We start from the raw sequence: 55,797 nt of genomic DNA, 5'->3' as shown, positions 1-55,797 counted from the left end.
GGCACGGTCGAGGACGTCGGCGAGCTCGGCGAGCGTCTCGCGGCTCACGTTGGCGATCCCCAGCGCATCGGCCGCGAGCAGGGCCGGCGTCGCCTGCGCCCACATCGACGTGCGCGACGACGACCCGGCGACGGCGATCGGCACGTGGACACCATGGGCCCGGGCGCACACCTCGGCGAGGGGCGAGTCGGCGGCGCCGACCGTGACGAGGAAGGCGCCGCGTCGCGCGGCCTCGGCGGCGAGGGCGAGCGTGCCAGCGGCGCGGCCCGACTGCGAGACGGCGATGACGACGTCCAGCGTGCCGACCCAACCCGGCAGCGAGCCTGACGAGCAGCTCTGGACGGGCAGCGCCGAGGCGCCGCGGGAGATCGCCTCGAAGAGGTCGGCGACGGCGACGGATCCACCCGCGGCCGCGACGACGACGCCGCGGGGCTCGACCTCACGGAGGCGGTCGAGTCCGGCCTCTCCGGCTGCGGCCACGGTGCGCCGCACCTGGGCACCGGCCCCCGCGAGGGCACGCAGCGACTCGCTGCGGTCGAGCGACGCGATGGCGCCCTCGTCGTCCAGGCGGGCCTCGTCGAACACGGCGCCCACGGGCCTCAGCCGTCGGTGCGGCGGGCGAGGTCGACGAGCAGGACCGGCACCCCGCCCTCGACGGGGTAGGCCAGGTGACAGGTGTCGCACCGCAGCTCGGCGACCTCGGAGTCTCCCGCGGTGTGGACCGCGTCGGTGACCTCACCCTTGCACTGCGGGCAGCGGATGATCTCCCGCAGCCACGGCTCGATCGTCTGCTGGCTCTGGCTCACGAAGCGTCTCCTGCGTCCTGGTCGGCGGTTGACCCGATCTCGTCGCGCGCGGTGCCGCTGGACCGGATGAGGGCGAGCAGCTCGTCGCGCACGCCCTGCATCGTCTCACGGTCGCCGGCCTCGACGTTGAGGCGCAGGAGCGGCTCGGTGTTGGAGGCGCGCACGTTGAACCACCACATCGGCGTGGTGCCGTCGGGGCAGGTGACGGTCAGGCCGTCGAGCTCGTCGGTGCCGGCCCCTCGCACCTGCGCCCACGCGCGCACCTGCTCGACGACAGCGGCCGAGTCGCTCACCGTCGAGTTGATCTCACCGGACGCGACATAGCGTTCGTAGTCATCGGTGAGGGCCGACAGCGGGCCGTCCTGCTCGCCGAGAGCGGCCAGGACGTGCATCGCGGCCAGCATGCCGGTGTCGGCGAACCAGAAGTCACGGAAGTAGTAGTGGGCGGAGTGCTCTCCGCCGAAAACCGCTCCGGCACGGGCCATCTCGGCCTTGATGAAGGAGTGGCCGACGCGGGTGCGCACGGGCGTCGCGTCCGACTCGCGGATGACCTCACGCACCGCGGCGCTCGAGATGACGTTGTGGACGATCGCGACGTCGGTGTCGCCGGCCGCGCGGGCCCGGTCGATCTCGCGCACGGCCACGAGTCCGGTGATGGCGCTCGGGGAGACGGGCTCACCGTCGGCGTCGACGACGAAGCAGCGGTCGGCGTCACCGTCGAAGGCCAGCCCCAGGTCGGCGCCGTGCTCGCGCACGGCGGCCTGGAGGTCCACGAGGTTGGCCGGGTCGAGCGGGTTGGCCTCGTGGTTCGGAAAGGTGCCGTCGAGCTCGAAGTAGAGCGGCACGATCTCGAGCGGAAGCTCGGGCAGGCCGGCGCCCGTGCCGAGGACGGCCGGCACCGTGTGCCCGCCCATGCCGTTGCCGGCGTCGACGACGACCTTGAGCGGTCGCGAGCCGGAGAGGTCGACGAGCCCGCGCAGGAAGCCGGCGTAGTCGGCCAGCAGGTCGCGCGTCGTCACCGATCCCGGTTCCCCTGCCGGGTGCGCCAGGCCCGTGCCACCGTCGAGCAGCCATTGCGCGAGGTCGCGGATCTCTGCGAGGCCGGAGTCCTGGCCGACGGGGCGCGCCGCCGAGCGGCACAGCTTGATGCCGTTGTACTGGGCCGGGTTGTGGCTCGCCGTGAACATGGCGCCGGGCTGGTCGAGCGCACCGCTCGCGTAGTAGAGGCCGTCGGTCGAGCAGAGTCCGATGAGCGTGACGTCGACACCGCGCGACGTGACACCTGCCGCGAAGGCCGATGAGAGCTCGGGCGAGCTGGGGCGCATGTCGTGGCCGACGACGACGCCGCTCGCACCGTCGGGGACGGCGACCACCTCGGCGAAGGCGACCCCGAGGGCGCGAGCCACCTCGGGCGAGAGCTGGTCGGGGACGATCCCACGAACGTCATAGGCCTTGACGAAGTCTGCGAGGTGCGGCACGCCGAACACCCTAGTGGTCAGGAGTCCTTGAGGATGCGCAGGTGTCCGCGGCGGCCTGACTCGACGGCCCCCGACTCGGCCTCGGCGTTGGCCTGCCCGCGCGAGACGGTGCGGGGGTCTGCCGGGCGGCTCGTGCGTGGGCGTCCGGCCTCCCGGACGGCGTCGGCGAGGGCGAGCAGGTCGTCTGCCGCGAGTGCGGGCTCGGGGAACTCGCCACCCACCCGCACGACCTCCCAGCCACGGGGCGCCGTCATCCGCTCCGCGTGCTCGAGGCAGAGGTCGTAGGTGTGCGGCTCGGCGTACGTCGCCAGCGGGCCGACGACGACGGCGCGGTCGGCGTACGCGTAGGTCAGGGTCGCGACGGCCGGGCGAGCGCATCCCGTCTTCGAGCAACCACGTGTCAGACCCACGATCCGGGACTCTAGTCCGCGCCTCCGACGAGGACGAATCACCACGCCGTCCGAGGCCGGATCCGCCGGCGTATGGCGTCTCTCCTCCCTCCGCCCGGCGCCTGGTCGTCGTGCCCGCGGGGCTCGCGAGGTGCAGGTGCTCGGGCACTGCGCCGATCTAGAGTGGGGGCGTGGACACCCTCGAGCCCCGCACTCCCGGGCGTCGCCGTCGGCGTGACCGGCACGGCCGCGGACGCCGTGGCCCGCTGGCCTGGCCGCCGGTCCCGGCGATGACGTCGCGACGCGACGAGTTCGACGACTTCGTGCTGGACGCCGCCGCGCGGCTCGAGGCAACGTGCGGGCGCGCTTTTCCAGCAGTCGAGTTCGCGGTCGAGGACGTGCCGCGAGGCCCCGCCCCGTGGGATCACCGCGAGGTGCCGCTCGGCCGCCTGTACCCCGCGACGAGCGCGCGCCCGGCCCGCATCGTCGTCTACCGCCGTCCCGTCGAGACCCGCGTGACCGACCGCCGTGACGTGGCGGCACTCGTCGCCGACATCGTCACGGAGCAGGTCGCGGGCCTTCTCGGCGTCTCCCCCGAGGAGCTCGACCCCGGGTTCGGCGAGTGACCTCGGGCCCTCGCCTGTCCCACCCTCGTCAGTTGCGGACCTGACGCACCGGTACTGCGAGGGCCCGCACCGGCGCATCGGTGATCGGTGCGACGGAGAAGAACGGCACGCTCCCGTCGACGCCCGCCACGGAGACCGCTGCCCTGACGGCCCCGCTGCCCGGAACGACCCACACGCTGTCGGCGTCACCGGCAGCCACGACGGTCGTGGAGTCTGCCGGCACCGTGACGGTCGAGACCTTCGCGGCGCTGCCCGTACCGAGCCGGACCTGGACACTCGCCTCGGCCGGACCCGCAGTCAGGAGAAGGCGTTTCGTCGTGCCCGGCAGCCCCGGGAGCATGACGCCGCCGACACCGCGCAGCACCGGGGTCGCCGGGGTCCAGGCGAAGTCACCCATCTTGTCGGCGACGGTGGCGCGCCGCTCGGTCCAGGCAGCTGCGACGAGAGGCTGGTCGGACCGTACGCCGAGGCCCATCGCCGCCGCGTTGGGGGGCATCGCCACGTCGAGGGTCGTGCCTGCGGGCACACGAACGGCGCGGAGGTCGTCGGGCTGGACCGCCCCCTTGTCGGTGAGCAGCCGCACCTGCGCGAGCGACTCGGTGTCGCCGGGGTTGACGAGGCGAAGCCACACCGAGCCGCCCGTCTCGACGCCCGGCACCACGAGGTCGGTGCTCGGCGCGGCGGCGCGCGTCGAGTCGTCGATGCCGCGGCCGGTGGCGCCGAGGATCCACTGCTCGTCGAGCACGGCTGACATGACGCCACCGGTGGCGGTCACATGCACGACCGGGCCGCCCTCGTCGGGTGCGACGGCATCGAGCGAGACGACCTCTCGCGAGAGTGGCGGCACGGAGATGCTGCGGTCGTCGGCGGCGTCGATGGGGCCCGAACGGCCGAAGACCTCGAAGGACACCGACACGGCATTCGCCCCGGGGTTGCTGACGACGACCCGCTCGGTCCGGGACGGACCCGCGCCGCCCCCGACGAGCCAGACGTCGGAGGACGGCTGCTGACACTGGGTGACGGCGAGACCACGGTCGTCGTCGCCCTTGTGCTGCCACACCTGGGTGGCCACGAGTCCCGGGGCGAGGGCACCGGACGCCCGGGCCATGACGACCTCTGGCGTGGACACCTCGGCGGTGGCGACCTCACCGCGCGAGGACGTCTGCGCCAGGCCGGTGGACGTGGGCCCACTGAGCAGCTGCACCGTGCCGCCGCCACCGGAGGGGCCGCCCGCCACGACGCCCCCGTCAGGGGCCGAGGCCGCGACCGTGACCGTGCCCTCGACGTCGCGCAGGCCGACGGCCCCGAGGCGCTGCTGACCGGGGCAGACCAGCGACGCCTCGTCGACGAGCACGTTCGACGACTCGGGCAGGCCCGCCCGCTCGCCCGGAGTCGCGAGGGTCACCGAGCCACTGACGCGGGTGGCCCCGACCGCGAGACCGGTCGCGACGAGCGCCACGGCCCCGACCCGGACGATGCCGGACACGTTCCTCATGTGCGCCTCCTCGAGCGTCGGTTTCCGAAGGGCACGGCCAGGAAGACGACAAGACCGAGGAGCACTCCCTGCCCGAGACGCCACCAGGGCTGCGCCGCGGCGAGGTCGATGCGCAGGGCGCCGGCGGTCGGGGGCACGGCATACGTCGGCTGGGCGGCACCGGCCACGGGATCGAGGCGCCGTCCGTCGAAGGTGACGAGCGCCTGCTCGGACCACTCGGAGGGTTCGGCGAGCACGAGCGAGCGGGCTCCGGTGCCGGCCGGCAGGGTCGTGTCGACCGCGGCGTGCGGCCCACTGGTGGGGACGACCTGGAGCAGCGCGCCGTCGGCGTCGACCAGCCGGGCTCGCGACGGTGCGGTCGCGGGCGTCCCACCGTCGGCCGTCGGTAGCGGCTGCACCTTCCAGAGGATGCCCCGGTCGCTCGTGCCGAGACGGCTCAGACCTTCGGACGAGTCGAGCCGCCGGGCGAGCGCGGAGTCCGCGGTGGCGCGTACCTGCACGAAGCCGATGCCCAGGCGGGCGAGAGCCGTCGAGTCGAGGGAGTCGGCCCCCCGCCCCCCGACGATGTTGGCGACGGCGTCGACGAGCGGGGCGTCGTCGGCGTCCGGCGTGCGGTCGAGGTCGCGCAGCAGCTCTCCCGGCTCCTGCCCGGCGAGCACGAAGTCCACGACGTCGTCGGACGGGCGCAGCAGGAGCAGCCGGTTGGCGAGGGCTCCACTGCCCTGCTCGGTCGCGACGGCGGGCAGGGTCGCCTGCCCCACGGACAGGGTGCGCCCGATCCCGTCGATGCCCCACAGCGCGGCCCCCGCGACGGTCGGGACGACGGCGAGCACGGCGGCGACGACGGCCCCCGCGAAGCCCCACCTCCGTCCGGGACGTACGAGCGACGCGAGCACGACACGGCTGCCGGCGAGCAGCCCGACGAGGAGCCCCGCGAGCCAGAGCTGCAGACCGAGGCCGGCCCACAGATGGGCGGCGGCCGACTGGCCCACGCCCGTCTCGGCGGAGCCCAGCAGCACGCGCTGAGAGACCACAGCCCCGGCGAGGCCCACCACGGCGACCAGCGCGCCGACGGCGAGTCCGACGGACTCGGCGCGGCCGCGGCTCCGGGAGGCGAGGCCGAGCACCCCGAGCAGGACGAGCGGCGCACCGAGCCACACAGCCCAGGTGGTGCCGCCCGGCTCACCGAGGACGAGGGCGAGGACGCCCCACGGCCCCCCGTCCTCGGAGGTCGAGAGCAGCCCCGGACCGGACAGGAGCAACCGCCAGTCCTCCACGAAGCGCGCGGCCCACGGCCCCAGGAGGGCGGCCGGCACGACGAGCAGCACGAACGCTCGGGCGCGGCGCAGACCGGGGCCCAGGACGAGCAGGAGCAGGGCCGCGACCGCGGCCAGAGCGAGCAGCGGCGGCGCGAAGGCGCCGACCACGGCGGTGGCGAGCGCGGTCGCGAACGTCGCGGTGAAGGTGCCGTCACGGCGAGCCGCGAGGCAGTAGCCGGCGAGGACGAACGGAAGCAGGACGTGGACGGCGGCGACGGCGACGCGGCCCTCGGACACGCCCGCGGCGGCCACACCGACCGTGCCCCAGGCCAGGGCGGCAAGCGCCCGCGCAATGCGCGACGACGTGACGACGCGCCCGGCGAGATAGGTGGACCAGGCTCCGAGCGCCGGGGCCAGGAACAGCAGCCACGCGATGGTGACGCCGGCGCTCGAACGGCTCTCGGCCACACCGGGAAGGCGCTCGGCGAGCCAGGTCAAGGCGGACAGGACCGCGAGGTGCGGTCCGGACTCCGCGCCGGAGCCGAGGCCGGCGCCGTGCCAGGCGTCGCGGAACGCGTGCCAGAGTCCCGACGACCCGGTCGTGACGGGGCGGAGCTCGCCGCCCGCGACACCGGTGTTGGTCGGCGACAGCGCGCCGGATCGGATCGGGCCGCGCCAAGCGGCCACCGACGCGGCGAGAACAGCTGTCACAGCGAGGAATCCGGGGTGGGTGACGATGCGGCGCGGCAGCGATGCCGGGAGGTGGTCGAGCGACTCGGACTCGTCGGCGACGGGCCCGGTCTCTGTCGTCAGCGCCGCCTCACGGCGCGCGCGGGGGCGATCAGGGGTGATGGCGTCCTGGATGTGGTCGATGGTCGTGCGCGCAGCCACCGTGGGCGCGACGAACAGGGTGGCGAGGTGGTCGCGGCGCAGCCGTTTCGTGGCCCGGCCCCGCCAGCGTGCACCGAAGGTGGCGAAGGGGTGCAGCAGGGCGGTGATGTCGGTCAGCTCGCGCCAGGCCTGCCGGGGACGCTTGGCCACGAGCAGGGTCAGCGATGCGACGACGGCGGAGAGCGCCATCCAGACCGCGAGGAACGGCGCCGCGAGCGGAGAGCACCGGGCGAGCGTGACCTGCCGGGCCGCGCGGCGTCCGCGGCGTTCGAGCTCGCGGGGCCGTGCACCGCCGGGGCGCTCTCCGTCGAGGCCCGCGGCCGCGTCGCGCACGACCGCTCCCGGCACGACGATGACGCGGTGGCCGGCGAGCTGGGCCCGCCAGCCGAAGTCGAGGTCGGCGCCGTGCTCGACGAACACGGGGTCGAAACCGCCGATGTCGTCGTACGCGGAGCGCCGCACGAGCATGCCGCTCGTGCTCACGGCGAGCACGTCGGCACGGTTGTCGTACTGGCCCTGGTCGGCCTCGCCGCGGGCCGGTGACGCGAGGCGTCGCCCGGTGCGGGTGATCTGGATGCCCATCTCGACGAGTCGGCGGGGATCGTGCCAGTCGACGATCTTCGGCCCGGCGACGCCCACGGACTTCGAGCGCATGCCGGCGTGCAGCAGCTGCGCCAGGGCGTTGGCGCGCGGCACCGAGTCGTCGTGCAGCACCCAGAGCCAGCTCGACGACGGGTCGGCGGGGACCGACAGGGCTTCGACGCCACGCTCGATGGCAGCACCGATGGGCACGCGCGCGTCGAGGCGCACGACGTCGACCGACGGGATCGCCCGGCGCACGCCCGAGTGGGCGCGCGCGATGGCGTTCGACGTGTCGCTGCTCGCGACGTCGACGACGACGAGCCGCGCTGGCGGCAGTGTCTGGGCGGCGAGACCGTCGAGACACTGCGCCAGCCACGCAGCTCCGTTGTGTACGACGACGATCGCGTCGACCTCGGCGTTCGGTCGCGGCCCGGTGGAGGGAGGGGCGGACAACGACACGGACGACGCACTCCCCGCGTCAGCGGAGGTGCTCAGGTCTTCTGCGAGCTCGTCGGGCACAGCGGCTACCTTCACCCGGACGCCTGCGAGGCGCCGGGTTCGAACCTCACGATCAGACCGCGCGCTTCTTCAGCTTGCGGCGCTCTCGCTCGGACAGCCCGCCCCAGATGCCGAATCTCTCGTCATTGGAAAGGGCGTACTCGAGGCACTCTGCCCGTACCTCGCAACCGACGCAGACCTTCTTGGCCTCGCGTGTGGAGCCGCCCTTCTCCGGGAAGAACGCCTCCGGGTCGGTCTGGGCGCAGAGTGAGCGCTCCTGCCAGGAGAGCTCGCCCTCCTGTTCTCCCGTATCCGACCAAACCACCTTCAGCTCGTGCATGACCCCTCCTCGACCCTGACTTGCACTGTTGCTGCACCCGGCGACACCGTTCCCCGGAGGGGATGGACATAACGCCCATTCCTCCCAGTGACGCGACCCCGACGAATACAACAATGAAATTACATGCGTGTCATACGCCCTACGTCAAGCCGGTTGGTGATATTCGCTGGACGAATTCGCGGTGGTCACCCCGAGCTCCACGACGCAGCGGCACGGCTGAGAGGATCGGCACATGCGCATCACCGCCCTGGCCGGAGGTGTCGGCGGCGCCCGGTTCCTCCGGGGCCTGCTCCACCACGCCCGACAGTCCTACCCGCTCGGCTCGGATCGCGACCACCTCGAGCTGACAGTCATCGGCAACACCGGCGACGACATCACGCTGTTCGGCCTGCGCGTCTGCCCCGACATCGACACGCTCCTCTACACGCTCGGCGGAGGAATCCACGAGGGACAGGGCTGGGGGCGAGCCGACGAGTCGCACCATCTCGCGGCCGAGCTGGCCGCGCTCGGCGCCGAGCCGCAGTGGTTCACCCTCGGTGACAAGGACTTCGCCACCCACGTCTACCGCTCCCAGCTGCTCGGCCAGGGTATGCCGCTCAGCGCGGTCGTCGAGCGGCTCTCCGCCCGGTGGGGGCTGGGTGAGCTGGGCGTCAGGCTGCTGCCGATGACCGACACCCCCGTCGAGACGCACGTCGTGGTCGAGGAGCAGGGCGAGCAGCGCGCGATCCACTTCCAGGAGTGGTGGGTCCGCCACCGGGCCGAGCTGCCTGCCGACCGGTTCGTCGTCGCGGGTCTCGACCGTGCGACGGCCGCCCCCGGCGTCCTCGACGCGATCCGCGGCGCCGACGTCGTCATCCTGCCGCCGAGCAACCCCGTCGTCTCGATCGGGATCATCCTCGGAGTGCCCGGCATCCGCGACGCCCTGCGCGGCACCCGCGCCCCCGTCGTCGGGGTCTCCCCGCTCGTCGGCGGCCGTCCGGTGCGCGGCCATGCCGACGTGTGCCTGCGGACCATCGGTGTCGAGGAGACGAGCGCCGGCGTGGCGGGGCTCTACGCCGACTTCCTCGCCGGGTGGCTCGTCGACGAGGACGACCCGATGGCGGACCGACCCGACCTCGAGGTCGTGCGCCGACCGCTGCTCATGAGCTCGGTCGAAGCCGCCGCCGACATGGCAGGAGCCGCCCTGGACCTCGGCCTGCGACTGCGCGCGGAGCGGGCACCGGCGTGACCGCGCAGATCACGATCACCCCGCTCACCGGCATCCCGGAGGTCCACGAGGGCGACGATCTGGCCGACGTCCTCCAGCTCGGCCTCGACCACGCCGGGGTGCGCCTCGAGGACGGCGACGTCCTCGTCGTGTCGAGCAAGATCGCCAGCAAGGCACTCGGTCTCGTCACCCACGACCCCGACAAGGAGCGCGTCGTGCGCGGCGAGACCGAACACGTCGTGGCAGAGCGCGCAGTCGGTGACCGCGTCACGCGTATCGTGCGGGCCAAGGCGGGCCCGATCATGGCGGCCGCCGGTGTCGACGGGTCCAACACCGGAGGGCGCGGCGGGTGGCTGCTGCTCCCCCACGACCCCGACGCGGTGTGCGAGCAGGTCCACGCCGCAGCCCTGGCCCGTCACGGCGTGCGCATCGGCGTCGTCCTCAGCGACACCGCGGGCCGTCCGTGGCGGATCGGGCAGGTCGACTTCGCCCTGGGCGCCCACGGACTGCGGGTCCTCGACGACCTTCGCGGTGGCTCGGACGCCGACGGCAGGCCGCTCGAGGTCACGACCCGGGCGCTGGCCGACGAGATCGCCGCGGCCGCCGACCTCGCCAAGGGCAAGGTGTCGGGGGTGCCTGCCGCGCTGCTGCGTGGGCTGCGCGGAGTGCTCGTCGACGAGCCGCTCGAGACGCATCCGCGCGGGCGCGACCTCGTGCGCACCGGCCCCGGCGACTGGTTCGGCTACGGTCGCGTCGAGGCGGTCCGCGCGGCGCTCGGCATCGAGCCGGGCAGCCCGGAGGCCGCCGAGGTCGGGGTCGCACCCGCCGACGGTGACACGAGGCTCGAGGCCGTCGCCAGGGCGGTCCGCGTCGCCCTGCACGGCGTCGAGTCGGGCACGGCCGACGTCGGACGGCTCACGGTCACGGTCGGCGCCGACACGGCATACGAGCTGGGGGTCCTCGTCACACGACTGTGCACGGCACTGTGGTGCGAGTGGCTCGAGGGGCGCGCCGACCCACCGTCGGCCGACGGGCTGTCCGCGGTCGTCCACGTCAGCGCCGCCCACTCGGGCTGACAGCCTCGCCGTCTGACCGATCGGGCAGGACCGGTCGTCAGACGGTGAAGACGACCTTGCCGAAGACGTCGCCGTCGACCATGCGGGCGAAGCCGCCACGCGCCTGCGCGAGGGGCAGCACGGAGTCGATGGCCGGCTCGATGCGGCGCTGCTCGACGAGGCGGGCCAGCTGCGCAAGCTCTTCGCGCGTGCCCATCGTCGAGCCGATGACCCGCAGCTGCTTGAAGAAGATCTTCGTCAGCTCTGCCTTGGACGGGGCGTCGCCCGACGTCGCGCCGGAGATGACGATCGTGCCGCCCGGGCGCAGCGAGTTGACCGAGTGCGACCACGTCGCGGCGCCGACGGTCTCCATGACGGCGTCGACCCGGTCGGGCAGGCGCTCCCCCGAGGCGAAGACGCGGTCGGCGCCGATCTCGACGGCCCGCCGGCCACGGGCCTCGTCGCGCGAGGTGACCCACATCCGGTAGCCGGCGGCCGAGCCGAGCTGGACGAGCGCCGTGGCGACGCCACCACCCGCGCCCTGGACGAGGACGGTGCCGCCCGGCTGCACCCCCGAGTTGGTGAACAGCATGCGGTATGCCGTGAGCCACGCCGTCGAGAGGCACGCCGCGGCCTCCCACGACACCGACTCGGGCTTGGGCACGACGTTGCCCGCGGGGACGAGCACCTTCTCGGCGAGCGTCCCGTCGTGCAGCTCGGACAGGAGCGTGCGCCGCGGGTCGAGGGTCTCGTCGCCGCGCCAGCCGTCGGAGGCCACCACCGCGTGGACGATGACCTCGTTGCCGTCGGGGTCGAGGCCGGCCCCGTCGCAGCCGAGGACCATGGGGAGGCGGTCCGGCGCGAGGCCGACGCCGCGCAGCGACCAGACGTCGTGGTGGTTCAGCGCAGCGGCCTTGAGGTCGACGACCACCCAGCCGTCCCGGGGCTGCGGGTCCGGGCGCTCGTCGACGACGAGGCCGGACAGCGGGTCGGACGCGGACTGACTGGCGGCGAAGGCGGCGAGCATCCCAGCACCATAGTGACCGGTGGCCGTTGGACGCCCCGGTAGGGTCCTGCCCGTGACCGACAACACGCACGTCCAGGGCGCCTCGGGCGCCTCGTCGACGGCCGAGGCCGGTAGCGCCGGAGGGCTCCCCCTCCCCGCGTCGTCGAGGGGGGTCGACCCTCAGTCCGTGGCACTCGTGGCCGTCTTCACGGCCCTGCTCGTCGCCGCCGCGGTCCTTCCCGGGATCCCGGTCGGCGGCTTCGGCGTGCCCATCACGCTGCAGACGCTCGCGGTCATGCTCACCGGCCTCGTCCTCGGTCCCGTTCGCGGCGGTCTGGCCGTGCTGCTCTACCTCGTGCTCGGCTTCGTCGGGCTCCCCGTGTTCAGCCGTGGCCAGTCCGGTCTGCAGGTGCTGACCGGGCCGACTGCCGGCTATCTCGTGTCGTTCGTCGTCGCGGCCCTCGTCGTCGGGCTGGCCGCCCGCCACACCGTGCGGCGCGCCCGGCCCACGCTCTGGGTGCCGCTGCTGCTCGTCGGGTCGGTCGTCACGACGGTCGTCGTCGTCCACCCTCTCGGCATCGCCGGCCTCATGGTCAACCTCGACCTCCCGCTCTCGGCCGCCGTCAGCGCCGACCTGCCCTTCCTGCCGGGCGACCTCGCGAAGGATGTGGTGGCCGTCCTCGCCGCTGTGGCCGTGCACCGGGCGTTCCCCGACGTGCTGGCCCGCCCGGGTCGCCGGCCCGCCTGACGTCCCGTGACGCAGCGGTGAAGTCGCCGTGACGCAACAGTGAGGCAGCAGTGAGGCAGCAGTGAGGCACCAGTGAGGCACCAGTGACGACGGTCCGGATGGAGGGGGCCACCGTCACGGTGCCCGTCGACGGGTCGCCCGGCGGACGCAGCCGGACGATCCTCGGGCCGGTCGACCTGGCGCTCGACGAGGCACGGGTCAGCGTCATCGGGGCGAACGGATCCGGCAAGTCGACGCTGCTGCGCCTGGTCAACGGCCTCGTGGCCCCGACCTCGGGCACGGTGACCATCGACGGCCTCGACACGGTTCGCCATGGCGCCCGGGTCCGCCGCCGCGTCGCGTTCGGCTTCACCGACCCCCTGTCGCAGCTCGTCATGCCCACCGGACGCGAGGACGTCGAGCTCTCCCTCCGGCGCCGGCACCGCAACCGCACCGACCGTCGCGCAGCCGCCGATGAGGTGCTCGCGCGTTTCGGCCTGACCCACCTCGGCGACCAGAGCGTCTACGACCTGTCGGGCGGCGAGCGCCAGCTCATGGCGCTCGCCGTGGTCCTCGCGACCGACCCTGCCCTGCTCGTCCTCGACGAGCCGACGACGCTGCTCGACCGCCGCAACACCTCGCGCCTCACGAGACTCCTGGAGACGCTGCCCCAGACGGTCGTCCTGGCCACGCACGACCTCGAGCTCGCCCTTCTCGCCGACCGCACGCTCGTCGTCGACGCCGGGCGCGTCGTGTTCGACGGCGAGCCGGCCATGGCTGTCGAGCGCTACCGGCACCTGGTGGACGAGCCGTGACCAGCCCCGGCCTGTTTACGGCGCACGTACCAGGCACGTCACTTCTGCACCGGATCCCCTTGTGGCCCAAACTCGCCGGAGTCCTCACCGTGGGCGCGATGGCCTGGCTCGTGGACTCTCCGTGGCCCTTCGCGGTCGTCACCCTCGTCCTCGCGACCATCACCGGGGCCGCAGGGCTGCGAGTGCGCCGGCTCGTCCGGTCGATCCGGACGCTGCTGCCCGTTCTCGTGGTGCTGCTCGCCTTCCAGTGGTGGTCGCAGGACCTCGCGTATGCCGTCCGCGTCGTCCTCGGCATCGCCAACGCGTTCGTCGCGGCCGGCATCCTCACCGCAACGACTCCCGTGACCGACCTGCTCGATGCCGTCGTGCGGGCGGCGCATCCGCTGCGCCGGGTCATCGACCCCGAGGTCGTGGCACTGACGCTCGGGATCGTCGTTCGCTCCGTCCCGTGGGTTGCCGGCTCCTTCGCGGCAGTGCGCCAGTCTGCCCGTGCACGAGGACTCGAGCGCGACCCACGCGCGGTCGTCGTCCCCACGGTCGTGCACGTCGTCGCCTTCGCGCGAGCAACCGGGGAGGCGCTCGCGGCGCGCGGTCTGACCGACCCACCGGACGACGAGTCGGGCCCCGACGACGGCAGCGGCGGACGCCGCTCCTGAGGAGCGACGCCGCCGCTGCGGGATCGTGGCGCTAGCGAGACGCCGTGAGGACGAGCGCCGAGACGGCCTCGGCGACCGCCGGCGCCACGCGGTCGTCGAAGACGCTCGGCACCACGTGGTCCGCGGTTGGCGCCTCGACGAGGCCGGCGATGGCCCGTGCGGCGGCGAGCTTCATCTCCTCGGTCACGCGCCGCGCCCCGGAGTCCAGGGCGCCGCGGAAGATGCCGGGGAACGCCAGCACGTTGTTGATCTGGTTCGGGAAGTCCGAGCGTCCGGTCGCGACGACCTCGGCGAACCGGGCTGCCACGACCGGGTGCACCTCCGGGTCGGGGTTGGCGAGCGCGAAGATGATCGCGCGCGGCGCCATGCGCATGAGGTCGCGCTCGCCGACGGTGCCGCCCGACACCCCGATCAGGACGTCGGCACCGGACAGGGCATCGCCGATGGTCCCCGTGACGCCGCGCGGGTTCGTGATGGCGCGCAGCTCGTCCTTGTGCGCGACGAGGTCGTCGCGGTCGGGGCCGAGCACGCCACGTGAGTCGACGACGACGACGTCGGTCACGCCGGCGGCCACGAGGATTCGACTCACGGCGACGCCGGCCGCGCCGGCTCCGGAGACGACCACGGTGAGCTCGGACAGCTCCTTGTCCACCACCTGCACGGCGTTGAGCAGGGCAGCGAGCGCGACGATGGCCGTGCCGTGCTGGTCGTCGTGGAACACCGGGATGTCGAGCCGGTCCTGCAGCCGCCGCTCGATCTCGAAGCACCGTGGGGCAGAGATGTCCTCGAGGTTGATGCCGCCGTACGTCGGTGCGATCCGAGCGACGGCGTCGACGATCTCCTCGACGGTCCCCGTCTCCATGCACACCGGGACGGCATCGACGTCGGCGAAGTGCTTGAAGAGGACGGCCTTGCCCTCCATGACGGGCATCGCGGCGAGCGGGCCGACGGCGCCGAGCCCCAGCACTGCCGTGCCGTCGCTGACGACGGCAACGGTGTTGCGGCGCGAGGTGTAGACCCCCGCGAGGGTCGGGTCGGCCGCGATGGCCCGGGACACCTGGGCGACACCGGGCGTGTAGAGCAGGGACAGGTCCGCTGCGTCTCGCAACGGTGACGTGGCGTGTACCCCGAGCTTTCCGCCCTCGTGGACGCGGAAGACCGGGTCACTCGGGTCGAAGAGCTGGCTGGTGGGCAACGCACTCATGCTGGAACACCTCGTTCGCATGGAGAAGGAGAGGGCAGACGCCCTCACTGGTTGAACAGTGCCGGGGGTCTGGCCTGCAAGCTCGTTCTCGCGACGGGGGTTGCCCGAAGGCGCCATTCTGGCACGCCGGGAGTCGGCGACCAAGGATGGGAGAGCGTGACGGCCGTCTCAGGCCTCGGTGCGCGGGTTGTCGATCGACTTGAGCAAGGCATCGACGACGCGTGGGTCGTACTCGTAGCCGAGCCCGAGGTAGATGCGCTCGACGGCGGCCTCACGGGCCCGGACGCTGCGCGCACCCGCGGTGAGGTCCTCGTAGGCGTTGACGACCTTGACGATCCGGCTCGTCAGCGGGATCTCCTCGCCGAGCTCTCGCACCTGGCGGTACGGCGTCGTCTGGTGCTCGAGGATCTGCGCGACCCCCTCGAAGACGCCGGTCTCGCGCACGATGGCGACGGTGTCCGCCTCGATGCGCCGCTGGTCGGCCGGAGCCGCGAGGACGGTGGCCCCGCCGGGGATGGGCTCGACGAGTGCGACCTGTCCGATGTCGTGCAGCAGCGCGGCGTACTCGAGGTCGAGCAGCTCACGCTCCGACAGGCCCAGCTCACGGCCGACCCGTACGGACAGGGCAGCGACACGCTCCGAGTGACCCGAGGGCGTGTACCCGGCCGCGTCGGTGAGACGAGACAGGGTCCGGATGCTCTGCAGATAGGTCGCCCGGATGCTGACGTAGCGCCGGAACGCGAAGAGAGTCAGCACGAGCGGCATGAGGAAGAGCGGGAGCGCAGCCACGCCGAGCGGCGGCGCGGCGAGGGCGATGAGGACGCCGGTGACCGTGACCGCCATCGAGAGAGCGAAGGAGGAGCGGAACTCCTCGACGAAGGTGCGACGCAGGTTCACGGTCGCGGTGACGGCCCGGAGCACGGACGTGAAGAGGGCGTCGGTCACGAGTGCCACCATGCAGATGCCGAGCATCAGGGCCGCGCGCTGCCAGGGCATCGGCGTGTCGTCGGGCACAGCGGTGCCCGGGGGCTGACGGAGCACCGCGGCGCGGTAGACCACCGTCACGAAGGCGATGGCGACGAACCGCCCGGTCGTCTCGACGATGCTCGTCTCGCGGCCGGCCACGACGCGCACGGTCGTCCCGAGGACCATCGCCACCGAGGTCACGGCGAGCACGAAGGGCGCGCTGTACGCGACCTGGACGTCACCGGGGAGCTCCGTCGTGAGGGCCAGCCCGAAGGCGGAGGCCATCGCGATGGGCGCCGCCCCCCGGAAGCCGGGCGCCGACAGATGGAACCACTCGCCGAGCACGATGGTCACGGCGAACGCCGCGACGAGGCCGAGCGTGGCCACGTCGTACATCGGTGGGACGTCGCCGGTCTGGATGGTCAGGATGAGCGAGACGAGCAGGCCCAGCAGTCCGAGCACGGCGGCCACCGGCTCGCGGCGTACCGCGCCGTTCACGTGGTCCCGCTCGCAGACGACGTCGCGGGCCAGCCGTGCTTGTCGAGGGCGACCACGGTGGCCGCCACGACGTCGGGGTCGAAGCGGTCGGGGTCGGAGCGCAGCCGACGCGTCACGTCGGCGATGGACACCGGGGAGCCGCCCTCGAGGTCCTGCATGACGCCCTCGACGGCGGAGACGACGGCGACGATGCGCGCGGCGACCGGGATGGCGTCTCCCGCGAGCCCGTCAGGACGTCCCCGCCCGTCGAAGCGCTCGTGCTGGTGCCGGATGCCGGAACGCGCGTCCTCGAGGAAGTCGATGCCCTCGATCATCCGGGCTCCCATGACGCAGTGCCGGTCGATGACGCGACGCTCTGCCGGTGTCAGCGACTCGACGGGCCGGCGCAGCAGGCGCGTCGCGACCCCGAGGTGGCCGATCTCGTGCAGCGTGGCGGCGTAGCGAACGGTGCCGATCTGCCCCGGCGGGAGGCCGAGCTCCTCGGCGACCCACTCGGCGACGGCTGCTGCCCGACGGCTGCGTTCGACGGCTGGCGGCTCCTTGGTGCCGAGTGCGGTCACGAGGGTGTCGATGGTCCGTTCGTGCGAGCGAAGCTCCTCCCCGTACTGGATGAAGGCCCACCTGGCGGCCAGGAGGGGGGCCATGACGAGGAGCGCGCTGAACGCGTCGAGCCCGGCCGGGAACCAGAGGATGACGAAGAGCAGCCCGATGATGCCGTAGCCGATGTAGGCCACTCCCGAGCCACTCAGCACGCGACGCACCTGGACCCCGAAGGGGGTTCCCTGGTCGAGGTGGATGACCCCGGAGAGCAACACGGCGTTGACGAGACAGCCGACGACGTCGGCGGCCAGGAGCGGCAGCCCGACACTGGTCGCCAGGTCGGCCGTGCTCATGTCGATCATGTCGGTGCCGGAGGCGCCCCTGAGCAGGCGGTAGGTCATCGCCGCCGCCGCGCCGACCAGCCCGCTCATGGCGGCGTTGAACATCGTGGCGGTCCAGCGAGGTTGCCGCCGGTCGATCAGCATCGAGAGCGAGCCGACGATCCAGGCCCCGAAGACACCGACGATCGCGGCCGACGCGACGAGGATGATCGACAGGAACGAGAAGCTGATTCGCAGACCGACGTCGGGTTCGCGGATCTGGTAGCTGACGAGTCCCATGATGCACAGCAGCACGAGGGGCCCGACCTGCGGCCGCGGCAGGAAGAGCCACGACAGGACACCGACAGCGAGCGAGGTTGCGAGAACGAGCGCGAGGTAGCCCGGCAACCACTTGGACCGCAGGGTGACGGTGGCTGCCTGACTCACGTCAGTCACGGTAGCGCGACGGCACCGGGGCCCTCAGAAGACCCCGGTGCCGTGCAACGGCGTCCGGGTTGGTCAGCCGCCCCAGCCCCAGACGCTGGCGATGGAGATCATGGCGCGGGTGGCGAAGTCGGTGCTGGCGATGGCCGACAGAAGGGCAGCGAACATTTGGGGGCTCCTTGAATGCGTTGATGTTCCGGATGCGTGCGCCATGGAGGGGCGTTGCTGCGGCAGCACAGAACAACTGAGGTTTCCCTCGATCATCACAGTGCCAAAGACAGGGGGCGCACAGAAGTAGACCCGACCAACTCTTGGGCGGATCTATACCAAGATTTTAAGGTTTGCGGCGGAACCCCGCACCCGAATTGGGCGGCTCCGGGCCGATGTGGAAGAATCATGTCTTCGTGCCCGCATGGGCACGATACCTGATCCACCAAGGAGAGCCGACGATGAGCAAGCGCGCCCGCAAGCGCCGCTCCCGCAAGGGCAACGCCGCCAACCACGGCCGCAAGCCCAACGCCTGAGCCGCAGACGTCAAGGCCCGCTCCCGACGATGTCGGGGCGGGCCTTCGTCGTCTCCCGCGCCAGACCAGCGCTAGACGAGCACATGACCGGCTCGAGACCGGTGCATGACCGTTCGGGGTGGGCCCCGTCAGCCGCGGTCGACCCGGATGACGGTCATCGAGATGCGCGACATGATCGTCATCCGCAGCGCCTCTGGCGCCTGCTCGCACTCGCACGAGCGCTTGATCAGCGACTTGAGCGTGGTGTCGAGGTCGTACTCCTTGAGGCACGGGCCGCACTCGTCGAGATGGGCCTGGATCTTGGCGCACTCGTCGGGGCCGAGCTCGCCGTCGAGGTACTCGTAGATGCGCAGCAGCGCCTCGGAGCAGTCGGTGCGCGACTCACCCGCCGGGTGCTCGTTCATGACCGGGTTCCTTCCGTGCCCGTGCCGCCGGTCGTGCCTGCCGCGACGAAACCGCGCTCGGCGGCGTACTCCGAGAGAAGCTCTCGCAGCTGGCGCCGCCCGCGGTGCAGGCGGCTCATCACGGTGCCGATCGGCGTGTCCATGATTTCGGCGATCTCCTTGTAGGAGTAGCCCTCTACGTCGGCGAAGTACACCGCGAGCCGGAACTCCTCGGGGATCGCCTGGAGCGCCCGCTTGACGTCGCTGTCGGGGAGGTGGTCGAGCGCCTCCGCCTCCGCGGAACGCAGTCCCACCGAGGTGTGCGACTCGGCGCGGGCGAGCTGGTAGTCCTCGATCTCGGCCGAGTCGGACTCGAGGGGCTGTCGCTGCTTCTTGCGGTAGCTGTTGATGTACGTGTTGGTGAGGATGCGGTACATCCACGCCTTGAGGTTCGTGCCCGGCCGGTACTGGTGGAAGGCGGCGTACGCCTTCGCGAACGTCTCCTGGACGAGGTCCTCGGCGTCGCTGGGGTTGCGTGTCGTACGCAGGGCCGCGCTGTACAGCTGGTCGAGCAGCGGCATCGCCTCGCGCTCGAAGCGAGAGCGGCGCTCCGCGTCGCTCTCGGTGGCGACGTCGACCGTCGCGTCGGCGTCCTCCTGCGAGGTGCGCACCGGCGTGCTGGGCTCGTCGGTGCTCGGGTCCGCGAGCCGCAGGGCAGCGCTGGGTTCGGTCTTCTTGTCCTTTGCCATCGCCTCCCAGCCTAGACCGGCGGGCAGGCTCGACCGACCGTGCTCCACGGGCACGGTCGTCACGCCGTCGGGCGCACGGGTGGGGCAGGTGACCATGCCTCGTGCAACGACACCTAGCCGGGGAGCATTCCCGCGATCGAGGTGAGCGCCTCGGTGAGGGCGCTGCGTGAGCTCTTGGGATAGCTGTGCGCGCCGGGGACCTCTACGAGCGTGGCGCCGGAAGGCAGGTGCGGGCGCACTTCGGCGGGCGTGCCGAAGGTGTCGTTGATGCCCTGCACGACCCAGGTGGGGTCGGGGGCGAGCGCGAGCTCGTGGGCACGCAGCTTGTCGGGCTGCCCCGGCAGGTGGAGCGGGAAGCTGAGCAGGAGTGCGGCGTCGGCCTCGAGCGGCCCGGCCGTGCGGCAGGCCACGCGGGCGCCGGCGCTGCGGCCACCGAGGACGAGCGGGCGCGGCAGCCTTCCGCGCCCGGTGACGAGCGCCTCGACGATGGGCACCCAGGCGGCGTCGAGGGTCGGAGGCCGACCGGCGACCTTGCGTCCGGCGACGAGCCACGGCTGCTCGACGAGCACCACGGCCCAGCCGGCGCCGACGAGGACCTCGCGTGCGATGGCGAGGTCGATGGCGCCCAGGCCTCCCCCGGCACCGTGGCCGAGCACGACCACGCCACGCGGCCGCGGCGGCCGCTGCACGTGCGCGCGGCCCGGGCCACCGGGCGTCTCGATGAGGCGCACGGTGGTGCGGACGGGGGCGCTCATGCGCCGACCACCTCACCGGTCATGGGGTCGACCACTCCCTCGAGCTCGTGCGCCGGCACGGGCTCGACGAGGGCCGGCCCGTTGTTGCGGGTAGCGCCGACGGCGCGGCTGACCGGGTGCGCCTCGAAGCGGCCGGGCCGCGCGAACTCGAGGACGCCCTGGACGTAGGCGGGGTCCTTCTCGTCGGGGTCCACCCACCGCTGCCACTGCTCGGGCTCCAGGACGAGCGGCTGGCGGTCGTGGATGCGGTCCATCCCGGGGTCGGCAGCCGTCGTGATGATGGTGAAGGTGGTGAGCCACGCGCCCGGGTCGCCGTCGGGCAGCCCCGGGTCTCGCCAGAACTCGTAGAGCCCCGCGAACGCGACGGGCGCACGGTCGGCGCGGTGGATGAAGAACGGTTGCTTGCGCGGTTTGCCCTTGGCGTCGACGGCCGTCGGAGAGACCTGCCACTCGTACCAGCCGTCGGCCGGCACGATGCAACGCCGAGAGAGGGCAGCCTTGGCGAAGGCGCCCTTGCCGAGCACCGACTCCGCGCGCGCGTTGGTCATGCGCAGCCCCATCGTCACGTCCTTGGACCACGCTGGAACGAGGCCCCAGGTCAGCAGCCTCAGCTGGCGTCTCGGGTCGGCGTCGTCGGCGTCGCCGTCGCTCGACCGGGGCCGGCGCGTCAGCACGACCGGCGCCTGCTTCGAGGGCGCCACGTTCCAGTCGGGCTCACCTGGGGGCGGGCTCTGCGGGTTCTTCAGCACGCTGCGGGCCGGCTCGCCGGTGTGGTCCTCGTCGACGTCGAAGGCCTCGATGAGCTCGTCAGGCCGCGCGCTCGCGGCATACCTCCCGCACATGCGCCACAGCGTATGCCGTGTCGCCCACGTCGACGGCGGCTCACAGGAGCCGGCCCACAGGTGGGGCACGGGGCCCGGCGCCGCGGGTATGTCGATACCGTAGGTGTCCACTGGTCCACGATGGCCACGGTCCGCTCCGGTGGACCGCCGGCCGGAGGAGGAAGTCCCATGATCGTCCGCCGACTCGCCCGCCCGCTGCTCGCCTCCGTGTTCGTCGCCGCCGGCGTCGAGGCGCTGCGCAACCCGGCCGCGCGCACCGACCAGGCCGCGCACCTGCTCCAGAAGGTGCCCGACCAGGTTCCCGGCGTGGAGGTGGCCGCGAAGGACCCGGACCTGTTCGTCCGCGTCAACGGTGCGGCCCTGCTCGGCGGCGGCATCCTGCTCGCCACGGGCCGCATGCCGCGGCTCGCCTCGACGGTGCTGGCCGCGTCCGTCGTGCCGACGACGGCGATCGAGCACGCCTTCTGGGAGGAGACCGACCCGACGCGCAAGGCGCAGAGCCGCAGCCTCTTCCTCAAGAACGTCGGCCTGCTGGGTGGTCTGCTGCTGGCTGCCGTCGACACCGAGGGCAAGCCGGGCCTCGCCTGGCGCGCCCAGCACGCCACGAAGACGACGCGCCGCGAGGCCCGTCACGCCAGGCAGGCCGCGAAGCGTGAGGCGCGCCTGCTCGCCCATCGAGCCCAGGACATCGTGAGCTGAGTTGAGTCCCGCTGACCCATCGCCCCATCCGGCACCCGCAGGGGTGTCACCCATGACCACCGGTGCGCCCGAGGGCGACACCCTGACGGCAGAGGCCGACTGGGCCGCCCCGCTCGCGGCGGGGCCGCTCGACGCGACGGTCGTCCTGCCCGGCAGCAAGTCGCTGACCAACCGCTACCTCGTGCTCGCCGCCCTGGCGAGCGAGCGCTCGCGCCTGCGGTCCCCGCTGCGCTCGCGCGACACGCTCCTCATGGCCGACGCGCTGCGCTCGCTCGGGGTGCAGATCGACGACGTCCCCCCCGACGGCGACGCCACGGCGGGCTCGGTCGACGACTGGCTCGTCACCCCGCCCGAGTCGCTCCGCGGCCATGTCACCGTCGACTGCGGCCTCGCGGGCACCGTCATGCGGTTCCTGCCCGCGGTGGCCGCACTCGCCGACGGTCCGGTGCGCCTCGACGGCGACCCGCAGGCACGGGTCCGCCCGATGGGCCCGGTCGTCGACGCGCTGCGCGTCCTGGGTGCCGACGTCGCCGACGACGCGGGGCACCTGCCCATCACCGTCAACGGGCGCGGTCATGTGCCGGGCGGCTCGGTGACCATGGACGCGTCCGCGTCGTCGCAGTTCATCTCTGCACTGCTGCTGGCGGGTGCGCGCTACGACGACGGCGTCACGGTCCATCACGACGGCAAGCCGGTCCCGAGCGAGCCCCACATCCTCATGACGGTGGAGACGCTGCGCGACGCGGGTGCGATCGTCGACGACAGCGAGCCCAACACCTGGCGGGTCGAGCCCTCTGAGATCAACGCGCTCGACGTGTCCGTCGAGCCCGACCTGTCCAACGCGGGTCCGTTCGTCGCGGCCGCGCTCGTCGTGGGCGGCACGGTCCGCGTGCCCGGGTGGCCGCAGCACACGACCCAGGCGGGCGACATGCTCCGCGAGATCCTCGACACGATGGGCGCCGACGTGCGCCTCGACCGCTCGGGGCTCACGGTGGTCGGCGGTGACGAGCTCGTCGGCATCGACATCGACCTGCACGATGCGGCGGAGCTGACGCCGACCGTCGCGGCCCTCGCCGCGCTCGCCTCGACGCCGTCGTGGATCCGCGGTGTGGCGCACATCCGGGGCCACGAGACCGACCGGCTCGCAGCCCTGACGGCCGAGCTCGGCGGCGTCGGCTCCGACGTCACCGAGACCGAGGACGGTCTGCGCATCTCCCCGGCACCCTTGCGGGGTGGGCGTTTCCGTAGCTACCACGACCACAGGATGGCCACCGCCGGGGCGATCATCGGCCTGCGGGTGCCCGGCGTTCACGTCGAGGACATCGGTACGACACGCAAGACGCTCCCCGACTTCGTGGGCCTGTGGCAGGGCATGCTCGCGGGCGCGGCCCCGGTGGTGCTCACCCGATGAGCTGGCGGGACCTCGACGAGGGCGACGTGCGCGTCCGCCCCACCCGCAAGGGCTCGAGGCCCCGCACCAAGGAACGGCCGGCACACTCCGACGCCGTCGTGGCGATGGTCATCGGGGTCGACCGCGGCCGTTACACGTGTCTGATCCCGAAGGGTGCGCTCGGCAAGAAGGAGCCCGAGCGTGTCGTGACGGCGATGAAGGCCCGTGACATCGGCCGCACGCGGGTCGTCGTCGGTGACGACGTCGCTCTCGTCGGTGACCTGGCGGGCGGGCCCGACGCCCTCGCCCGGATCGTGCGCATCGAGGAGCGGCGCTCGGTGCTGCGGCGCACCGCCGACGACACCGACCCCTTCGAGCGGATCATCGTCGCGAACGCCGACCAGCTCGTCATCGTCACGGCCCTCGCCGACCCCGAGCCTCGACCTCGGATGGTCGACCGGTGCCTCGTCGCGGCATACGACGCCGACCTCGAGCCACTCCTGGCCCTGACGAAGGCCGACCTCGTCGACCCGGGCCCGTTCCTCGCGAGGTATTCACCCCTCGAGGTCGACCACGTCGTCACGTCGCGCACCGCGAGCGACTTCTCGGGCCTCGAGGATCTCCGCGCCAAGCTGTCTGGCAAGGTGTCGGTTCTCGTCGGGCATTCGGGCGTCGGCAAGAGCACCCTCGTCAACGGCCTCGTGCCGGGTGCGCTGCGCGCCACCGGGTCGGTCAACGACACGACGGGCCGGGGTCGGCACACCTCGACGAATGCTGTGGCGCTGCGTCTGCGTGGGGCCCACGGAGCCGACGACGGCTGGGTCATCGACACGCCGGGCATCCGGTCGTTCGGTCTCGCCCACATCGATGTCGACCGCATCATCGACCACTTCCCCGACCTGGCCGCGGGCACCGAGAACTGTCCGCGCGGCTGCACGCACGACGAGGAGGAGTGTGCTCTCGACGCGTGGGTCACCGACGGGCACGCCGGACCCGCGGGCCCCTCGCGTCTCGCCTCGCTCCGGCGGCTGCTGGCGAGCCGCGCCGGCGAGGAGCACTGACCCCGAGGCCGCAACCGGCCGACCAACGCTGTGCCGCAACGGCATACGGTCTCCGGCAGGTCACGGTCGCGTGACGTCGCGCTGCGGAGCGAGGGTGCTCCCCCCGTTCCCCGGGGGGATGCCGCTAGGTTGACCCGGTGACCTCCTACGACGACGACCTCCGTCTGGCCCATGTCCTCGCGGATGCCGTCGAGCGCGTGACGATCGCTCGCTTCCGCGCGGCCGACCTCGTCGTCGAGAGCAAGCCCGACCTGACCCCTGTGACCGACGCCGACCGCGCCGCCGAGGAGCTCGTGCGTGCGCAGCTGAAGCGGACCCGCCCGCGCGACGCCGTCGAGGGCGAGGAGTTCGAGACGACCGGCCACGGCCCACGTCGCTGGATCATCGACCCCATCGACGGCACGAAGAACTTCGTCCGCGGGGTGCCTGTCTGGGCCACGCTCATCGCTCTCGTCGTCGACAACGAGCCCGTGCTCGGCCTCGTCGCGGCGCCCGCCCTCCAGCGGCGCTGGTGGGCTGCGCGCGGGTCGGGTGCGTGGACGGGTCGCTCCCTGTCCTCGGCCAAGCGGATCTCGGTGTCGCAGGTGGGTCGGCTCGGCGATGCGTCGCTGTCGTACTCCTCGCTCGCCGGGTGGCGCGTGCGAGGACGCCGGGACGACTTCCTCGACCTCATGGACGACTGCTGGCGGACCCGCGCCTACGGCGACTTCTGGTCCTACATGCTCGTGGCCGAGGGCGCCGCCGACATCGCTGCCGAGCCGGAGCTGGCCGTGCACGACATGGCCGCGCTCGTCGCGATCGTCGAGGAGGCCGGTGGCCGTTTCACGGGGCTCGACGGCAGGCCTGGCTGCTGGAGCGGCAACGCCCTGGCGACCAACCGCCTGCTCCACGACGAGGTGCTCTCACGCATCGGCACTCCCTCGGCCTGAGGTGCGACGAATGGTCTCGAGCGATCCCGCTGCCGTGGTCCGGCAGGCCTCCGGCCAGGACGTGCCCGCCCTCGCCGCGGTCGCCGCGGCGACCTTCGAGCTGGCGTGCCCGCCGTCGATGACCCGCGAGCGCGTTGAGGCGTTCGTCGCCGACGTGCTCTCGCCGGCGCGGTTCACCGAGTACGCCGCCGACCCTGCACGTCACCTGCTCCTCGCGGAGCGGGAGGGCGAGACGCTCGGCTACGCGATGCTCGTGGCGGGCGAGCCCCGGGACGACGACGTTCGTGCCGCGATCCGGCACCGCCCGACCGCTGAGCTGTCGAAGATCTACGTCCTGCCGCAGGCCCACGGCACCGGGGCCGCGGCACTGCTCATGAGTCGCTCCCTGGCGTGGGCGCGGGACCGTGGCGCAGCGGGCGTGTGGCTCGGCGTCAACCAGGAGAACGAGCGCGCGCAGCGCTTCTACGCCAAGAGCGGCTTCGAGCGGGTCGGCACGAAACGGTTCCTCGTCGGCGGGACCTACGAGGACGACTTCGTCATGGAACGGCCGCTCCGGCCCTGACGTCGACCTCCGACGGTCGCCGGGACGGGGACGACCCGGACCGCTCAGGCGTCCTTGACGACCGTGACGTCCCCGAGGCCCAGGGCCTGGACCGCGTCGAGGTGCCCCGCCGCGTCACCGACCATGACGATCGTCCACCCGGCGCCGGGAGCCCCGCGGCCGATGCCCGCCTCCTCGGCGAAGCGGGCGTACGCCGCCTCGACCCTCGCGCGGTCGACCGTCGCGAGGTCGCGCAGGTTGGCCGTCGTGAACGCCGTGGTGCGCGCGTCGAGCGCCATGCCCACCGCCTCGTCGGCGATCGTGTCGGCCGTCGCATAGCGTCCCGGCGCAGTCTTCGAGATGAAGTCGACGCCGGAGCGGATCTCCTTGTCGCTGAAGCCGTCTCGTCCACTCTCGAGGATCTCGACGAGCAGCCTCAGGGACTCGGCGGTGGAGTCGGCCCGCACCGATCCGGACGTCAGGAACACCCCACCACGTCGACGCGGTCGGAAGCTCGAGCGGATGCCGTACGTGTAGCCCTTCTCCTCGCGCAGCACGGCATCGATCCGCGCGTTCGGGGACCCACCGAGGACGAAGCCGAGCACCGGGTAGGGCGCCCAACCGCCTTCGACCGATCGGTCGGGCCCGGGCGCACCGATGACGAACTCGGTCTGCACCGACCCGGGCCGTGAGACGAGGACGATGCGGCCCCGGTCGTGGGCGAGCTCGGCGGCGTGCTGCAGGGCGCGGTCCCGGTCGCGGGGTCCTCCGACCCAGCCACCGAGCGACGCCTCGACGAGCGCGGGGACGTCGAGAGCCTCGAGGTCACCGGCGACGACGATCGTCACGCCCGCGGCCACGACGTGCTCGGCGTGGAAGGCGACGACGTCGTCGCGGGTGATCGCCGCGACGGTCTCCCGGGTGCCACCCGTGGGCCGCGACGAACGGTCCTCGGGCGCATAGAAGGTGCGCACGAACTCGAGGCCTGCACGGTGCGCGGCGACGGACCGCTCCTGCTCGATCTCGGCCTGGCGCGTGCGCACCTGGCGGGCGACCTCCGCCTGAGGGAACGCGGGCTCCGTGAGGATCTGCCGCAGCAGGTCGAGGGCCGGTTCGAGGTTGCCCTTGACGACGTCGAGGTCGATGGACAGGCCCGCGTCGGCCATCCCGGCGCCGAAGCTGACGCCCTTGCGCTCGAGCAGGCGCGCGAACTCCTCCGCCGTGTGGTTCTCGGTGCCCTCGTCGAGGGTGCGCGCCATGATCGAGGCGACGCCCTCACGGTCGCGCGGCTCGTCGCGCAGCGACACCGGAAGCCCGAGCCGAACGGACAGGACGTACTGCCCGGGCACGTCGTAGGTGATGAGACGCAGGCCGTTGGCCAGGTCGTGCGTGCTGCCGTCGGGGAAGTCCCACGGCTCGGGCGGCGCGACGGCGGGGCGGGCGACGGCGCTCATGCGGCCTCCTCCGAATCCTTCTCGGTGTCTTTCTCGGTGTCCTTGCTCGTGTCGGCGAGGTAGCGCACGACCGCACGCGAGCCGGGGTCGAGCCAGGCCTGCGCGGCGGCGCGGGCCTGCTCTGCGGTCACCGCGCGGATCCGGTCGACGAACGTGTTGACGTATGCCGGGTCGCCCGTGAGCAGGGCATGGTGGCTGATGTGGTCGGCGCGCTCCTCGATGCTGGCGAGAGCGCTCAGCCACGATCGCTCGGTGTCGGCGATGACCGACTCGAGCTCGGCGGTATCCGGCCCCTCCGCGATGAAGCGGGCGATCTCTTCGCACACCGCGGCCTCGACCTGGTCCACGTCGGCGCCGACGGACACGTCCACCGTGATCGTGCCGAGCCCCACGCCGTCCACCAGGCCCATCGTCCAGCCACCGACCGCGACGGCTGTCTCGTCGGTGCGCACGAGGCGGCGCACGAGGCGCGAGCTCGCGAGACCACCGAGGACGTCGACGGCGACCTGGCACGCGAGGTAGTCGGGCGTCGTGTCGACGGGGAGACGGAACGAGACGTAGATGCGGTCGTTCGGCACGTCCCCGACGCGGTCGAGGCGGACCGGCTCGCCGATGGGCGGCAGCTGTGGCAGGCGCTCGCGGGGGTGGAGCTCGATCGCGGGCAGGTGGCCGAAGTAGGTCTCGGCCGCGGCGAAGCCCGCCTCGGGGGTCACGTCCCCCACCAGGGTGAGCACAGTGTTGTTGGGCCCGTAGTGCGCCCGGAAGAAGGCGTGCACGTCCTCGAGCGTCGCGGCGTCGAGGTCCTCCATCGAGCCGATCGTCGGGTGGTGGTAGGGGTGGTCCTCGGGGAAGACGGTCGCGTAGATGTCGATGAGCGCCGAGCCATAGGGCACGTTGTCGTAGCGCTGGCGCTTCTCCTCCTTGACGACGTCGCGCTGGTTGTCGAGGTTCTCCTGGGTCACGGCGTCGAGCAGGTGTCCGTGACGGTCGGCCTCGAGCCAGAGGGCCAGCTCGAGCGCACCGGTCGGCACCGTCTCGAAGTAGTTGGTGCGGTCGAACCACGTCGTGGCGTTGAGCCGGGCGCCTTCGTCCATGAGCGCCGAGAAGTGCTCGCCCGAAGCCACGTTGCGGCTCCCCTGGAACATCAGGTGCTCGAACAGGTGGGCAAAGCCCGTGCGTCCGGGAGTCTCGTGTCGGGAGCCGACACCGACCCAGAGGTTCACCGCGACGTTGGGCACCGTGTGGTCCTCGCTGACGATGACACGCAGGCCGTTGGCGAGCGTCCGCTCGACGAGGGGGTACGAGATCGCTGTCACGGGCTCGACCCTATTCGAAGTCCTGACGTCAACGGCGGCAACCTCCACCCACAGTCGTCGGTAACGCTGCGTTATGATCTTCTCGGATAGCATCACCACGCGCTATGCTTGCCTGATGGCGACGAATCCCCGCGACGACCTGCTCTCCACGATCCGCGCGAGCGTCATCGGCGACGACCAGGTGATGCACGGGCCCTACGGTCCGCGGCGCGTCACCTACGCCGACTACACCGCATCCGGCCGAGGCCTGAGCTTCATCGAGGACTTCATCCGCGACGAGGTCCTCCCCCGCTACGCCAACACGCACACCGAGAGCTCCGGCACGGGCCTGCAGACGACTCGGCTGCGCGAGGACGCGCGACGCGCGATCCGCGACGCGGTCGGAGGCGACGACGAGACGGTCGTCGTCTTCGCCGGGTCCGGCTGCACCGGGGCCATCGACAAGCTCGTCGGGATCCTCGGGCTGCGTGTCCCCTCCAACTTCGAGGACCGTTGGCACGCAAGCGATCTCGTGCCCGCTGGCGAGCGTCCCGTCGTCTTCATCGGCCCCTACGAGCACCACTCCAACGAGGTCATGTGGCGCGAGTGCGTCGCTGACGTCGTCGTCATCCCGCAGGACCTCGACGGCCACGTGGACGTCGAGGTCCTCCGCGAACGCCTGCACGAGCACGCCGACCGGCCGCTCCTCATCGGGTCGTTCTCGGCGGCGAGCAACGTGACCGGCATCGTCACCGACACGGACGCCATCTCGACCCTGCTCCACGAGCACGGCGCCCTCGCCTTCTGGGACTACGCCGCCGCGGCGCCCTACGTCCACATCGAGATGTACGGCCGCGGCGGGCGTGGAGTCGCCGGCCCCATGGCGTACAAGGACGCCGTCTTCATCAGCCCGCACAAGTTCATCGGCGGACCCAGCACACCCGGCGTCCTGGTCGTCCGACGCGAGCTGATGACCAACCGCGTGCCCGACGTGCCCGGTGGCGGCACCGTGACGTACGTCAACCCCGACGACCACGACTACCTCACCGACCCGGCCCACCGGGAGGAGGGCGGCACACCCGCGATCATCGAGGCGATCCGCGCCGGCCTGGTCTTCAAGCTCAAGGAGGCGGTCGGCGTCGAGACGATCCGCGCCCGAGAGGACCACTTCCTCGAGCGCGCCGTCGAGGGGTGGCGCGAGGAGCCGGCGATCGAGATCCTCGGCAACCTCGCCGCCGAACGCCTCTCGATCGTCTCGTTCGTCGTGCACGCCCCGAGCGGCCGCTATCTGCACCACAACTTCGTCGTCGCCGTCCTCAACGACCTCTTCGGCATCCAGGCGCGTGGGGGCTGCTCGTGCGCCGGCCCCTACGGCCACTACCTGCTCGGTATCGACCTCGAGCGGTCGCACGAGTTCGAACGCGAGATCGGGCGTGGCTGCGAGGGCATCAAGCCCGGGTGGGTCCGGGTGAACTTCAACTACTTCATCTCCGACGTCGTCGCCGACTACGTCGTCGAGGCAGTCCGCCTCATCGCCCGCGACGGGTGGCGACTGCTCGGCGACTACGACTTCGACCCGGCGACCGGTCGTTGGCGGCACAAGGACGGCCCCGTGGAGCCTCCGCTGCGGCTGCACCAGGTCCGCTTCGAGGATGGGCGGCTGCGCTACCCGGAGCAGCACGAACGCGCCGGCGAGGACGCCCTCGCCGGCTACCTCGACGAGGCGCGCGCCCTGCTCGCCACCGCCGCACCGCAGCGCTGCGACGAGGCCCACGTGAGCCTCGACTTCGACCACCTGCGGTGGTTCGAGCTGCCGGTGACGAGCCTGTCGCGCTGAGTCCGCGCTGAGCCCGCGCTGACTTCGGCGCTGACTCGCGCGAGGTCAGGGCACCAGGACGAGCTTGCCGCCCGCATGCCCGCCGGCGCTGAGCTCCTGGGCCGCCCCAGCCTCGTCGAGCGGGAACACGCGTCCGATCGTCGTGGTCAGCTCGCCCGCGGCTCGCCGCGCCACGAGGTCAGCGAGTGCTGACGCCGACCGCTCGGCCTGTGAGCTGAACGTGATCCCCTTGGTGAAAGCGGCCGCGTCAGCGATGGTCACGAGGCGTTCGCTGCCGCCGAGCAGCTCGACCGAGTCGTCGAGGACCCCCCTGCCGGTCGTGTCGAGCACGGCGTCGACACCGCCGGGCGCGATCGCACGAACCCGGTCGAGCCACCCGTCGCCGTATGCCGTCGGGGTCGCTCCGAGGCTCGCCACACGCTCCTGGTTGGCCGGGGACGCCGTTCCGATGACCTTGACTCCGGCAGCGGCGGCGAGCTGGGTGGCCAGCTCGCCGACAGCTCCGCTCGCACCGTGCACCAGCAGGGTCTCCCCAGGCCTAAGGTCGAGCAGCCGGAGCACCCGCTGGGCGGCCTCGCCCGCCACCGGCAACGAGACGGCGACCGCGGGTTCGAGACCTTCGGGGACGACGGCATACGTCGCGAGCACCGCGAGCTCGGCGTAGGCACCGCCCTCGGTGAAGCCGACGACACGGTCCCCCTCGGCCACGTCGCCGACGCCGACGCCGAGTCTGTCGACGATCCCGGCGGCCTCGATGCCGAGCAGCAGTGGCATGGGTGTGTCGGGCGAGGCCATCGCGCCGCTGCGCAGCTTGGCGTCGAAATGGTTGACCCCGACGGCCTCGACGCGCACACGCACCTGACCGGCCCCCGGCTGCGGGTCGGGCAGCTGCGCCGCATGCAGCTCCTCGGGCCCGCCGAAGCGGTCGATGACGATGGCCTTCATGGGTCCTCCTACCGGCGGGCGCCCCCGGTCGGGCGACGTCGTCAGGTCAACCACGGGGACCACGGCCGTATGCCCCTAGGGCGCGAGACCCGCGTACCCGGTGTAGTCGTGAACGGCTGTACCCGCATAGCTCGGGCTGGCCGCGGCGGCGGTGTCCACCTGGGCGAGCTGGGCCTCCATCTGGGTCACGGTGTACCCGTAGAAGGTCTGCTTGACGTCGGTGGGCTCGGGGCCGAGGTAGTTCGTCTCCTGGCCGATGCGAACGGGTTTGCCGAGAGCCGCCCCGGATGCCAGCTCGGCCTGCGAGATCGCGATCGTCCCGTCGATGCCGGCCGCGGTGTTGCGGTAGGCCATGACCGTGACCGCAGAGACACGGCGCATCGTCTCCTTGTCGAGCGTCGACCTCTTGCCTGCCTTGACCTCGTCGAACCAGAACGGGATGTCGGCCTCGACCGGCGTGCGGCCGCTCGCCGCGACGAGCCGGTCGAGCATCGCCAGGTACTTCGTGACCGTCGTCGACCGGTTGCTCGACCACGCGGGCGTGGTCCACGGCTCGACATCGACGTGCAACCCGGTGAAGAGCCCTGTGGCGAGCGTGGGCTTGACCCAGTGGTCGACGGCCCACGTGGGGTTGTCCACCCAACCGGCGTCGCCACCCAGCGCGTCGACGCGCAGGCCCGCCGCCCGGGCACGGGTCACGAGATCCCGCAGCCGGGTCAGCTGCGAGCTCGACGTGACGTCGGGCGGCACCCCGACGAACAGCTGCTGGACCCGGCGGGCCTGCGCCAGCTGCACGACCGAGTCGGCGTCCTGCCACACCCACACCCACATCGCTCTGGGCGAGCTCGTGGCCGCGGCCGAGGGCAGCGCCGAGAGCGCTGAGAGCGCGGCGGAGCCGACCATGGCCACGAGCATCGCAGCCGCGGCCACGCCGCGACGTCTCAGCCTCATCTGGACCTCCACCCCTCTGGACCCGAGAGAGCGACTGTTCCAGAGGACGACCGGTCGTGACAGCGAAACGGGCCAGATGGCCTCGATGTCGCGCCGATGTCCAGAGGTGGGGCTGGGGCCGGACACGACGAAGGGCCCGGATCTCTCCGGGCCCTTCGTGTCGCTGACGCGTTTGGTAGCGGGGGCACGATCAGACTGGTGCCGTTGCCGTCACGGTCGCCCCGAGCTCGGAGGACGTCGAAGCCGGGGGGGTGACCGACCTGCCGAAGCCGCACTCCGCGGCAACCTCGCATGAAGACTGGCGGCCGAGAGCCCCGTGCCTATGCCCGGTGCGGACCGGCGAGGCGTTCGGCCAGGAACTCACGCTCGGCGTCGTTCCCTGTCAGTTCCATTGCCTGGCGGTAGGCGATCGAAGCCTCCTCCCAGCGGCCCAGCCGATGCAGCAGGTCCGCCTTGATCGCCGGTAGGTACTGGTATCGCGCGAGCCGGCCGTCCTTCTCCAACTCGGCAACCTCCACCAGCGCCTGCGCCGGCCCCGAGACCATCGACACCGCCACCGTGCGGTTCAGCGCCACCACCGGTGAGGGCCACACCGACAGCAGCTCGTCGTAGAGAGTCACGATCTGGGTCCAGTCCGTCTGGTCGTACGACGGCGCCTCGGCGTAGAGCGAGGCGATCGCCGCCTGCAGGAGATAGCGGCTCGGTCGGCCTCCTCGCAGACCGTCCATGATCAGGTCGTGCGCCTCGGCAATCGCCGAGCGGTCCCAGAGCGATCGATCCTGGTCCTCCAGTCGCAGCAGGCGGCCGTCGGCGTCGACCCGGGTGGCGCGCCGGGCGTCGGTGACCAGCAGCAGAGCGAGCAGCCCCCGCACCTCCCGCTCGTCAGGCATCAGCTCCCGCAGCATCCGCGTCAACTGCAGCGACTGGTCCACCAGGTCCGTACGCACCAGCAACGCGCCCGACGGCGCCGTGTGCCCGGTGGTGAACAGCAGATGGATCACACCCAGCACCGCGTGCAGTCGATCAGGTAGCTCAGCCCCTCCAGGTAGCCGGAAGGGGATCCGCGCCGCCGAGATCTTCTTCTTCGCCCGGGTCAGACGGGCAGCCATCGTCGGCTCCGACACCAGAAACGCCCTGGCGATAGCGGCGGTCGTCGCCCCGCACACCAGACGCAGCGTCAGTGCCAGCTGAGCCTCCTGTGCCAACGCCGGATGGCAGCACATGAAGATCAGCCTCAACCGCTCGTCCTGCACTACGTCCTCCGGCACGACGACGGTTGGTCCGTCGGTGGCCACCTCGCCCTCCCCCTCCTCGCGCTCCACGAGCAGCGGGAGTTTCGAGCGGAGCGTCTGCTCGCGCCGCACCGCGTCCATCGCGCGGCGCTTCGCCGCGGTGGTGAGCCAGGCCGTCGGATTGTCTGGGATCCCGTCGCGGGTCCAGCTCGCCAGGGCGGCGGCATACGCCTCCTGCACGCACTCCTCGGCCAGGTCCAGGTCGCGCGCGACGCGCGCCGCCGCGGCGAGCACCAGGGCCCACCCGCGACGGTGCGCGTCCGCGACGGCCGCTTCGACGTCTGCCGGGGGCGTCATGCCGTAACGGGTCGGTCCACGATGAAGCCGCCTTCGACGGGCCGCACCTCGACACCGCCGTCCTGCTGGGTGGCCGGATTGGCCCGGGCGATCGTCAGAGCGGCGTCCAGGTGGGGTGCCTCGATGATGGCGAAGCCGGCGATGACTTCCTTGGCGTCGACGAACGGGCCGTCTGTCACCACGTCGCCGCGGACCGAGGTCGCTGTGTCGACGGCGGGCTGCAGCGCGAATGCCGCGACCAGGGCCCCGGAACTCACCATGTCCTCGAAGTGGCGGTCGTGGGCCTCCCGCGCCCCGGGGACGACCTCGGCTTCGTCGACGTGGGCCTTGGAGTAGATGAGGATCGCGTACTGAGCCATGGCGGTTGTCCTTCCAGGTCGTTGTTGCTGACACCCTTACGTCGAACGGCCGACTCGGAATCGACAGCACTCCCTCGAAGCTCTTCGGCCGATGCCCGCAACGTGGCCATCACCCAAGCAGACGCGGAGCAGCAATGAGGGAGTGGCCACGCCGGTCCGACGCCGAGGACTTGCTGCGGCTCGTTGGAGATGGCGGCCAGACCCAGGACCCAGCGAGCCCGAACACGTGGGCGCCCTGTCTCGCGGCCCTCCGGCCGCGCCATGTGCACGATTCGTCCGGCTCCTGCATGAGATGCAGCGTAGGTCCAGCGCGAAGCACGAAGGCCCGGACCTGATGGTCCGGGCCTTCGTAGCACTAACGCGTTTGGTAGCGGGGGCAGGATTTGAACCTGCGACCTCCGGGTTATGAGCCCGGCGAGCTACCGAGCTGCTCCACCCCGCGTCGGCAAGAGCAACGTTACGCGAATCCCCCGTCAGGACCAAATCGAGGTGACCGACAGGCCGATCGTGCGCCCGGAACGACTTGCGGCAGCACGCGATTCGCGTACTGCCGCAAGTCATGGCCGAGCTGTCGACTCGTCAGGGGTTGGCCGTCGGACTCGACTGTGGTGACGCCTCGACGGCCCGCTTCAGGGCGTCCTTGAGCTTCGCCTGCGCCTGGCCGTATGCCGCGAAGTCCCCACGCTTGAGCGCGGCCTCGCCCTCGGCGTACGCCGCCTCCGCGTCCTTCAGCGCCTGGGCGAGGGCCCCCGAGCTCGGGGTGCCGGTCTGCGTCGGGCCGGACGTCTGGGACGGCGTCGGCGTGGCTGTGCCGCCGGGCGTCGGTGTCGCACCGGGCGCGGGCGTCGGCGGCGTGCCGGTGCCGTTGTCGCCGGCGGACGCGCCCGACGAACCACCGAAGAGCTCGTTGAGAGCGTTGTCGAGCGAACCCGCCCACGCGATCTTGTCACCGAAGGCGACGGCGACCGCGGACAGGCGTGGGTAGGTGCCGGAGCCGCTCGAGCGCGCCTGGACGTAGATGGGCTGGACGTAGAGCAGCCCACCGCCGACCGGCAGCGTCAGCTGGTTGCCGAACATCACGACGGCGCCGGTCGAGGACGTCGTCGAGATGAACTGCGCCAGGGTGAGCTGGCGCCCCAGGCTCGCGTCGTTCGACGTCACCGCGGAGGTGCGCATGTCGTTGAAGACCTGCCCCGGCCCGTTGACGGACCCGCCCGTGGTCTCGAGCAGACGCATGCTCCCGTAGTTCGGCGACCGCTTGCCGTCCTCGGAGCCGGCGTCCCCGTCGACCGCGAGGAAACCGGAGAGCACGTTGCGGTCACCCGTCGGCATGAACGTCGAGGTCAGCGAGAAGGCCGGCGCCGGCTGACCGGGCATGGCGAGCGACAGGTAGTAGGGCGGCTGCAGGAAGTCCTGGCCGGAGGATGTCGGGTCGTCCGGCACGCGCCAGAAGTTCTGGCCGCCGTAGAACGACGCCGCGTCGGTGTCGTGGTACTTCTCGAGCAGCTTCCGCTGGACCTTGAAGAGGTCCTCGGGGTAGCGCAGGTGCTCCATGAGCGCGCCCTTGATGTCGGTCATGGGCTTGACCGTGCCGGGGAAGATCGACATCCACGCCTTGAGGATGGGGTCGCTCTCGTCCCACTGGTAGAGGGTGACCGTGCCGTCGTACGCGTCGACCGTGGCCTTGACGGAGTTGCGGACGTAGTTGACCTGGCCTGCCTGCACGGCCCGCACCGACTGGCGCGTGCTCGTCACGGCGTCCTCGGTTGCCGTGTCGAGCGTCGTCATCTCGGAGTACGGGTAGTTCGCCGACGTCGTGTAGCCGTCGAGGATCCACTGCACCCGGCCGTCGATGACCGCGGGGTACGCGTTGCCGTCGAGCGTCAGCCACGGCGCGACCCGCTGGACGCGCTCGCGCGGCGTGCGGTGGTCGAGGATGCGCGAGTCGTTGGTCACCGCGTCGGAGAGGAGGAAGTTGATCTCGCGGTACTTCACGGCGTACGCGAGCCTCCTGACCGCGTCGAGCGCGACGCCACCGGTGCCGGTGTAGGCGTAGTTGATCTGCCCCGTGCCCTGTGGGTCGGGGTAGTCGAACTCGCGCTTCTCGCCGCCGACGATGGAGTACTCGGGCGAGCTCTCGCCGAAGTAGATGCGCGGCTCGTACTTGCCGAGGGCTCCCTCCGTGCCGATCTGCGACTCGAAGAACGTCGGCCGGCCGTCGTCCTCGCGGGTGTTGCCCTTGGCCGCGACCACGCCGTAGCCGTGGGTGTAGACCGTGTGGTCGTTGAGCCAGTTGCGTTGTCCCTCGGGCACGCCCGTGAGGTCGAGCTCGCGCGCCGCGATCACCGTGTCGGTCGGCTTGCCGTCGATCTCGTAGCGGTCGACGTCGAGCACGTCGGCGAACTGGTAGTAGCCCTTGCTCGCCTCGAGCTGCTTGAACGTCGGGCTGACGATGTTCGGGTCGATGAGTCGGATGCCGGGCACCGTCGCGGCGTCGCCGCGCAGCTGGCCGGGTGCTGCGACCGTCTTCGTGTCGTAGGGCTTGACCTGGATCTTGTCGAAGCCGTAGGCCGCCCGCGTCGCGTTGATGTTGCGCTGGATGTAGGGGACCTCGAGCGACTTCTCCGACGGGCGCACCTTGAGCGACTGCACCAGGGCCGGGTAGATGCCGCCCACTGCGACGACGATGACGGCGAGGACCGCGACGCCGACGAGCGGCAGACGCCAGGAGCGCGTCCAGATCGTCGTCAGGAACATGACGGCGCACATGACGGCCGCGAGCGCGAGGATGCCCTTGGTCGGGATGATCGCGTGCGACTCGGTGTACTGGATGCCGGTGATCTTCGTCGACTCGGCGGTCGCGAGGTTGTACCGGTCGACCCAGAAGGCCACGGCGCGCACGAGCACGAGTGCCGCGGCGATGACGGACAGGTGCACCCGAGCGGCCTGCGTCGAGCGCATCTTGCTGCCGGCGACGATGCCGCCGTAGAGGTAGTGCGTGAACGCGGCCGTGATGAAGCCGATGACGAGGATCATCGTCAGGAACGCGACGACGAAGTTGATCCACGGCAGGTCGAAGACGAAGAACCCGATGTCCAGGCCGAACTCGGCGTCGTTGCTGCCGAAGGGAGTTCCGTTGCGCCACAGCAGGAAGGTGTCCCACTGGGTCGCGGCCGACAGGCCCGCGAAGAGGCCGACCGCGAGGGGCGCGGCGACGGTCGCGGTGCGACGCATCGGCTCGACGAGCTGGCGGTAGTGCTCCATCGCCTGCGTGTCGGGCGACGGCGCGTAGATGGGCCGGCTGCGGAAGGCGAAGTGGATGCTGGACCACACCATCGCCGCGGTCAGCAGTCCTCCGGCGAGGCCGAGGACGACCTTCGTCACGATCTGCCGGCTGAAGACCCCGGTGAAGTCGACCGACTGGTACCACAGCACCTCGGTCCAGAACTGCGCCGCGATCGCGATGACGACCATCAGGGCGGAGGCCACGACGAGGGCCGTGACGAGCGGCCGCCGCTGCGGCGGGAGCACCACGGTGTCCGGTCGTCGGGGCGGGCCCGAGTCGTCTGAGTTGAAGTTGCCCGGCGGGGGGCCGAAGTTGCTGTCGCTCACGTGGAGTGCCTTGGGTGCTGGGACGGGCAGGTGGTCGGGCGGACCCGGTGCGGCCTGCTGCGGCCGCCTGCGGCAACCATAACCCGGCCCAGCACGGACCCAAGCGGCCGTCACCGCACCGTGACCCGCGCGAGACCCAGCGGGGGCAGCAATGCCCGCCAGGCGGCATACGGCAGCATGGGGGGCGTGAAGCCGCAGCCCGTCATCGACCCCCTCGCCGTCGCTGCTCTCGACACGGAGCGCCACGTCGCGGCCGCCGGATGGGACCAGCCGCCCCGGCTCTTCGCCCTCGTGCGCACCGTCGACCTGCTCGAACGGGAGCCGCAGCTGCGCGACCAGATGGGTCCTGCAGACCTGGCCGACGGCGCGCTCACCGCCATCGAGCAGGAGGGCCTGCCCGCGACGAGCTCGCTCGAGACGCTGCTCGGGCGGCTCGCCTGGCCCGCCGAGGTCGACGGCTGCGCGTTCGCGATCGAGCGGATGGTCGTGCCGCCGGACGCTGAGCGGGAGCTGCCCTCGCGCGGTGACGACGCCGTCGACCAGCTTGCTGCGCATCCGGACCGCAAGGACGTGCGTCTCCTCGTCGCGGTGCTGCGCGACGGGGCGTCGATCTGCCTGCTGCGTCAGCGCGACCACGACTCCGACGACGCCGTTGCGACCGGCAAGGACATCGCTCCCGGCCTCGTCTCGGCGCTCAGGGCGACGTTCGAGGACTAGCAGCGGGGCAGCGAGCCGGTCTGGTCCCTCGCGATGGCCTCGACGGCCGTGCGCGCCTCGTCGAACGTCGCGACCTTGAAGACCTCGAGCCCGTCGGGCACGTGCCCGACGACCTCGTCGCAGTTGCCCGCCGGGGCGAGGAAGAACTGGGCGCCGCCGGAGCGGGCACCGGCCAGCTTCTGCCGGATGCCGCCGATCTGACCGACCTTGCCGTCGTCGTCGATGGTGCCCGTGCCGGCGATCTGGTGGTCGCCGGCGAGCGGGCCGGGCGTCAGCTTGTCGTAGATGCCCAGTGAGAACATCAGTCCCGCGGAGGGTCCGCCGATGGCGCCGGCGTCGATGGTGACCTTCGCCGGGAAGTCGTGGTCGAGCCCCAGGAGCACCCCGAGCGCGGTGCGTCCACCCTGCCCCTCGACGGTCGGCACGTCGACCGTGAGCTCCTTGCCGTCTCGCGTGACGGTGAGCGAGACGGTGTCACCCGGGCTCGACTTCTGGAGGGCGTCCCGCACGCTCTGCGCGGTCGTGATCGGCTCGTCGTCGATGGACTCGAGGCGGTCGCGGACCTTGAGCAGTCCCTTGGCCTTCGAGCTGTCGGTGATGCTCGCGATGGCGACGTGCGTCGGCACGTCCTTGCCCATGGCTCGGAGCGCGACCGCGGTGGCCTCCTCCTGGGAGCCCTCCATCTGGATGGCGTTCTCCTCGGCGACCTGCTCCTGCGTCACCTTCGGGTCGAAGATGTCGTCGACGGGAAAGACGTCCTGCGCCGGGTCGATCCAGGCCTGGAGCACGTCCCAGGCGTCGACGGGGTAGCCGGGACCACCCACGACACGGACCGTCGTGAAGCGGAGCGAACCCTCGGTCGGGTAGGTCGGCAGCCCCGAGATCGCGATGATCGGGGTCTTCTTGCCGTCGTCGGACACCCCCAAGGTGTCCTGCGTCGGGCCGGGGCTCATCACGGCATACGGAAGGTGGACGACGGAGCCGACCACCATGACGGCGAGGAAGAGGAAGAACGCCGCCAGCACCGCCTTGTTGCCGCGGCTCAGACGGCCGCGCCCCTCGTCGTCGAGGACCTCGGCCCGCGTCGGCAGGCCGGAGTCGGCGTGGCCGGCGAGCACAGGGGCGTGCTCGGGGACGCGCTTGATGGTCCTCACGGCAGCCCGACCCACTCATCGGCTCCGTCGGCGAACCGTTGGTGCTTCCAGATCGGGATCGTGGCCTTGAACTCGTCGATGAGCTCACGGCACACCTCGAAGGCCTCGGCGCGGTGCTCGGCACTGACCCCGACGACGACAGCGATGTCGCCGACCTCGAGGTGCCCGACGCGGTGGACGACGGCGAGGCGCACGGCCCGCCCGTCGCCCGCCAGGCGGTCGGCGAGCGCACGCGCGGCCTCGGTCGCCTGTGGGTGGGCGGAGTAGTCGAGGGCGGCGACCGTGCGGTCGCTGCCCTCGTCGGCGCCTTCCCGGGCGCCCTCGTCGGTGCCCGGGGCCCGGTCGGGCCCGTCGTGGTCTCGCACGGTGCCCACGAAGAGGCACACTCCCCCGGCCCGGGGCGACGAGACGCTCGCGAGCACCTCGTCGACAGACAGGGGCGTCTCGCGGATCTCGGCAAGGGTGACCGTCACGACCGCAATCGTATGCCGCCGCGCCGGGCCCCGCGTCCCGTGTGCATCCGGTCCCGCCGGGGAACCAACAGGGCCGATCCGTGGTTGTCTTGATGTACGGCCGAATGGCCGTCACTGACCAGTTCGAGTGGGGATGAGCAGGCATGGCCGACGACCGCGGGCGCGGTGACGACAGCACCAACGACCGGGACGACGAGTCCGGAGACGACGTGGAGCAGCAGGGCCGCGCGCCCGGCGAGTCCCCCTTCGGGCTGCCCCTGAACCGGCCCGGTTCGGGCTCGCCGGGCAGCGGCTCCGGCCCCGCCGGCTTCGGGGGCGGCCTGCCGGATCTGCCCGACCTCGGCAGCATGGACCCGGGCGACCTCGGGGCGATGCTCGAGAAGGTGCTCGGCGAGGCGGCCGACAACCCCGAGCTCGCCGAGGCGATGCGCAGCATGGGTGTCGACCCGCGCGACCCTGCCACGCAGGCGGCCATGCGCGCCCAGCTCGGGACCTTCATGGCGGCCCAGCAGTCGCCCACCGGCTCGCGCGACCTGGCCACGGACGTCGCCCGTCGGCACGTGCTCGCGGTCGAGGGCAACGACGTGCACGACGAGGCGGCCGCCCGCGCCGTCTCGGACGCGGTGGCCGTCGCAACCTTGTGGCTCGACGAGCACACCGTCCTCGCCTCGCCGGCCTGGCGCGCGAATGGCCTCAGCCGGGCCGAGTGGGTGGAGGCGACGATGCCCCGCTGGTTCGAGCTCATCGCACCGGTTTCCGACGGTGTCACGGCCGCGACCTCCGACGCGATGCGCAAGCAGGTCGGCGAGCTGGGCCCGGAGGCGTTCGGCGAGGCCCTGCCCGAAGGCCTGCCCGAGGGCTTCGACCCGGCCGCGATGATCGAGCAGTGGGCGCCGATGCTCGGCAACCTCAGCCGGCAGATGTTCGCGGCACAGCTCGGCCAGGCCGTCGGCACGCTCGCGACCGAGGTCGTGAGCGGCACCGAGGTCGGCCTGCCCCTCACCGAGCCGGGTGTCGTCGCACTGCTGCCCGGCAACGTCGCGCAGCTCGCGGCGTCACTGGAGATCGACGTCGCCCAGGTCCGGCTCTACCTCGCGGTGCGCGAGGCCGCGCGTGTGCGCCTCTTCTCCGAGGTGCCCTGGCTCGGCCCGCAGCTGCTGTCGGCCGTGTCGGACTACGCCCGCAACATCACCATCGACACCGAGGCGATCGAGTCGGCGCTCTCGACGATCGACCCCTCGGATCCCGAGGCGCTGCGCACGGCCCTGCAGGGGAACCTCTTCCGCCCCCAGCCCACCGCCGCCCAGCGGGCCGCGCTCGACCGGCTCGAGACCCTGCTCGCGCTCGCTGAGGGCTGGGTCGACCACGTCACCGACCGCGCGACGGCCCGGCACCTGCCGCAGTCGGCCGCCCTCGCCGAGACGATCCGGCGACGGCGCGTCGGCGGCGCGGCCCAGAAGACCTTCGCCGGTCTCGTCGGGCTCGAGCTGCGACCGCGACGCCTCCGCGACGCCGCGAACCTGTGGGCCGCACTCGAGAGCGCGGGTGGCTCCACCCTCCGCGACGGCCGGTGGGCCCATCCCGACCTGGCGCCGACCTCCGCCGACCTCGACGACCCGATCGGCTTCGTCGAGCGGGCCACGGGTGGCGGCGCCGGCGACGACCTTCCCGACGCCGGAGGCGACTTCGGGGGCGACCTCGACTCCGTGCTGCAGGGCATCCTCGAGGAGGCCGACCGAGCGCGCGGCGAGGGCGACGCGCCCTCGGCGGACGGGCCGGGAGAGACGCCTGACGGTGGTCGCGAGGACGGCGACCCCGGTCCGACCCGGTGAGCGAGCGCTCCGCGGCCGCTGCCTGGCAGCGGCTTCACACCGACGCCGTCGCGCGGCTCGAGACCTGGTGCGCCCCCGACGAGCGGCAGGAACGCCTACGCGTCGAGTTCCTCGAGCATCTGCGCTCCCATCCCGACGCCATGAGCAAGGCCGGTCCGCCGGCCCACCTCACCGGAAGCGTCATCGTGCTGGACGAGACGGGCCAGTCGGCGCTGCTGACCCTGCACAAGCGGGCACGGCAGTGGTTCCAGTTCGGCGGCCACTACGAGGTGGGCGACGAGTCGGTGTGGCACGCTGCGAACCGCGAGGCCCGCGAGGAGTCCGGTGTCCCCGACGTCACGGCGCTGCCCGGCATCGTCCAGCTCGACCGGCACGTCCTCGTCGGCGACTTCGGCACGTGTCGCGAGCACCTCGACATCCGCTTCGCAGCCGTGACGGCGGGCGAGACGAGCACGGCGGTCAGCACCGAGTCGATCGACGTGCGGTGGTGGCCGGTGGACGCGCTGCCGGAGGGATCGCGCGAGGACCTGCGTCCGCTCGTGGACGCCGCGCTGCCCTACATCCGGGCCTGAGCGACGTTCCGCGCGGCGGTCGGAGGGATGCCGATGCCGGGTCGGCACGGCGACTGCGACGTCCCGAACGCTGCCCAAACGGACATTTCGCCACGGCGCCGGGTGTGATCCACGTCACGCTCCTGATGGCGCGGACCCTCGGCGCCGGACCGGTGGACCAAGGAGCGCCGGCACGCTCCGACTCGGCTCCGACTCGGCTCCCCGTCGCCTCGGCAGAGGCACCTGCCGAAGCACGGGTTCGCGAGCACGGTGTGGCTTGGTGAGCACGCTGCGCGACGAGGCCCGGCCACGACAGGCGGACAGGCGGACCCACACCCTTCAGGCGGACACGGTCGCGTGGCCCTGGGTCGGCCGGTGGACGCCGCGCGAGCGGCGAGGGTGGCCGGGGCACGGCGGCAGGTGCGGCGCGGAGCCCGACGAGCCTGACGGCATACGCGCTGTGGCGCGCGCAGGGCGCGGTCAGTCGTCGCTGAGGTCGAGGCCGGCCGCGGCCGACACGCCCTGCAGGTAGCCGCGAGCCCGCTCGAGCCGTGGGTAGCCGCGCAGCAGCTCCCAGAACTCGGGACCGTGGCCGGGCTGGAGCAGGTGCGCGAGCTCGTGCAGCAGGACGTAGTCGACGACCCATCCCGGCATGCCACGGAGCTTGTCGGACAGGCGGATCGAGCCCTCGGCAGGCGTGCACGAGCCCCACCGGGAGTTCTGGTTGGCCACCCAGCGCACGCTCGTCGGCACGGCCCGGCCGCCGAGGTGCTCACGCGAGAGCGCGAGGGCCCGCTGCTCCAGGTCGCCGTCGCTGCGCCGGCGCCGCTGCTCGGAGGCGGCGACGCGGGCCACCATCGTGCGCACCCACTCTCCCTCCTCCGCGCGGCTCATCCGGGCGGGCACGAGGACGACCAGACGCCCCTCCTGGCGGTAGGCGGAGACGGTGCGACGGCGCTTGGCGCTGCGGCGGACCTCGACGGTGACCCCGTCGACCACCGTGTGCACCACCTCGCGCCGCGCCGTCGCCATGAGGGCAGGGTAAGCCAGTGCGGGGACAGGGCCACGGAGCACGACGACGACACGGCTCTCGCACGGGTTCGAGCACCGGCCCGGGAGCGGGTTCGAACGGCGTCCCGGGCGGCGGCCCCGGCGGTTGTTCGGGTGCCTCACCGGCGGCCAGGCACCTGCGTCCGGGCCGTCGCCTTACCGCATCGCTCACGGGCGCGCCAAGCGGGGATGAGCATGATTTCGTGCTCAGCGTGCTCTAGGGTTGAACGAGTCGAGGCGCCCGTCGGATGGGCGCCAGCTACAAGGAGACACCAATGGCTGACGAGACCTACAAGGGCGAGTTCTACTGCGTGAAGTGCAAGGAGAAGCGCGAGGCCGAGGGCAAGGTTGTCGTTTCCGACAACGGTCGCCGCATGGCCAAGGGACAGTGCCCCGTCTGTGGCACGAACCTGAACCGCATTCTGGGCAAGGCCTGACCAGGTCGCAGCGGCGTCACTGACGCCGTACATCGAGGGGGCGGGACCACACGGTCCCGCCCCCTCGTGCGCGCTGCGCGCCTGTGGACGACGCCCGCGCGGGTTCGGGACCGGCTGCGAGCCTGACGAGCGAGGGCGGCGCCGCTGGGGCCGCCGGGTCTGGAGGTCCCGATGTCCGCTGCTGCCGTCCCACCACACCCCCGCCTGCCCGTCTGGCTGCGCCCACTGACGCGTCGCCGCGGTGAGGTGCAGTTCGGGGTGCTGCCCGGCGGGCCGGTCGTCACCGGCATCAGCGACACCGAGGCCGCGCTGCTCGCGCGCCTCGACGGCGAGCTGCCCCTGGCGTCGACCGACCGCCTGGCCGCCGAGATGGGCGTCGCCGCCGAGCGGTGGCACGAGCTGCTCGAGCTCACCACGCGGCTCGGAGTGGTGACCGACCGCCGACCCAGCATCTCAGGCAAGCGTGGCACCGCGCCGGGTCGTGTCGTCGTCGACGGCTGTGGGGCGGTGGCCTCGGAGATCGCCTCCGCCCTGGCGGGCAGCGGAGTCACCGTCGTGCACGGACGCGCGGCGGTCGACCGCGCCGTGGCCGCTCCCCTGCACCCTCGGCCCGACCTCGTCGTGCTCGTCGGCTCGCCGGTCGTCGACCCGCGTCGCGGTGACCTGTGGCTGCGACACGGAGTGGCCCATCTGCCCGTGGCCCCGGCCGGACCCCGCACCGTGATCGGGCCGATCGCCGACGGCTCCGCTCTCACGCCGTGCCTGTGGTGCCTCGACCGGCACCGGTCCGACCGCGACTCGGCCTGGCCCACCGTCATGAGCCAGGCCGCGCCCGTCCGCGTGCCGCCGGTCAGCGACGCCCGCGACGGCGTCCATGATGCGCTCGCGCCCGGCCTCTCGCACCTCGTCGTCGGCGCGGTGACTCTTCTCGTGACCGGCGTCCTGGAGGGACAGCAGCCGCCTCCCGGAGTGTCCGTCGAGGTGAGCCTGCCATGGCCCCGGATGGACCACCGCCGCTGGCCGGCGCACCCGCTGTGCCCCGCACATCCGCCGACAACCACGTGGGAGCGGCCGCCTGCAACCGTCACCGACGAGTCCTACCGACGCGGCGCCTGACCGACCGGTCTGGACGAACCGGCCTGCGAATTCGGGCGGGGCAGGTACACATAGAGTCGGACCGTCGCCTGAGACGGCTCCGAGACCGCCCGAAACCTACCCGAGACCCGCCCGAGACCTGCCCGCCGAGGAGGTGAGCCGTGACCGACCTGCCGCGCAAGGCCGTCGTGCGCTCGGCCAAGCTGGCTGCGGTGCCCCTGGGCTTTGCGGGTCGCACGGCACTCGGGCTCGGCAAGCGGCTCGGTGGGCGCCCGGCAGAGATCGTGGCCGCCGAGCTGCAGGCCCGCACCGCCCAACAGCTCTTCCAGGTGCTCGGCGAGCTCAAGGGCGGAGCGATGAAGTTCGGTCAGGCCCTCTCGATCTTCGAGGCCGCGCTGCCCGAGGATCTCGCGGTGCACTACCGAGCCACGCTCACGAAGCTGCAGGACAGCGCCCCGCCCATGCCGACGAGCTCCGTGCACGGCGTCCTGCGTGCCGACCTCGGAACGCGATGGCGCAGCAGGTTCCAGTCGTTCGACGACCACCCGGTCGCCTCCGCCTCGATCGGGCAGGTGCACCGCGGCGTCTGGAAGGACGGGCGGGACGTCGCGGTCAAGATCCAGTACCCGGGGGCGGGCGCCGCCCTGATGAGCGACATCCGCCAGATCAGCCGGGTCGCCAAGGTCGCCGCCGGCTGGGTGCCCGGCATCGACCTCGGCCCGATTCTCGACGAGCTGCGCGACCGGATGGCCGAGGAGCTCGACTACCGGCTCGAGGCGCAGTCGCAGGCCACGTTCGCCGCCGCGTTCGACGGTGACCCCGACTTCCACGTGCCCGACGTGGTCGACGGCCGACAGCACGTCATCGTGTCCGAGTGGCTCGACGGCATACCCCTGTCACGGATCATCGCTGAGGGCACGCCGGAGCAGCGCGACGCCGCGTCGCAGCTCTACCTGCAGTTCCTGCTCGCCGGACCCGCCCGGGCAGGCCTGTTGCACGCGGACCCGCACCCAGGCAACTTCCGGATCACGCCTGAGGGCCGGCTCGGCGTCATCGACTTCGGCGCCGTCAACCGGCTGCCCGACGGTATGCCGCCCGAGATCGGCCCGCTGCTCACGATCGGGCTCGAGGGCAGCGCCGAAGAGGTGCTCGACGGACTGCGCGAGATCGGCTTCGTCAAGCAGAGCATCGACCTCGACCCGCAGCGGCTGCTCGACTACCTCGAGCCGTTCATGGCGCCGTTCCGCACCGACACGTTCAGCTTCAGCCGCGAGTGGCTGCGCGGGGTGTTCGCCCACATCAACGACCCGCGACAGCCGAACTACGCCGTCGCCTACAAGCTCAACCTGCCGCCCGAGTACCTCCTCATCCACCGCGTGTGGGGCGGGGGCATCGGTGTGCTCTGCCAGCTCGGGGGCACGGTTCACGGCCGCGCCATCGTCGACGAGCTGCTGCCGGGTGCGGACCTGCCGCCTGTCGGAGAGGCCCGCTGACGCTCGCGGCAGGGCGATCCCAGGCGCCGGCGTCACCGAGTGGTGCGGACCCAGCCGCTCACCACCAGACGGGGTCGAGCTTGCTCTCGATCGAGCGCAGGTTCTCGCGGCTGCACCGCTCGCACGACCATGTCGTGCGACCGCGCTCGGTGCCTCGGCTCCACGTGAGCCTGGCGGCAGCCTGGTCGTCGGCGGCTGGGGTAGTGCCGCAGCTGTTGCAGACGAGCACTGTGGTCATCTCGGAGGTGTCCATGGGGGTCTCCCTTCCCTCTCCTTCAAGTATCCGCCGATCCGGGCGCCGATGTGGGCGCCACGCGGAATCACGGGTAGAGCAGGGGCCGTACCTCCACGAGGAGTTGTCGGGCTCGGGTTCTCAGGCTCGGTGCGAGCGTCCCCGGACATGAGGAACCGCGGGTGACGTGCGCGTCACCCGCGGCTCGCTCACTCGATTCAGTTGTCCTGCTCCGCGCCCGGTGGCGCGGTCGTTCACTTCTCGCTGTGGCGTCGACCGGCGCGGATCTCCTGCGCGATCAGCCGGGCGCTGCGACGGATGCCGCTGCGCTCCTGGCGCTGACTGCGCTGGGTGATCCGGTCGCGAGCCAGCAGTTCGAGCTGGTTCATGACGATCTCCTGATCTGTGGAAAGGGTTGCTGTCGGGGGCCAGTGGTGTGCGGGTCATGCGTCTTCACGCAGGCTCAGGCAGCCACTGGGTGCTTGCGGGGACGGCCACGTGGCCTCTTGCGAGCCACGACTGCGCCCTGGACGAGCAGCTGCCCGCCCCAGACGCCCCACGGCTCCTGGCGCTCGAGGGCGCCGGCGAGGCACTGTGCCCGTGCGGGGCAGAGCCCGCAGAGGGTCTTGGCGAACTCGACGTCCTCCGGTCGCTCGGCGAACCAGAGCTCGGCGTCGTAGTCGCGACACGGGATCGTCTCGCCGACCTGCTCGGCCTCGGTCCTCATGTCGATCAGTTCGCTCAGCTGCATCGTTCTCACCTCCGTCTCCGGGGCACCCGTCGCGGCGTGCCCCTGCTCACTCGTCTCTGTCCTGGTCCGGAGGCCTGCACCGGTGGTGCGGGTCTCGGTCCTGCTGCTCGGCATCCGAGGAGTCATCTGTGTCCCTGATCTGTCAGGCACCCGGTCGGGTGCTCTTCTGGCGGTGTCGGTTACTGCGATGGAGCGGCCATCGGTCCTGGGAAACACGAAGGCCGCGGACCCGGTGATGTCGGGTTCGCGGCCTGGAGGTGAGGCTTCTCGGTCTGGTCAGACCGGTGGCCTCCCGAGGCGGGAGCGAACGACATCGATGGTCTTGTAGGCGGGAGCGAACGTGCGGCCGAGAACCGAGACGTCTCCCTGGGACGGGGCGCGGAAGTCAGCGACACGGCCGCCGTTGACGGCGGCGATGGACACAGCGGTCCCCTGGCCCATGACACGGGTGTCCGCGAGACGGATCTGGCCGGCTGCGCGCGGACGCACGGAAAGGACGCAGGAAGCTGCGTGCATCGTCATCGTGGTGATGTCCATTTGGCCGACCCTCCTATCTCTTTCTCGCGAACCCCAGCTGGCTACCTGAGCCACTGGGCTTGACCTCGTCAAGGGTACGCGCGCGCGTCGCGGGCGAACAACTCAATTAACGAACTTTTCCCAACAATTTTTTGAAGAAGGCCCCTACCCCGCGGATTCCTTTGCGGCAGAACGACTTTCGAGGAGTTCTTGCGGGTCGGCCCCGGCGAGGATGGCGAGGACGTCGCCGCCGTACTGTTCGAGCTTGCGCGCCCCGACCCCACTGATGACAGACAGGGCGCCCTCGTCGGAGGGTGCGTCCTCGGCGATCGCGGTCAGCGTCGCGTCGGTGAAGACGACGTACGCCGGGACGCTCGCGTCGCGCGCCACGGCGAGCCGCCAGGCGCGCAGCCGCTCGAACGTCGCCTCGTCGTAGGTCGGCGGACAGTCGTCGCACCGGCCGGTCTTGCGCTGCGCGGCCGTCACGAGCTCGGCGCCACAGCCTCGGCAGTGCGCGAGCCGGGCAACCTTGGGGGACGGTCGTTTCGAGCCGCTCGACCGCGCCTCGCTGCGGGCGCCCTGACCCAGGATCCCGGCTGCAGGGGCGAGGAAGCGGGAGACGCGTCGGGTGGCACGCGCACCCGGCGTGCGCGCACCCGACCACGAGAGGAACAGCTGCGTGCGCGCCCGGGTGAGGCCGACGTAGAGGAGCCGGCGCTCCTCCTCGATGGCGTCGACCCCCTCGGCCATCGAGATCGGCATCAGCCCGTCGGAGGCGCCCACGAGAAAGACGGTGTCCCACTCGAGCCCCTTGGCGGCGTGCAGGCTGGCGAGAGTCACGCCCTGCACGGCGGGGGCGTGCTGTTCGGCGGCCCGCCGTTCGAGCTCGGCCACCAGCTCGGGCAGGCGGGCATCGGGAGCAGCCGCGGCGATGTCGTCGGCGAGCGTCGCGAGCGCGGTCAGCGACTCCCACCGCTCGCGGGTGGCGCCGCTTCCCGCAGGTGGCTCGTGCGACCAGCCGGCGCCGGTGATGACGTCGCGGGTGATCTCGCCGAGCGGCTTCTCGCCGTCGTCGCTGCGGGCAGCACCACGCAACAGCAGAATGGCGTCGCGCACCTCCTTGCGGGCGAAGAACCGCTCACCGCCGCGCACGAGATAGGGCACACCGGCGTCGGCGAGCGCGGACTCGAAGGCTTCGGACTGCGCGTTGGTGCGGAAGAGGACGGCGATCTGCGCGGCGGGATGGCCGGACTCGACCAGCCCCCGGATGCGCTCGGCGACCGCACCGGCCTCGGCCGGGTCGTCGGGGTAGGACGTGAGGACGGGGTCGGGACCCGCGTCACCCTGGGCCAGCAGCCGCACGGCGCCGTCGCGCGCGGCCTGCGTGCCCGATGCCACGATCGTGTTGGCGAGTCCGACGATCTGCGGTGTGGAACGGTAGTTGCGCACCAGACGCACGACGTGGGCCTTGGGGAAACGCTTCGGGAAGCCCACGAGGTGGCGCGGGCTCGCCCCGGTGAAGGAGTAGATCGTCTGGGCCGGGTCACCGACGACCGTGAGGTCGTCGCGCTCGCCGAGCCACTGGTCGAGCAGCCGCTGCTGGAGGTCGTTGACGTCCTGGTACTCGTCGACGACGAACTGGCGGTACTGCCCGCGCACCGTGCGGGCGATGTCCTCGCGCTCGTCGAGGATGCCGACCGTGAGGAGCAGGACGTCCTCGAAGTCGATGACGCCGCGCCGCTGCTTGACGTCCTCGTAGGCCTCGAAGAGCCGGGCCATGGCCGTCAGGTCGAGACCGGGAGGCTCGCGGCGCTGCTCCCGGGCGCGGGCGGCATACGACTGCGGCGTGAGCAGGTTGACCTTCGCCCACTCGACCTCGGCGGCGAGGTCGCGGATCGTCGTGCGGTCGAACTGCATGCGCAGCCGGCTCGCCGCCTCCGCCACCGCGGGCGCCTTGTGGCTCATCACCTCCGGCGCCGCACCGCCGATGGCCTGTGGCCAGAAGAAGTGCAACTGGCGCAGGGCAGCGGCGTGGAAGGTGCGGGCCTGAACGCCCTGGACGCCGAGACCGCGCAGGCGCGTGCGCATCTCGCCGGCCGCGCGGGCTGTGAAGGTCAGCGCGAGCACGCGTTGCGGCTGCTGGAGACCGGAGTGGACGGCATACGCGATGCGGTGGGTGATGGCCCGCGTCTTGCCGGTGCCGGCTCCCGCGAGGATGCACAGCGGGCCCGGTGGGGCCATCGCGACCTCGCGCTGCTCGGGGTCGAGGCCGGCGAGGATCTGGTCGGCGGTGGGTGGAGCGCTCAGGACCGATCACCCTTCGCGTGACCCTTTGAGTGGTCCTTGGCGTCGCTCTTGGCGCGTGCGAGCACGGTGGCGGCGTGGTCGGGCACGTAGTTCTGGGCCTCCTGCGGCGGGCGCTCGTAGCCGCGCGGGGCGGGGCGCTCGGGCACGGGCGGCACGTCGGGCGTCATCGGCTCGTGCGGGATCGAGCTGAGCAGGTGGTGCATGACGTTGACGCGCGAACGGCGCTTGTCCTCGGACTCGACGACGTGCCACGGCGCCCACGCGGTGCTGGTCGCGGCCATCATGCGGTCCTTGGCCTCGGAGTAGTCCTCCCACCGGGTGATCGACTCGAGGTCCATCGGCGAGAGCTTCCACTGGCGCATCGGGTCCTTGGCCCGCGAGCGGAAGCGGCGCTCCTGCTCGACGTCGGACACGCTGAACCAGTACTTGCGCAGGATCACCCCGTCATCGACCAGCATCCGCTCGAAGACGGGCGCCTGCTCGAGGAAACGGGTGTACTGCTCGTCGGAGCAGAAACCCATGACCCGCTCGACGCCCGCCCGGTTGTACCAGGACCGGTCGAACAGCACGATCTCGCCGCCCGCCGGCAGGTGTGCGATGTAGCGCTGGAGGTACCACTCCGAGCGCTCACGGTCGGTCGGGGCCGGGAGGGCCGCGATGCGCGCCACCCGGGGGCTGAGGTACTCGGTGATGCGCTTGATGGCCGAGCCCTTGCCGGCCGCGTCGCGACCCTCGAAGAGGACGACGACGCGCTGCCCGGTGGCCCGGACCCACTCCTGGAAGGCGACGAGGTCGGCCTGCAGCCGGCTGACCTCGGCCTCGTAGACGGCGAGGTCCATCTTGTGGGGTCGTTTTGCGCCGGGCTTGGCCATGGAGTCATCCTTGCATCGAGGGGCGACGCCCGTGCAGCGCCGTCCCCACCTCGACAGCCCAGCCCGACGCCCCAGCCCGGCAGCCCAGCGCGCACCAACAGCAAGGACAGTGGAACCGATGCCCGAGCTCACCCAGCTCACGCCCCACGAGGGCTCGATCACGATGTTCACGACCGTGTGGTGCGGCTACTGCACGCGCCTCAAGGGGCAGCTGACGCGAGAGGGCGTCCCGTTCACCGAGATCGACCTCGAGGACAGCCCCGAGCACGTCGCCTTCGTCGAGCACGTCAACGGCGGCAACCGCACGGTCCCGACGATCGTGTTCCCCGACGGCACCGCCGCCACGAACCCCTCGCTCGCCGAGGTGCGTGCCCGCCTCGCCGGCTAGCTGACCCGCTCGACGACCGACTCGACCGTCTGACCGAGCCAGCGCTCGATGATCCGCTTGGCGATCGAGATGCCGCTCGGCGTACGGATGGACCCGTCGCGCAGCAGCACGCGGTACTCCTCACGCTCCACCCAGCGCGCCTCTGCCATCTCGACGGGGTCGATCGTCAGCTGAGTCTGCCTCGTCGTCGCCGCGAACCCGATCATCACCGATGACGGGAACGGCCACGGCTGGTTGCCGAGATAGCGGGCACCGTCGATGGCGATGCCGACCTCCTCGGCGACCTCACGCGCGACGGCTGCCTCGAAGGACTCACCCGGCTCGACGAAACCCGCGAGCACCGAGAAGCGACCCTCGGGCCAGTGCGCGCCCCGGCCGAGCAGGAGCCGGTCGTCCGGGTCCACGACGGACATGATGACGGCCGGGTCGGTGCGTGGGTAGTGCTCGCTGCCGTCGCGCTCGCACCGGCGCACCCAGCCGCCCTCGACCGGCTCGGTCGGGGCGCCGCAGCGTGGGCAGAAGCGGTGCGCACCGTGCCAGTTGGCCAGGGCGAGCGCGGTCGTGAAGACCCCGGCGTCGCGTGGGCAGAGCGCCTCCCCGGCCTGCCGCATTGTCAGCCAGCCGTCCACCTCGGGGTCGTCGACGGGTGAAGCGTCCTGGCCGTCCGGCTCGTCCCCGACGACGCCGAGGTATGCCGTGCCGGCGGGGTCGCGCCCGAGGAGCAGTGCGAGCCGACCTCGGTCGGCGTGCTCCGGAGCACGCAGGGCGAGTGCGAGGGCCCCGTCGGGTGAGGGGCCGCCCTGTGCGGCGACGCGCATCCGGTCGCCCCGGACCTCGGCGACGCGGGTGTGGGGGTCGTCGAGCAGCTCGCGGATGATCTCGGGTCGCCTGCGCTCGAACGCCACTCGGTCGAGCGAGCTGCGCGAGAGAGCGAGATCTGCGAGGGTCTCGTCGGTCAGGGCCACACGGACCACCCTAGGACGGCCGTGACGGGGCAGCGCAGCACCCTCGCTCGGGCGTCGCCTCCCACGCTCGGCGCGTCGCCCGACTTACGGTGGACACGTGACGCGCAGCCCGCTCTTCCTCGCCGCCCTGGCGAGCTCGGCCGTGCCGGGCCTCGACCCGGTGGCGGTCGAAGGCGTGCCGTCGCGACCCGGGGACCTCTTCGAGATCGCCTACGTCGAGGACAGCCAGGACCGCCGGTGGGTCGTCAAGGCCCCGTGCACCGCTGCCGCCGGCGCGATGCTCGACGACATCACCGCCCTGTCCGGACTGCTCGGCCGGCGCCTTGACGTCGCGATGCCGATGGTCCGTGGGCACGCGCCCGTGCCGGAGGGCCGCGCCGCGGTCTACATCCGCGTGCCCGGCCGCCCCCTCGACTTCGCGGGGCTCGGGCCGGGCAACCTCGCGGCCGAGGTCGGACGCACGCTCGCGCACATCCACAACGTCGAGCACCTGCTGTTCGAGGAGGCCGGCCGGCCCGCCTATGACGCCGAGGCCCACCGGCACCGCAGGTTGTCGGAGCTCGACCGCGCGGCTGCGACCGGCCACGTGCCCACTGGCCTGCTGACCCGCTGGGAGCACGCGCTCGAAGACGTGTCACTGTGGCGCTTCGCGCCGAGCGCGGTGCACGGCACGTTCACGGGGGCCAACGTCCTCGCCTCCTTCGACGACGAGGACGACTCCTCGAGCGGCCGCGTGCGCGGCGTGCTGGCCTGGGAGGAGAGCCGGATCGGCGACCCCGCCGACGACTTCGCGGAGCTGGCGAACGTCGCACCGCCGGAGACGCTCGACGCCGTGCTCGAGGCGTACGCCCAGTCGCGGGTCGAGCGGCCCGATGCGCACCTCGTGCGACGTGCCCGACTCGCGGCCGAGATGGCGCCCCTTCGCACCCTGCTGCACGCGCTCGCCTCCGGCCAGCTCGACGTGGTCGAGCGCACCGCCGACGAGCTGCGCGCCCTCGACGCCCGGGTCGAGGAGGACGACAGCCGGCACGCCGAGGAGGACGCAGAGCGCAGCGAGCGCACGCGTCTGGCCCGCGAGCGGGCGGTGCAGATGCTCGACCCCGACGACCCCGAGCGGCCCGAACCGGCGTGGGACGCGACGCAGCCGCACGTCCCCTTCCCCATGCTCGGCGAGACGCAGGCGATCGCGATGACGTCGCTTCTCTCCGACGCGCAGCCCGCGCCGTCCGCGCAGGAGGCCAGGTCGGCCGCACCGGACCAGGCGTATGCCGTTCCGTCGACCCCCGCTCCCGGCCCGCCTGGCCCGGACGCAGCCCCTGTCTCGCAGGTCGAGGTGGACACCACCGCCCACGCCACGGGTGGCGACGAGGCCACCGACGGGACCGAGAACGAAGTCGTCGGCTCCCGCGAGGCCGGTCCCGAGCCGCACGACGCGAGCACGGTGGAGCCCGAGGCCTCCAGGCCCGTGCCGCTCGTCGCCCCCGACGGTGAGGGGTCACCGTTCGAGATCGACGAGGTCGAGGCCCTCCCCGAGGACGTCGACGGCGTGCTGGACCTGCACGAGGGCGCATCGAACTTCGTGCCGGTGGCGCCCCATCACCACGACCGACGCAGCCACGAGGACCACTGAGCCACACGGCATACCCTCGGGTGGCCGGTCACGTGGGCACGGGGGTCAGTCGGGCAGGGCCCGCAACAGGTCGACGAGCTCGGCCTCGCCCGGCAGGTCGGGGCGCACCGTGACTCCCTCTCCGGCGTAGTAGAAGGCTGCGTCGACGAGTGCCGCGTCGACGCCCCGGAGCCGGGCGAAGGCCAGGGCGTAGGCGCCGAGCTGGAGGGCACGGACCCGGGCGTCATGGCCGGTTGGGCGGGCCCCCGTCTTCCAGTCGACGACGGTCCATCCGCCGTCGTCGCGCGGGAAGACCGCGTCGAGGCGCCCGCGGACCGCGATGCCGTCGATGATCGTCTCGACCGACAGCTCGATCTCCTCGGGGATGCGGTCGGCCCACTCGCTCGCGAGGAAGCGCTCCTTCATCGTCTCGAGGTCGGCGTCGTCGGCGGCGCCCTCGTCGGCACTGCCGGGCAGGTCGAGCAGGTCCACCATGGCGGCGCGTGAGTAGTGCTCCTCGATCCAGGCGTGGAAGGCGGTGCCCTGGCGGGCGGCGACCGCCGGCGGGCTGGGCATCGGGCGGCGCAGCGACATCGCGAACGCCTCGGCGTCGCGGGCCAGCGAGACGACGGCCGACGCCGACAGGTGGCGGGGGACGTCGACGACGGGCTCGCCACGCGAGCGCCGAGCGGCCTGCTCGGCCAGCAGGATGCGCAGGTCGTCCACCCGCGCGTCCCCCTGCGGCACCACCGGGCCGGCTTCCATGAGGGCGGCCATGCGCTCATGCGCGCCGAGCAGGCCGTCGCGGCGCACGCCCATCGGGTCGTGGGGCCACAGCTGCGAGACCGGGACGGCGAGGTGCGGGTTGCTCGGCGCCGTGGCCTTGCCCTTGTCGTCGACGAGCGGCTCGGGGGCGGCCACCCACGTCGTGCGGGTGACGGCTCCGGGCAGGGCGTCGACGACCTCGGTGAGGAAGCGAGAGGGCACCGACAGCGTCTTCTTCGCGGCCCCCCACAGGTGCGTCGTGAGAAGCATGGCCACACGCGCCCGGGTCAGGGCGACGTAGGCGAGGCGGCGCTCCTCGGCGACGGCATGGTTGCCGCCGTCGAGGACCAAGGCGTCGATGGCGGCGCTCAGCGTCTTGCGGTCGGGCACGCCACGCCAGTCGAGGTGCGGGAGTCCCGCGCGGTCACCACGCAGGTCGTAGGGCAGGGAGTCGAGGCCGACGAGCCAGCCCTTGTCCTTGACGTCACCCGAGCAGGCGTACTCGACGGGGTCGCTGTCATCGAGCGGAGCCACAGCCGTCGCGTTGTGCGCCGGAAAGACTCCCTCGACGAGGGTCGGGACGGCGACGACGTCCCACTCGAGGCCCTTGGCGGCGTGCACGGTGAGGACCTGCACGGCGTCGGCGTCGGACTCCGTGTGACCGGCGTCGAGTCCGCGCTCCTGCTCGCGCGCGGCGTCGAGCCAGCTGAGGAAGCCAGAGAGTGTCGGCCGGTCGGCGGTGGTGGCGTAGCGCGCGGCGACGTCGGCGAAGGCGTCGAGGTGGACGCGGGCCGTCGACGCGGTGTGCTCAGGACGCGAGAGCACCTCGATGTCGAGCCCGATCGCGACCTCGGCCTCGGCGACGAGGTCGAC

The 55,797-nt window shown here is 72.1% G+C and carries 54 protein-coding genes and 1 tRNA gene (2 of these 55 only partly in view); 21 read left to right on the top strand and 34 right to left on the bottom strand.

What is annotated here, in order from left to right; all coding sequences use genetic code 11:
• The 4 genes in view from ACFQU3_RS08290 to ACFQU3_RS08275 are tightly spaced (at most 8 nt apart) and all read right to left on the bottom strand, a layout consistent with a single transcriptional unit that may run on beyond the window.
• Positions 1-594 carry the 5' portion of an SIS domain-containing protein gene (locus ACFQU3_RS08290; RefSeq protein WP_385908573.1) on the bottom strand. Its footprint begins 552 nt before the window's first position, so the window shows 594 of its 1,146 coding nt (coding positions 1-594); it begins with the start codon at positions 592-594; its stop codon lies beyond the left edge, outside the window.
• A gap of 5 nt (positions 595-599) precedes the next feature.
• On the bottom strand, positions 600-806 hold the full coding sequence (locus ACFQU3_RS08285) for a Trm112 family protein (protein WP_385908571.1): 207 nt from the start codon (positions 804-806) through the stop codon (positions 600-602).
• Positions 803-2,293 (bottom strand): phosphomannomutase/phosphoglucomutase, encoded by a 1,491-nt coding sequence (locus ACFQU3_RS08280; RefSeq protein ID WP_385908569.1) that lies wholly within the window; start codon positions 2,291-2,293, stop codon positions 803-805. Before ACFQU3_RS08280 ends, ACFQU3_RS08285 begins: the two co-directional genes overlap by 4 nt.
• Positions 2,294-2,301: 8 nt before the next feature.
• The gene (locus tag ACFQU3_RS08275; RefSeq protein WP_385908567.1) at positions 2,302-2,694 is read right to left on the bottom strand and encodes a DUF3499 domain-containing protein; all 393 of its coding nucleotides are present in this window, start codon (positions 2,692-2,694) and stop codon (positions 2,302-2,304) included.
• A gap of 170 nt (positions 2,695-2,864) precedes the next feature.
• On the opposite strand from ACFQU3_RS08275, the gene ACFQU3_RS08270 reads away from it, so the two are divergent.
• On the top strand, positions 2,865-3,299 hold the full coding sequence (locus ACFQU3_RS08270; RefSeq protein WP_385908565.1) for a metallopeptidase family protein: 435 nt from the start codon (positions 2,865-2,867) through the stop codon (positions 3,297-3,299).
• Between the two features lie 28 nt (positions 3,300-3,327).
• Here ACFQU3_RS08270 and ACFQU3_RS08265 read toward each other — a convergent pair whose 3' ends face one another.
• The 3 genes from ACFQU3_RS08265 to ACFQU3_RS08255 are packed head-to-tail and all read right to left on the bottom strand — an operon-like array spanning position 3,328 to position 8,364.
• Positions 3,328-4,794, bottom strand: coding sequence for a DUF5719 family protein (locus ACFQU3_RS08265; RefSeq protein WP_385908563.1), 1,467 nt, complete (start codon positions 4,792-4,794; stop codon positions 3,328-3,330).
• Complete coding sequence (locus ACFQU3_RS08260) at positions 4,791-8,045, bottom strand: glycosyltransferase family 2 protein (RefSeq protein WP_385908561.1); 3,255 nt, start codon at positions 8,043-8,045, stop codon at positions 4,791-4,793. Before ACFQU3_RS08260 ends, ACFQU3_RS08265 begins: the two co-directional genes overlap by 4 nt.
• 52 nt (positions 8,046-8,097) lie before the next feature.
• Positions 8,098-8,364: a WhiB family transcriptional regulator gene (locus ACFQU3_RS08255; protein WP_188030276.1), complete on the bottom strand. Its 267-nt coding sequence runs from the start codon at positions 8,362-8,364 to the stop codon at positions 8,098-8,100.
• Positions 8,365-8,596: 232 nt separating this feature from the next.
• Here ACFQU3_RS08255 and cofD point away from each other — a divergent pair, with 232 nt between their 5' ends.
• Both cofD and ACFQU3_RS08245 read left to right on the top strand, forming a co-directional pair.
• Positions 8,597-9,592, top strand: coding sequence for a 2-phospho-L-lactate transferase (cofD, locus tag ACFQU3_RS08250; protein ID WP_385908559.1), 996 nt, complete (start codon positions 8,597-8,599; stop codon positions 9,590-9,592).
• Complete coding sequence (locus ACFQU3_RS08245; RefSeq protein WP_385908557.1) at positions 9,589-10,647, top strand: coenzyme F420-0:L-glutamate ligase; 1,059 nt, start codon at positions 9,589-9,591, stop codon at positions 10,645-10,647. Before cofD ends, ACFQU3_RS08245 begins: the two co-directional genes overlap by 4 nt.
• 37 nt (positions 10,648-10,684) lie before the next feature.
• Here ACFQU3_RS08245 and ACFQU3_RS08240 read toward each other — a convergent pair whose 3' ends face one another.
• The gene (locus ACFQU3_RS08240; RefSeq protein WP_385908555.1) at positions 10,685-11,653 is read right to left on the bottom strand and encodes a zinc-binding dehydrogenase; all 969 of its coding nucleotides are present in this window, start codon (positions 11,651-11,653) and stop codon (positions 10,685-10,687) included.
• 52 nt (positions 11,654-11,705) lie between these two features.
• On the opposite strand from ACFQU3_RS08240, the gene ACFQU3_RS08235 reads away from it, so the two are divergent.
• From ACFQU3_RS08235 to ACFQU3_RS08225, 3 genes are all read left to right on the top strand, one after another.
• Positions 11,706-12,380 carry a biotin transporter BioY gene (locus ACFQU3_RS08235; RefSeq protein WP_385908553.1) on the top strand — a complete coding sequence of 225 codons (675 nt, stop codon included), beginning with the start codon at positions 11,706-11,708 and terminating at the stop codon, positions 12,378-12,380.
• An 83-nt stretch (positions 12,381-12,463) separates the two neighbouring features.
• Positions 12,464-13,174 carry an energy-coupling factor ABC transporter ATP-binding protein gene (locus ACFQU3_RS08230; RefSeq protein WP_385908552.1) on the top strand — a complete coding sequence of 237 codons (711 nt, stop codon included), beginning with the start codon at positions 12,464-12,466 and terminating at the stop codon, positions 13,172-13,174.
• The gene (locus tag ACFQU3_RS08225) at positions 13,171-13,830 is read left to right on the top strand and encodes an energy-coupling factor transporter transmembrane component T family protein (protein WP_385908550.1); all 660 of its coding nucleotides are present in this window, start codon (positions 13,171-13,173) and stop codon (positions 13,828-13,830) included. Before ACFQU3_RS08230 ends, ACFQU3_RS08225 begins: the two co-directional genes overlap by 4 nt.
• Before the next feature lie 31 nt (positions 13,831-13,861).
• On the opposite strand, the gene ACFQU3_RS08220 is transcribed toward ACFQU3_RS08225, so the two are convergent.
• The 3 genes from ACFQU3_RS08220 to ACFQU3_RS08210 form a co-directional block, all read right to left on the bottom strand.
• Positions 13,862-15,034: an NADP-dependent malic enzyme gene (locus ACFQU3_RS08220; protein ID WP_385908548.1), complete on the bottom strand. Its 1,173-nt coding sequence runs from the start codon at positions 15,032-15,034 to the stop codon at positions 13,862-13,864.
• Between the two features lie 168 nt (positions 15,035-15,202).
• Positions 15,203-16,498, bottom strand: coding sequence for an HD-GYP domain-containing protein (locus tag ACFQU3_RS08215; RefSeq protein ID WP_385908547.1), 1,296 nt, complete (start codon positions 16,496-16,498; stop codon positions 15,203-15,205).
• On the bottom strand, positions 16,495-17,805 hold the full coding sequence (locus ACFQU3_RS08210) for an HD-GYP domain-containing protein (protein WP_385908545.1): 1,311 nt from the start codon (positions 17,803-17,805) through the stop codon (positions 16,495-16,497). Before ACFQU3_RS08210 ends, ACFQU3_RS08215 begins: the two co-directional genes overlap by 4 nt.
• Before the next feature lie 446 nt (positions 17,806-18,251).
• Here ACFQU3_RS08210 and ACFQU3_RS08205 point away from each other — a divergent pair, with 446 nt between their 5' ends.
• Positions 18,252-18,326, top strand: a complete 75-nt coding sequence (locus ACFQU3_RS08205; RefSeq protein ID WP_369791897.1) for a 50S ribosomal protein bL37 — start codon at positions 18,252-18,254, stop codon at positions 18,324-18,326.
• A gap of 128 nt (positions 18,327-18,454) precedes the next feature.
• Here ACFQU3_RS08205 and rsrA read toward each other — a convergent pair whose 3' ends face one another.
• From rsrA to ACFQU3_RS08185, 4 genes are read right to left on the bottom strand one after another with little or no spacing between them, the layout of a single operon-like run.
• Positions 18,455-18,730: a mycothiol system anti-sigma-R factor gene (rsrA, locus tag ACFQU3_RS08200; RefSeq protein WP_385908543.1), complete on the bottom strand. Its 276-nt coding sequence runs from the start codon at positions 18,728-18,730 to the stop codon at positions 18,455-18,457.
• A complete protein-coding gene (locus ACFQU3_RS08195) occupies positions 18,727-19,554 on the bottom strand; it encodes a sigma-70 family RNA polymerase sigma factor (protein ID WP_385908541.1) in 828 nt (275 codons plus the stop codon). Before ACFQU3_RS08195 ends, rsrA begins: the two co-directional genes overlap by 4 nt.
• 17 nt (positions 19,555-19,571) lie before the next feature.
• On the bottom strand, positions 19,572-20,213 hold the full coding sequence (locus ACFQU3_RS08190; RefSeq protein WP_385908539.1) for an alpha/beta family hydrolase: 642 nt from the start codon (positions 20,211-20,213) through the stop codon (positions 19,572-19,574).
• Positions 20,210-21,055, bottom strand: coding sequence for an SOS response-associated peptidase (locus tag ACFQU3_RS08185; protein ID WP_385908617.1), 846 nt, complete (start codon positions 21,053-21,055; stop codon positions 20,210-20,212). Before ACFQU3_RS08185 ends, ACFQU3_RS08190 begins: the two co-directional genes overlap by 4 nt.
• Positions 21,056-21,223: 168 nt before the next feature.
• Between ACFQU3_RS08185 and ACFQU3_RS08180 the strand changes: the two genes are divergently transcribed.
• The 5 genes from ACFQU3_RS08180 (at position 21,224) to ACFQU3_RS08160 (ending at position 25,696) form a co-directional block, all read left to right on the top strand.
• Positions 21,224-21,754: a DoxX family protein gene (locus ACFQU3_RS08180; protein WP_385908537.1), complete on the top strand. Its 531-nt coding sequence runs from the start codon at positions 21,224-21,226 to the stop codon at positions 21,752-21,754.
• A 52-nt stretch (positions 21,755-21,806) separates the two neighbouring features.
• Positions 21,807-23,165, top strand: coding sequence for a 3-phosphoshikimate 1-carboxyvinyltransferase (aroA, locus tag ACFQU3_RS08175; protein ID WP_385908535.1), 1,359 nt, complete (start codon positions 21,807-21,809; stop codon positions 23,163-23,165).
• Entirely contained in the window at positions 23,162-24,205 is a 1,044-nt protein-coding gene (gene rsgA / locus ACFQU3_RS08170; protein WP_385908533.1) for a ribosome small subunit-dependent GTPase A, read from the top strand. The genes aroA and rsgA overlap by 4 nt, the downstream gene beginning before the upstream one ends.
• A 137-nt stretch (positions 24,206-24,342) precedes the next feature.
• Entirely contained in the window at positions 24,343-25,134 is a 792-nt protein-coding gene (hisN, locus tag ACFQU3_RS08165) for a histidinol-phosphatase (protein WP_385908531.1), read from the top strand.
• Between the two features lie 10 nt (positions 25,135-25,144).
• Positions 25,145-25,696, top strand: a complete 552-nt coding sequence (locus tag ACFQU3_RS08160) for a GNAT family N-acetyltransferase (protein WP_385908529.1) — start codon at positions 25,145-25,147, stop codon at positions 25,694-25,696.
• A 44-nt stretch (positions 25,697-25,740) separates the two neighbouring features.
• On the opposite strand, the gene ACFQU3_RS08155 is transcribed toward ACFQU3_RS08160, so the two are convergent.
• Complete coding sequence (locus ACFQU3_RS08155) at positions 25,741-27,129, bottom strand: M16 family metallopeptidase (protein ID WP_385908527.1); 1,389 nt, start codon at positions 27,127-27,129, stop codon at positions 25,741-25,743.
• Entirely contained in the window at positions 27,126-28,445 is a 1,320-nt protein-coding gene (locus ACFQU3_RS08150) for a M16 family metallopeptidase (protein ID WP_385908525.1), read from the bottom strand. The genes ACFQU3_RS08155 and ACFQU3_RS08150 overlap by 4 nt, the downstream gene beginning before the upstream one ends.
• Positions 28,446-28,560: 115 nt before the next feature.
• On the opposite strand from ACFQU3_RS08150, the gene ACFQU3_RS08145 reads away from it, so the two are divergent.
• Entirely contained in the window at positions 28,561-30,261 is a 1,701-nt protein-coding gene (locus ACFQU3_RS08145) for an aminotransferase class V-fold PLP-dependent enzyme (protein WP_385908523.1), read from the top strand.
• Positions 30,262-30,306: 45 nt separating this feature from the next.
• On the opposite strand, the gene ACFQU3_RS08140 is transcribed toward ACFQU3_RS08145, so the two are convergent.
• The 6 genes from ACFQU3_RS08140 to ACFQU3_RS08115 all read right to left on the bottom strand — a co-directional run bounded on the left by ACFQU3_RS08140 (position 30,307) and on the right by ACFQU3_RS08115 (position 37,717).
• A complete protein-coding gene (locus ACFQU3_RS08140; protein ID WP_385908521.1) occupies positions 30,307-31,206 on the bottom strand; it encodes an NADP-dependent oxidoreductase in 900 nt (299 codons plus the stop codon).
• Between the two features lie 75 nt (positions 31,207-31,281).
• Complete coding sequence (locus tag ACFQU3_RS08135) at positions 31,282-32,157, bottom strand: hypothetical protein (RefSeq protein WP_385908520.1); 876 nt, start codon at positions 32,155-32,157, stop codon at positions 31,282-31,284.
• A 320-nt stretch (positions 32,158-32,477) separates the two neighbouring features.
• A complete protein-coding gene (locus ACFQU3_RS08130; RefSeq protein WP_385908518.1) occupies positions 32,478-33,746 on the bottom strand; it encodes an RNA polymerase sigma factor in 1,269 nt (422 codons plus the stop codon).
• Complete coding sequence (locus ACFQU3_RS08125) at positions 33,743-34,105, bottom strand: YciI family protein (RefSeq protein WP_385908516.1); 363 nt, start codon at positions 34,103-34,105, stop codon at positions 33,743-33,745. Before ACFQU3_RS08125 ends, ACFQU3_RS08130 begins: the two co-directional genes overlap by 4 nt.
• 365 nt (positions 34,106-34,470) lie before the next feature.
• Positions 34,471-34,547, bottom strand: a tRNA-Met gene (locus ACFQU3_RS08120).
• Positions 34,548-34,684: 137 nt separating this feature from the next.
• A complete protein-coding gene (locus tag ACFQU3_RS08115) occupies positions 34,685-37,717 on the bottom strand; it encodes a UPF0182 family protein (protein ID WP_385908514.1) in 3,033 nt (1,010 codons plus the stop codon).
• 177 nt (positions 37,718-37,894) lie between these two features.
• Between ACFQU3_RS08115 and ACFQU3_RS08110 the strand changes: the two genes are divergently transcribed.
• Positions 37,895-38,434, top strand: coding sequence for a PPA1309 family protein (locus ACFQU3_RS08110; RefSeq protein WP_385908615.1), 540 nt, complete (start codon positions 37,895-37,897; stop codon positions 38,432-38,434).
• Here ACFQU3_RS08110 and ACFQU3_RS08105 read toward each other — a convergent pair.
• Positions 38,431-39,588, bottom strand: a complete 1,158-nt coding sequence (locus ACFQU3_RS08105; protein ID WP_385908512.1) for a PDZ domain-containing protein — start codon at positions 39,586-39,588, stop codon at positions 38,431-38,433. The two genes, ACFQU3_RS08110 and ACFQU3_RS08105, sit on opposite strands and share 4 nt — an antisense overlap.
• On the bottom strand, positions 39,585-40,061 hold the full coding sequence (locus ACFQU3_RS08100) for a molybdenum cofactor biosynthesis protein MoaE (RefSeq protein WP_385908510.1): 477 nt from the start codon (positions 40,059-40,061) through the stop codon (positions 39,585-39,587). Before ACFQU3_RS08100 ends, ACFQU3_RS08105 begins: the two co-directional genes overlap by 4 nt.
• Before the next feature lie 143 nt (positions 40,062-40,204).
• On the opposite strand from ACFQU3_RS08100, the gene ACFQU3_RS08095 reads away from it, so the two are divergent.
• Both ACFQU3_RS08095 and ACFQU3_RS08090 read left to right on the top strand, forming a co-directional pair.
• A complete protein-coding gene (locus ACFQU3_RS08095; RefSeq protein WP_385908508.1) occupies positions 40,205-41,893 on the top strand; it encodes a zinc-dependent metalloprotease in 1,689 nt (562 codons plus the stop codon).
• Positions 41,890-42,465, top strand: coding sequence for an NUDIX hydrolase (locus tag ACFQU3_RS08090; RefSeq protein WP_385908506.1), 576 nt, complete (start codon positions 41,890-41,892; stop codon positions 42,463-42,465). The genes ACFQU3_RS08095 and ACFQU3_RS08090 overlap by 4 nt, the downstream gene beginning before the upstream one ends.
• Before the next feature lie 459 nt (positions 42,466-42,924).
• Here the strand turns inward: ACFQU3_RS08090 and ACFQU3_RS08085 are convergent, their stop codons facing one another.
• The gene (locus tag ACFQU3_RS08085) at positions 42,925-43,476 is read right to left on the bottom strand and encodes a YgjP-like metallopeptidase domain-containing protein (RefSeq protein ID WP_385908504.1); all 552 of its coding nucleotides are present in this window, start codon (positions 43,474-43,476) and stop codon (positions 42,925-42,927) included.
• Positions 43,477-43,769: 293 nt separating this feature from the next.
• Between ACFQU3_RS08085 and ACFQU3_RS08080 the strand changes: the two genes are divergently transcribed.
• From ACFQU3_RS08080 to ACFQU3_RS08070, 3 genes are all read left to right on the top strand, one after another.
• Positions 43,770-43,931: a DUF5679 domain-containing protein gene (locus ACFQU3_RS08080; RefSeq protein WP_020143053.1), complete on the top strand. Its 162-nt coding sequence runs from the start codon at positions 43,770-43,772 to the stop codon at positions 43,929-43,931.
• 171 nt (positions 43,932-44,102) lie between these two features.
• On the top strand, positions 44,103-45,047 hold the full coding sequence (locus tag ACFQU3_RS08075) for a hypothetical protein (protein WP_385908502.1): 945 nt from the start codon (positions 44,103-44,105) through the stop codon (positions 45,045-45,047).
• A 140-nt stretch (positions 45,048-45,187) separates the two neighbouring features.
• A complete protein-coding gene (locus ACFQU3_RS08070; protein WP_385908500.1) occupies positions 45,188-46,519 on the top strand; it encodes an ABC1 kinase family protein in 1,332 nt (443 codons plus the stop codon).
• A 58-nt stretch (positions 46,520-46,577) separates the two neighbouring features.
• Here ACFQU3_RS08070 and ACFQU3_RS08065 read toward each other — a convergent pair whose 3' ends face one another.
• The 6 genes from ACFQU3_RS08065 to ppk2 all read right to left on the bottom strand — a co-directional run bounded on the left by ACFQU3_RS08065 (position 46,578) and on the right by ppk2 (position 51,197).
• Entirely contained in the window at positions 46,578-46,772 is a 195-nt protein-coding gene (locus ACFQU3_RS08065; protein ID WP_385908498.1) for a hypothetical protein, read from the bottom strand.
• 233 nt (positions 46,773-47,005) lie between these two features.
• Positions 47,006-47,140: a hypothetical protein gene (locus ACFQU3_RS08060; RefSeq protein ID WP_385908496.1), complete on the bottom strand. Its 135-nt coding sequence runs from the start codon at positions 47,138-47,140 to the stop codon at positions 47,006-47,008.
• Between the two features lie 74 nt (positions 47,141-47,214).
• On the bottom strand, positions 47,215-47,502 hold the full coding sequence (locus tag ACFQU3_RS08055; protein WP_188030307.1) for a WhiB family transcriptional regulator: 288 nt from the start codon (positions 47,500-47,502) through the stop codon (positions 47,215-47,217).
• A gap of 276 nt (positions 47,503-47,778) precedes the next feature.
• A complete protein-coding gene (locus tag ACFQU3_RS08050; RefSeq protein WP_385908494.1) occupies positions 47,779-48,039 on the bottom strand; it encodes a hypothetical protein in 261 nt (86 codons plus the stop codon).
• A gap of 144 nt (positions 48,040-48,183) precedes the next feature.
• A complete protein-coding gene (locus ACFQU3_RS08045; protein ID WP_385908492.1) occupies positions 48,184-50,259 on the bottom strand; it encodes an ATP-dependent DNA helicase UvrD2 in 2,076 nt (691 codons plus the stop codon).
• A gap of 62 nt (positions 50,260-50,321) precedes the next feature.
• Entirely contained in the window at positions 50,322-51,197 is an 876-nt protein-coding gene (ppk2, locus tag ACFQU3_RS08040; RefSeq protein ID WP_385908490.1) for a polyphosphate kinase 2, read from the bottom strand.
• A 118-nt stretch (positions 51,198-51,315) separates the two neighbouring features.
• Here ppk2 and ACFQU3_RS08035 point away from each other — a divergent pair, with 118 nt between their 5' ends.
• On the top strand, positions 51,316-51,585 hold the full coding sequence (locus ACFQU3_RS08035; RefSeq protein WP_385908488.1) for a glutaredoxin domain-containing protein: 270 nt from the start codon (positions 51,316-51,318) through the stop codon (positions 51,583-51,585).
• Here ACFQU3_RS08035 and nudC read toward each other — a convergent pair.
• Positions 51,582-52,550, bottom strand: coding sequence for an NAD(+) diphosphatase (gene nudC / locus ACFQU3_RS08030; protein ID WP_385908486.1), 969 nt, complete (start codon positions 52,548-52,550; stop codon positions 51,582-51,584). The two genes, ACFQU3_RS08035 and nudC, sit on opposite strands and share 4 nt — an antisense overlap.
• A 97-nt stretch (positions 52,551-52,647) precedes the next feature.
• On the opposite strand from nudC, the gene ACFQU3_RS08025 reads away from it, so the two are divergent.
• Positions 52,648-54,180, top strand: coding sequence for a phosphotransferase (locus ACFQU3_RS08025; protein WP_385908484.1), 1,533 nt, complete (start codon positions 52,648-52,650; stop codon positions 54,178-54,180).
• 45 nt (positions 54,181-54,225) lie between these two features.
• Here the strand turns inward: ACFQU3_RS08025 and ACFQU3_RS08020 are convergent, their stop codons facing one another.
• Positions 54,226-55,797: the 3' portion of an ATP-dependent helicase gene (locus ACFQU3_RS08020; RefSeq protein ID WP_385908482.1), read on the bottom strand. 1,872 nt of this gene lie beyond the right edge of the window; 1,572 of the gene's 3,444 nt are visible here — the last part of the coding sequence; its start codon lies off the right edge, out of view — the gene reads right to left on this strand; the stop codon is at positions 54,226-54,228.

This window comes from Terrabacter sp. GCM10028922 (genome assembly GCF_042666095.1).
Classification (GTDB): domain Bacteria; phylum Actinomycetota; class Actinomycetes; order Actinomycetales; family Dermatophilaceae; genus Terrabacter.
This window is presented reverse-complemented; position numbering and strand designations above follow the sequence as displayed.

Bases quoted from the DNA above. Each gene is read 5' to 3' on its own strand.
- ACFQU3_RS08265 (WP_385908563.1), bottom strand. From the start codon at position 4,794: ATGAGGAACGTGTCCGGCATCGTCCGGGTCGGGGCCGTGGCGCTCGTC.
- ACFQU3_RS08255 (WP_188030276.1), bottom strand. From the start codon at position 8,364: ATGCACGAGCTGAAGGTGGTTTGGTCGGATACGGGAGAACAGGAGGGC.
- cofD (WP_385908559.1), top strand. From the start codon at position 8,597: ATGCGCATCACCGCCCTGGCCGGAGGTGTCGGCGGCGCCCGGTTCCTC.
- ACFQU3_RS08240 (WP_385908555.1), bottom strand. From the start codon at position 11,653: ATGCTCGCCGCCTTCGCCGCCAGTCAGTCCGCGTCCGACCCGCTGTCC.
- ACFQU3_RS08220 (WP_385908548.1), bottom strand. From the start codon at position 15,034: ATGAGTGCGTTGCCCACCAGCCAGCTCTTCGACCCGAGTGACCCGGTC.
- rsrA (WP_385908543.1), bottom strand. From the start codon at position 18,730: ATGAACGAGCACCCGGCGGGTGAGTCGCGCACCGACTGCTCCGAGGCG.
- ACFQU3_RS08195 (WP_385908541.1), bottom strand. From the start codon at position 19,554: ATGGTCACCTGCCCCACCCGTGCGCCCGACGGCGTGACGACCGTGCCC.
- ACFQU3_RS08190 (WP_385908539.1), bottom strand. From the start codon at position 20,213: ATGAGCGCCCCCGTCCGCACCACCGTGCGCCTCATCGAGACGCCCGGT.
- ACFQU3_RS08185 (WP_385908617.1), bottom strand. From the start codon at position 21,055: ATGTGCGGGAGGTATGCCGCGAGCGCGCGGCCTGACGAGCTCATCGAG.
- ACFQU3_RS08180 (WP_385908537.1), top strand. From the start codon at position 21,224: ATGATCGTCCGCCGACTCGCCCGCCCGCTGCTCGCCTCCGTGTTCGTC.
- aroA (WP_385908535.1), top strand. From the start codon at position 21,807: ATGACCACCGGTGCGCCCGAGGGCGACACCCTGACGGCAGAGGCCGAC.
- rsgA (WP_385908533.1), top strand. From the start codon at position 23,162: ATGAGCTGGCGGGACCTCGACGAGGGCGACGTGCGCGTCCGCCCCACC.
- ACFQU3_RS08160 (WP_385908529.1), top strand. From the start codon at position 25,145: ATGGTCTCGAGCGATCCCGCTGCCGTGGTCCGGCAGGCCTCCGGCCAG.
- ACFQU3_RS08155 (WP_385908527.1), bottom strand. From the start codon at position 27,129: ATGAGCGCCGTCGCCCGCCCCGCCGTCGCGCCGCCCGAGCCGTGGGAC.
- ACFQU3_RS08145 (WP_385908523.1), top strand. From the start codon at position 28,561: ATGGCGACGAATCCCCGCGACGACCTGCTCTCCACGATCCGCGCGAGC.
- ACFQU3_RS08140 (WP_385908521.1), bottom strand. From the start codon at position 31,206: ATGAAGGCCATCGTCATCGACCGCTTCGGCGGGCCCGAGGAGCTGCAT.
- ACFQU3_RS08135 (WP_385908520.1), bottom strand. From the start codon at position 32,157: ATGAGGCTGAGACGTCGCGGCGTGGCCGCGGCTGCGATGCTCGTGGCC.
- ACFQU3_RS08130 (WP_385908518.1), bottom strand. From the start codon at position 33,746: ATGACGCCCCCGGCAGACGTCGAAGCGGCCGTCGCGGACGCGCACCGT.
- ACFQU3_RS08125 (WP_385908516.1), bottom strand. From the start codon at position 34,105: ATGGCTCAGTACGCGATCCTCATCTACTCCAAGGCCCACGTCGACGAA.
- ACFQU3_RS08110 (WP_385908615.1), top strand. From the start codon at position 37,895: ATGGGGGGCGTGAAGCCGCAGCCCGTCATCGACCCCCTCGCCGTCGCT.
- ACFQU3_RS08095 (WP_385908508.1), top strand. From the start codon at position 40,205: ATGGCCGACGACCGCGGGCGCGGTGACGACAGCACCAACGACCGGGAC.
- ACFQU3_RS08085 (WP_385908504.1), bottom strand. From the start codon at position 43,476: ATGGCGACGGCGCGGCGCGAGGTGGTGCACACGGTGGTCGACGGGGTC.
- ACFQU3_RS08080 (WP_020143053.1), top strand. From the start codon at position 43,770: ATGGCTGACGAGACCTACAAGGGCGAGTTCTACTGCGTGAAGTGCAAG.
- ACFQU3_RS08075 (WP_385908502.1), top strand. From the start codon at position 44,103: ATGTCCGCTGCTGCCGTCCCACCACACCCCCGCCTGCCCGTCTGGCTG.
- ACFQU3_RS08065 (WP_385908498.1), bottom strand. From the start codon at position 46,772: ATGGACACCTCCGAGATGACCACAGTGCTCGTCTGCAACAGCTGCGGC.
- ACFQU3_RS08060 (WP_385908496.1), bottom strand. From the start codon at position 47,140: ATGAACCAGCTCGAACTGCTGGCTCGCGACCGGATCACCCAGCGCAGT.
- ACFQU3_RS08055 (WP_188030307.1), bottom strand. From the start codon at position 47,502: ATGCAGCTGAGCGAACTGATCGACATGAGGACCGAGGCCGAGCAGGTC.
- ACFQU3_RS08050 (WP_385908494.1), bottom strand. From the start codon at position 48,039: ATGGACATCACCACGATGACGATGCACGCAGCTTCCTGCGTCCTTTCC.
- ACFQU3_RS08045 (WP_385908492.1), bottom strand. From the start codon at position 50,259: ATGGCCCCACCGGGCCCGCTGTGCATCCTCGCGGGAGCCGGCACCGGC.
- ppk2 (WP_385908490.1), bottom strand. From the start codon at position 51,197: ATGGCCAAGCCCGGCGCAAAACGACCCCACAAGATGGACCTCGCCGTC.
- ACFQU3_RS08035 (WP_385908488.1), top strand. From the start codon at position 51,316: ATGCCCGAGCTCACCCAGCTCACGCCCCACGAGGGCTCGATCACGATG.